This window comes from Jannaschia seosinensis, assembly GCF_001408515.1.
GTDB classification, from domain to species: Bacteria; Pseudomonadota; Alphaproteobacteria; order Rhodobacterales; family Rhodobacteraceae; genus Jannaschia; species Jannaschia seosinensis.
Genome location: NZ_CYPR01000185.1, coordinates 1 through 57671, shown reverse-complemented (window position 1 = coordinate 57671; position 57671 = coordinate 1). Strand labels below are relative to the sequence as shown.

Here is a 57671-nt window from a genome sequence, read left to right as displayed (position 1 = left end):
CCGACGCCGCGGCCGCCATCAAGGGCGGCCCACCGACCACCAGCGCCAGATGGGCCAGCCCCTCGACCGCACGCGTCACGGCGAACAGGCCGAAGGAGGGCAACAAAGCCTGCAGGAGCGACAGCATTCCGCCCAGCAGCAGACCGACGAGAAAAGTCCGCCCCGGCCCGAATGCCGCCGCGACACCTCCCGCCATTGCCCCGAGGACCAGCCCGACGCCTCCCACGAGAGAGACGAGGAAGGCGACGTCCGTGGCCGGCCGCCCGAAAGCCGCCGCCGTCGCATCAAGGGTCAGCGCCACCTTGCCGAACTGCGCCGCCGCCAGCAGGCCGCCGGCGAAGACGAGCAGGACGAGGGACCAACGCGTACGTTCCATGTGGCTCTCAATGACCGATCAGCCGGATCCGTGCCATGGGTTTCGAACGAAGCGCCGGGAAGAGAAACCGGCGGATCGCGTTGCGCCCCCGGCCATCCAGCGAAGCGCCGCCCGAAACGTTGATCGGGCGGCGCATCAATTCTGGCAGGATCGAATTTACGACCGGCCGCGGCCGACCATCTCCTTCAAATTGCCACCGTCGGCCATGCGATGCCTCAGAAGTGGATCGCCCGGCCGTCCGCGTCGAGCACGCTCTCGTGCATCATCTCCGACAGGGTCGGGTGCGGGAACACCGTATGCGCCAGATCCTCCTCCGTGGTCTCAAGCTGGCGGCCCACAACATAGCCCTGGATCAGCTCCGTCACCTCGGCCCCGATCATGTGCGCCCCCAGAAGCTCCCCGGTGGACTTATCGAAGATCGTCTTGACCATGCCCTCCGGCTCACCCAGCGCGATGGCCTTGCCGTTGCCGATGAACGGGAAATGCCCGACCTTGATGTCGTGCCCCGCCTCACGGGCCTGCGCCTCGGTCAGGCCGACGCTCGCCACCTGCGGCTGGCAATAGGTGCAGCCGGCGATGCTTTCGGGCCGGACGGGGTGGACATCGTTGCGCCCGGAGATCAGCTCCGCCACCATGACGCCCTCATGCGACGCCTTGTGGGCAAGCCACGGTGCGCCGGCGAGATCGCCGATGGCATAGACACCCTCGACACCGGTCCGGCAATATTCGTCCACGATCACGTGCGACTTCTCGACCTTGATCCCGGCCTCCTCGAGGCCCAGCCCCTCGACGTTACCGACGATGCCGACGGCGGAGATGACGGTGTCGAACTCATGCTCCGCCTTCTTGCCGTTCGACTCGATCGTGGCGATCACCTTGTCCTTCTGACGGTCCAGCCCCTGCACGATCGCCTTTTGCAGGATCTTCATACCCTGCTTTTCGAACTGCTTCTTCGCAAATTTGGAGATTTCCTCGTCCTCGACGGGCAGGATGCGATCCATGACCTCCACCACCGTCGTCTCGGCGCCGAGGGTATTGTAGAAGCTTGCGAATTCGATCCCGATGGCGCCCGAGCCGATGACCAGCAGCTTCTTGGGCATGTGCGGAGGGACCAGGGCGTGCTTGTAATTCCAAACCCGCTCGCCATCGGCCTCCAGCCCCGGCAGGTTGCGCGCGCGGGCACCGGTTGCCAGCACGATGTTCTTGGCCTCGATCTCCTCGGTGCCCTTGTCGGTGGTGACGGTGACCTTGCCCTTCCCGGTAAGCTTCGCGTCGCCCATGATGGTCGTGACCTTGTTCTTCTTGAACAGGTGCCCGATCCCGCCCGAAAGCTGTTTGGCCACGCCGCGCGACCGCTTGACCACCGCATCGAGGTCGTAATCGATCCCGTCGGCCTTCAGCCCGAATTCCTTGGCGCGGTGCATCAGGTGGAACACCTCCGAAGAGCGCAGCATCGCCTTGGTCGGGATGCAGCCCCAGTTCAGACAGATCCCGCCAAGATGCTCCCGCTCCACGCAGGCGACCTTGAGGCCCAACTGAGCTGCGCGGATCGCGGCGACGTAGCCGCCGGGGCCTGCGCCGATGACGAGGACGTCGTAGGATTGGGCCATGGAGTTACCTCTCGCGTGCAATAGTTCGACATCGAACTAACGTGCGAAACGACGCGGGGGAAGAGTGTGCGGCGCTGGGCCGCTTCAGGCGCCGCGCAGATGCCGCACTTCCGCGCCATATCCGCCGGCCTCGAGCCATGCCCGCTCTGCCGTGCTGGTGCCGCGCCCGAGCGCGTCGTTGCGAAACGGAAACCGCCCGAACCGCCGGATGATCGACCGATGTGCACGGGCGTGAAGCGCGAGTTCGGAGTCGTTCATGCGCCGCAAGATCAGATGCAGGGCGTAATCCTGATCCGCCATCCGCTCCGAATGCTCGAACGGAAGGTAGAAGAACTGCCGCTCTGGCGTGCCTGTAGAGCGGTCAAAGCCGGCATCAATCGCGGCCCGCGCCGCGCCGCGCGCGAGCCGGTCGGTGGAAAAGGCCCGGCCCTCGCCGCGGAACATGTTGCGCGGGAACTGGTCGGTGAGGATGCAGAAGGCGAGCGCGCCGCGCGGCGTCGCCTGCCAACGGTCGAGCCCTCCCGCCCGGGCCGCACGCCATGGTGCGGCGAACCGGGCGCGGATTTCCGCATCGAGCGCATCGCTGCCGTTGTACCACCCCCCCGGCCCGACCTCCTCGACCCAAAACCGGATCACGTGTTCGGGGTGCCAGTTCGTGCCATGCCTCATTCCGCAGCCACCTTCGCCTCCGCCTCCGCGGCGGCCTCCTCGGAGGAATGCTCGTATTCCTCCGCATAGGTTTCCATCGTGACCGGCGTGATCGTCAACGGCGAGACGGCGATGTAGGCGCCGGTCTCGTCCGTGCTCTGCGCCGCACGCTGGAAGGTCCGCCAGAACGCGTAGAGCGCGAGGGCGATCATCAGCACGCCGATGAAGACGAAGAAGCCACCTGCGCCCATGACGCCCATCAGCCAACCCGTCAACAACGGGCCTCCGATGGCGCCGAGACCATTGACGAAGAGCAGCCGGGCCGAAGCCGAGGCCATGTCGTCGGCTTCGAGATAATCGTTCGTATAGGCCAGAAGCAGCGCGTAGAGCGGATTGGCCATTCCCCCGATTACGAAAGCCGCGACCATGAGGCCCGTCGTCCCGCCGATCCCGGTCAGGCCAAGCCCGCAGCCCGCCGCGCCCAAGACAGAGCCGACGATCACCATCTTGCGTCGATCCAGCCGATCCGATGCCCATCCGATCGGATATTGCAGCACCAGCCCGCCGAAATACACCGCCGACACGAAGAGCGCGATCTGCGCCGGCGTCAGTTGCGCCGCGGCACCGAACACACCCGCCATGCCGAAGATCGCCGAAAACACCGCCCCCAGCAGGAAGACCCCCACGAAGCCGAGCGGTGACGTGTTGTAAAGCTTGCGGAAGGACATCGGCTTTGACGTGGCAAACGGCGGCACCGGCGTCGCCGAGAGAAGGATTGGCGCGAAGGCCAGGCTGACCAGAACCGACACGATCACGAACAGGAGGTAATCGTCCGCATCGCCCCAGGCAAAGATCGCCTGTGCGACGACGATGCCAACCATCTGCGCGATGAGATAGAGCGAAAGCGCCCGCCCCCGCGTCTCGTTCGTGGTCGTGTTGTTAAGCCAGCTTTCGCTGACGATGTAGACGCCGCAAAAGCAAAATCCGAGCAGCAGACGCAGCCCAACCCAGGCCACGGGATGCGTCAGCGCCGGATAGAGGATGAGCCCCGCCGAGGCGAGCGAGCCGAGCGCCGCGAAGACACGGACATGCCCCACCTTGCGGATCAGGTCGGGAACGAACTGAGATCCCAGCAGGAAGCCCGCAAAATAGGCTGACATGACGATCGACATCGCGCCGGTGGAGAATCCCTCCAGCGCGCCACGAACACCCAGCAGCGTGCCCTGAATGCCGTTGCCGATCATCAGCAGCGTAATGCCGATGAGCAGCGCCCAGGAATTGCGAATAACGATGAGCATCGAGGCCTCTGGATGCGACGGAATTTCGCCTGCGCCTACGCTCGCGCAGGGGGGCGCGTCCATGGCGAAAATGCGCTGCGAACACGCAAAAGCGGCACCGCGCCGAAGCGGCCTTCAAACGGCCGTTCCGCGTTGTGCCCGGTCGGTGTTCGGTGCGTTATGTTTGCCGTCGGGGAAGGGTTAACGCAAGTTAAAACGATGCAATCCCGGCCGCGATCCTGCCATTCCGGCAAAGCCACGGATTAGGACGAGCTAATCTCCCTTCGCAAGACCGCTGCAGCAGGGTGATCTGCAGGATGATTCGCCCAATGCCAGACCGCATGCGCACTGCACCCGCCGGAACAAACCCCGCACTCGTCGACGTGGCGCAAGTCGCGCGATCAGCCGCGAGGCAACAGAAGCGACGCATCCCCGTAGCTGAAGAACCGATAACCCGCGCGCACGGCATGATCGTAGATCTTCAGAATGTGATCCTGCCCCATCAACGCCGAAACCAGCATCAGAAGCGTGCTCTGCGGCAGGTGGAAATTGGTCATCAGCCCGTCGGTGACGCGGAAGTCGAAACCGGGATAGATGAAGATGTCGGTCTCCCCCCGGAACGGCGCGATCGCACCTCCGCGGGCCGCCGTCTCGATCAGGCGCAGCGCGGTCGTGCCGACCGGAATCACCCGGCCGCCCGCCGCGCGGGTCCGGGCGATGGCTTCCGCGGCCTCGAGGGTGACCTCGCCCCACTCGGCATGCATCCGGTGAGTCGTCACGTCCTCCACCTTGACCGGAAGGAACGTCCCTGCCCCGACGTGCAGCGTGACTTCGGTGAAATCGACACCGTGAGTTCTCAACTCTTCGAGCAGCGGCGCATCGAAGTGCAGGCTGGCCGTCGGGGCCGCCACGGCACCCGCATGACGCGCCCAGATCGTCTGGTAATCGTCACGGTCCGCCGCGTCGGGCGCGCGTTTGGCCGCGATATACGGCGGGAGCGGCATCTGGCCGGCCACCTGCAGAACCTCCTGCAGATCCTTGCCGCCGCTATCGAAGGCGAGCGCGACATCGGTCCCGCCCTTCTCCGTCACCCGCGCCGTCAGTCCGGCGGCGAATTCGATCCGGTCCCCCGTCCGCATCTTCCTCAGCGGCCGGCCGAGCGCGCGCCACGTTCCGTCCGCCTGCGGCGCGGTCAGGGTCATCTCGACTCGTGCACGGCCCGACCCGTCGCGCGTCTCGCGCACCCGCTCCCCCTCGAGGCGCGCGGGAATGACCCTCGTGTCGTTCAGCACCAAACGGTCGCCCGGCCGCAGCCAACGCGTCAGATCCGTCACCCGCGCATCCGTGATCGCATCGCCGTCGGACACCAGAAGCCGCGCGGAGGAGCGGGGCCGCGCGGGTCGCGTGGCGATCAGCTCCTCGGGGAGATCGAAATCAAAATCGGACAGCTTCATGCCCCGCCCCCTATCAGGCTGGAGGCGGGCGGCGGAAGATCTCTCGAAATGCGCCCGGCGTCAGGATCGACAGCGGGTTAACCGCGACCGACGGGTCCGACGCGGGGCCGGTCAGGCGGTAAGTGAAGCCAAACAGGCCTTCGTTGCGCTGTCCGAACAGCGCCCCGAACAGCCCGTTGACGAGGTAGATCGGCGAGATGACCCCCTGCATGTCAAGCCGCTTCGTCCCGATGTCGTAGACCCCGTCGGCGGTGATCGACATGGACGGACCGACGGCGCTGGCCTCGCGCACGAGAATGTCGTCGGGCCGCAGAAAGAAATCGCTCTCGACGGTCTGGAAAAAGAGCCCCTCACCCGTAAGCTGCTCCAGAATGCCGACGACCGACAGCGCCTGCAGCAGCGAGGCGAGGGCCGGGGCGTTGCGGACCGACAATTCGGCGATACGCACCCCGCCACGGTACACGCCCGTCTGCCCCGTCGGGCGAAGCGTCAGGATGAGCCGGCCACCGTGGGCATCCTCGAACAATCCCGCAGATCGCAGAACCCCGCCCGCATCGTCGCCACGCACCTGCACGGCCGTTCCGGCGCCGTCGGGCGCGATGACACCCGCCACCGGCGTTCCGCCGTTGAGGCGCCCGGTGAACTCGCCCGAACCGTCGCGCAGGGTCGCGCGCAGATCTGTCAGCGCGATCCCCTCGGTGATCGTCAGACGATCGAGCGCCACGGAGAGCGGCGCGCTGTCGCCGCCACCACCGCCCTCGCCGCGCAGCAGCGCCTGACGCAGATCGGCCTCTCCGCCACGGATGGAGATGGCTGGGGCCACGCCCGTCCCGCGCCCCTCCAGCACGACAGCGCCGCGAAACCACCCGGTTTCGACTCGGTCGAAGCGCGCGGTCGCAAGCCCGCCCCCGGACCGCAGGGTGACGCGCCCAGCCGCGTCGAGACCCCGCGCATCGAGCGTCACCGACGGAATTTCCGGCGTGTCGCTCAGAATCGCCTCGACGCCGAGCGTCGCGGCGGCGGCGCGCGGCTTGGTCCAGGATATCGCCGGCAGCGCGACCGAAAGGCCGCGCAGATCGCTCTCGATGCGAAGACGCGGCGGGCTTCCCCGCGCCAGCTCGACTTCGATGCTCGCCTCCGTCGCACCCGACAACTCGAATGCATCAAGCGCGACGCCCAGACGCGACAGGCCCTCGGGATCCACCCGCGCAACGCCGGTCACGCGTCCGGGCGGCGGGGCGATTGCGGGCTCAGGCGGCGCGTCCGGGTCGAGGGGCACGGTCGCCGGCGGCGGCAGGGGCTGCGCCCAGCGGCCGGTGAACGGTACACCTTCGAGCGTCAGATCGCCCGCGATCTCCACCAGCTCGGGCGAGCCGGAAAGGCGCAGGTCGCGCCCCGCCAGAAGGCGTCCCGGAACGATCTCGTCGCTTACCGCACGGATCAGGCGGGCATCCACCTCCCACACGATGTCGACGGGCGCATTGTCGGGACGCAGCGGCAGGCGGACGGAGACCCGGGCGTCGGCCTGCCCCCGCGCGAGATCCCGCGTGCGGTCGAGCCGCTCCAGCAGGCGAAAGGGCGGATTGTCGAGCAGGGTGAGCATGTCGCCAATCTCACCCCGCGCGGCGAGGTCCAGCTCCCCTTCGGCGGGGCGGGCGGCGGCGTCGGGAATGACGAAGACCGTTCCCGCCACGTCGATCTCTCCGGCACCCGTTCCGTCGGGGCCCTGCGCGGGCACCGTCCCGCGGTCCACCCGCAGCGTCAGGCGGTTGTCATCGAGTTGCGCGAAGCCCGAGACGTCATTCGCCGGCGGCATGTCGCGCATGTACCGAAAGCGGGCCCGCTCAATGCCGAAGCTCGCCAGAACCTCCGGCTCCTCGCCGGGGCGCAGCCGGGCGAGACCGGTCGCATCCACCGCCGTCCCCTCGAGGATGTTGGTCGTGAACCAGTCCCGTGAGCGCGGCAGCAGGTCCGGCGGCCACAGCGCCACAAGCTGGTCGAGATCCATGCGCGGAACTGCCAGGCGCAGCGTGCCAGCAATTCCCTCGGGCGGATAGGACAGGCGCCCGGACAGGCGCACGGTGCCGGACGGGCCGGTCAACATGGCCTGACCAATCCGCAGGCCCAGATCGTCCTGCGTGATGCGCGCCTCGATCACACCTTCGTCGAAGGCGACCCGGCGGTCGAACATCCCCTCGGGGTCGAGGACAGTCGGCCCGAGGCGAAGTTGCACCACGATCGGCCCGGTCGGACCCTCCTCGAGCAGGACCTGCCCCGACGCCTCGGCCTGGACGTCGTCGGCGGACGCGGCGATCTCGGTCAGGCCGATCCGATCCGCTCCGGGAACCCAGTCGAAGGCCACCACCGCCCGGTCGAGCGCGAGCGCCGGGCGGTCCGTCATCGCGCCGTCGCGCAGTTCCAGCCGTCCGATCAGGGGGCCCGGCGCACCGTTCTCGGAGAGGGTCATCGCGGCGGTCGCGCCGATCTCGCCGCGCACGAGCGACAGGGCCGGAACGTTGGGCAGCGCTTCGGCCAGACCGGCGACCGAGACGCCCTCGACCGCAAGCCGCGCCTGTGCGCCTCCGCCACCGCGACCGCCATTTCGGGAGAGAGTCACCCGCGCCGCCGCGTCGCGCCCCGCAAAGGGCAGCGCGAAAGCCAGCGACAGACGCGCCGCGTCCCCCTCGCGCCGCCATTCGAGCGCACCGTCAGAGACACGCTGCGCAAGCCCTGTCACCTCATCGCGAAAGGAAACCTCGACGCCGGTGACATCGACTTCGGCCAGCTCGGCGATGATCGGGGCGGCCAGCGCGGCGTCGAGTGTCTCCAGCGCCTCTTCCCAATTCGAAGGCAACGCGCCGCCGCCCGACCCGAAAGCCAGCGACAGACGCCCCTCCGCATCGCGCGACACATCGACCGCAAGCCCGTCGACGGCCACCTGCCGGGGCCGCAGCCGCCCGCGGAGCATCGCCATCCCGTCAAGCGCGACCTGCGCCTCGGGCAGGCGGGCGATGTCGATGGTCTCCTCCGCCATATTCTGCGTCAGCCGCGCATTGCGCAGGCGCAGGCGCAACGCGTGTTCCTCGAGATCGTAGGCCAGCGCGACCTGTCCCAGCGACACCGCCTGACCCGCCATGCCTCGCGACAGGCGCTGCTCCACCCGCGCGACCGCCCAATCGGGCAGCGCGATCGGCCCGCGCGTCAGGCGCCAGCCGGTACCAATCGCAAGACCCACGACGACGATCAACAGCCAGATCAGCGCCCCCGCGACGCGGCGGCGCCTGCGGCGGGCGCGCGCTGGCGGGGCGGGATCGGACATGGACGGGCGTCGTGATCGTTCGGGTGGACGGGAAACGGGCCAAGCTTCGGCCCCGTTTACCTTGACCGTTAAGCCTGTGGGTTCCAAGACCCCACTCACGTCAATCCGGAGGCACCGCCATGACCACCCAGACCGATAACCCTGTCAAAGCAGGCGATCCCGCCCCCGATTTCACCCTTCCCGCGGGCGCGGGCGCGGGCACCGGCGGCGAAGTGTCGCTGTCGGCGCTGCGCGGCAAGACGGTCGTGCTGTACTTCTATCCCAAAGACGACACGCCGGGCTGCACCAAGCAGGGCATCGCCTTCTCCGAAGCCGCAGATGCCTTCGCCGCGGCCGGCGCGGTGATCGTGGGCGTCTCCAAGGACAGCGTCGTCAAGCACGACAAGTTCGCCGCCAAGCATGGGTTGAACCTCATCCTCGCCTCGGACGAGGACGGAACCACCTGCGAGGATTACGGCGTCTGGGTCGAGAAGAACATGTACGGCAAGACCTTCATGGGGATCGAGCGCACGACCTTTCTGATCGACCCACAAGGCATCGTGCAGCAGGTCTGGGGCAAGGTGAAGGTGCCCGGCCATATCGAAGAGGTTCTCGGGGCCGTGTCATCGTGACGACCCTGTCGGCCATGGCGGTGGAGGTGCTCGGCACCCCCGATCCGCGCGAGAAGGCGGCCCTGTCCCGCCGCCACGCCGATGCCTGGCGTGCGGCGCGGGAGGTGGGGACGCCCCTGCCCGTCGGTCACGCCGCGCCCCCGGACCGTCCCGCACGCCCCGATCGGCCGGAGCTGAAGAACCCGCGCGACGTGCCGCGCCGCCGCCCCGGCTCGCCGGAAGGACGGCGCGCGCTGCTTCATGCCGTCGCGCATATCGAGCTCAACGCCGTCGATCTGCACTGGGACGTGATCGCGCGGTTCACCGATACGCCGCTTCCGATGGGGTTCTACGATGATTGGGTGCAGGCCGCCGATGACGAGGCCAAGCATTTCGGCCTGATGGCCGACTGCCTGGAGGCCGCGGGATCGCATTATGGCGCCCTCCCCGCCCATGCCGGCATGTGGCGCGCCGCCGAAGACACCGCCGCCGATCTCATGGCCCGGCTCGCGGTGGTGCCGATGGTGCTGGAGGCGCGCGGCCTCGACGTGACGCCGGGCATGATCGAGATCTTTCGTCGGGCAAAAGAGGACGACGCCGTCGCGGCGCTCGAGATCATTTCCGCCGAGGAAGTCGCGCACGTGGCCTACGGCTCGAAATGGTTCCACTTCCTGTGCGGCCGCCATGACCTCGACCCGAAGGACGTCTTCCACGATCTCGTTCGGCGCCATTTCCACGGACCGCTGAAACCGCCCTTTGACGAAGCGCGCCGCGCCGAGGCCGGATTGCCGCCGGATTTCTACTGGCCGCTGACCGAGAATGCCTGACGGGGACCCAGCGGCATCAGGCGAGAATCTGCCGTGCCGATGGGGCTTCGGGCGGACGCGGTTGCTTCAAACATTCGTGAAACCTAGAAGCCGCACAGAAGCGAGATCGCCGGAAAACGGCGGCCGTCGAGGGTAGAACACCCCGCAGGCCATGCCGCACACGGGCGGCCTCGCTCAGGCAGATACGGGGAACGGACGTGAAGCGACGCCTGTCGGACAAGATCAACGCGCGGCTCGAACGGCATCTGCCGGAACAGCGGCTGTTCATGAAATCCGAACAGGGAACGCGCTTCGTCCGTCTGCGGCCGCTGATGCAGGCCGGTGTTCTGGCGGGTGGGGCGCTGTTTCTGGGCTGGACGGTCGTGGTGACATCATTCTTCCTGATCGGAACGATCTCCTCCGGCTCGAGCCGCGACCAGACCGCGCGCGCCTACACCGCCTACGAGACCCGCCTTGCCGCCATCTCGGAGGAGCGAGACAGCCGCACCGCCGAGGCGGAGCAGGCGTTGAACCGGTTCTACGCGGCCCTCGACGAGGTCTCGAAGATGCAGAGCACCGTTCTGGCCGCCGAGCAGCGGGTGCGCGAGCTCGAGACCGGCATCGAGGTGATCCAGCGCACGCTGCGCCGCACGGTGAGCGAGCGTAACGAGGCCCGCGACGAGGTCCAGACACTCATGGCGCGCATCGAGGATGCGCCCGAGGCCGCCGCGCAGGCCGAGCGGCTGGCCGCCGACCGGTCGACCACGGCACTGGCGCTCGCCGACGCGCTCGACGCCACGGCGCTCGAGCGGGACGAGGCGCGGGTCGTGGCCGAAGGCGCGGATGCCGAGATCGCCCGGATGGAGACGATGGCGGAGGTTGTGGCCGAGCGGAACGATCGCATCTTCACCCGGCTGGAGGAGGCGCTGGAGACCTCGCTCGCGCCGCTGGACAAGGTGTTCAGCCGTGCCGGCATCTCGTCGGACGCGCTGCTCAGTTCCGTGCGCAGCGGCTATTCCGGCCAGGGCGGCCCCCTCGAGCCGGTCGTGATCTCCACGCGCGGCGGCAGCGCGATCCCGGATATCGAGACGGAACGCGCGAACCGCATTCTCGACAAGCTCGACGAGGTCGACGCCTACCGCCTCGCCGCCGAGACCATTCCGCTGGCGCATCCGCTCCGCTCCGCGCATCGCCGCACCTCCGGCTTCGGCCCGCGCTGGGGCCGGATGCATTCGGGCATGGACTTCGCCGCGGGTCGGGACACCCCGATCCACACCACGGCCGATGGCGTGGTCACGTTCGCGGGCTGGCAATCGGGCTACGGCAAGCTGGTCAAGATCCGGCACGCGCTCGGCTTCGAGACGCGTTACGCCCATCTCAACACCATCGGCGTCAAGGTCGGCCAAAGGGTCTCGCGCGGGGACACCTTAGGTGGTATGGGAACGACCGGACGGTCGACCGGCGTACACCTGCACTACGAGGTTCGTCGCGGCGGTCAGGCCTTGAACCCGAACACCTTCTTAAGCGCAGGTCAGGATGTTTTCTAAATCGAAGATGAACCAGCCGAGCGACAGCTCCGGCGACAAGTCCCCCTCCTCGGGGTCGCAGGCGTCGCCCAACCCGCCCTCCAAGCCGACCGCGCTGGAACTTGGGGCCGGGGCCTCCGCGATGAAGCAGAAGGTGCCGCCATCAATCCTGTCCTCGGACCTCGTGGTGAAGGGCGACTTGAAATGCGCGGGCGACATCCAGATCGAGGGTGAGGTCGAGGGCAATATCGAGGCGCACCTGCTGACCGTGGGCGAAGGCGCCACCGTACGCGGCGAATGCGTCGCGGACGATATCGTCGTCAACGGACGCGTCATCGGGCGGGTGCGGGGCCTGAAGGTCCGCCTGACCTCGACCGCACGCGTCGAGGGCGACATCATCCACAAGACCATCGCCATCGAGTCGGGCGCCCATTTCGAGGGTGCGGTGCAACGTCAGGACGATCCGCTCGGCTCGAGCAGCCGGTCGCAGGCGCCGCAGGCCAATGCCCAGCCGCGACCGACCGCCGATCAGCAAGGCTGACGCTCCGGCGCCCCGACACGAATGACGAATGACAGCAAAACCCCGCCCCTCCAATGGAGCGGGGTTTCGCGTCTTCCGGGGCTGGAGGGACGCATGCCCCGGTCCCGTCGCCGGGCCATCGTCCTCACGGCACTCGGCTCCCTCGGCGATCTCTTCCCCGTTTTATCGGTCGCGCGTGCGCTCGAAAAGACGGGCGTGGAATGCCGTCTCGCCCTGCCCCCGGACAATTGCGACATGGCGCGCCGCTGGGGCCTGCCGGCGGTGCCCGTCGGACCCACGCAGGCGGAGGTGTGCGAGAGGCTGAACCTGTCTCCGGACGAGGTTGCCGCATCGATCTTCCGCGACCCGTCGCCCATGCTGAACCGCGTGATGATCCCGATGCTGCCGCAGCTTGTGGCGCAGTTCGGCGAGTTGGCCCAAGGCGCGGCCTGCATCGCGGGGACGAGTTTCGCGCTCCATGCCCCTCTCGCGGCGGAACGCGCGGGCTTGCCTTTCGTGCCGCTGATCCTGCAACCGATGATGCTGCTCTCCGCCACCGACGGCCCGACCGGCCGGAACCTGGGACCGGTCATCCACAGCCCGCAAAGCCGGACGGGGCGCGCCTGGAACCGCTTTTACCTAGCCATCGGGCGCCAAGTGCTGAAGCACCGCCACGCGGGCCCGCTCCGACGGGTGCGGGCCGATCTGGACCTGCCCCCTCACCGGGGCACGCCGCTGATCGATCCCGGCAACCCTGATGTGCCGCTGCGCCTCGGCCTGTGGTCGCACACATTCGCACAACGGCCCGCCGACGCGCCGCCGGAGTTGCGGGTCACGGGCTTTCCGCCGGCGCCTGACGGAGACTTGACGCATGACGTCCGGACTTGGCTTGACGCAGGCCCGCCGCCTCTGGTGGTGACGCTGGGCAGCATTGCACAAGGCCAAGGGGGCGTCCGCTTCTGGGAAGAGGCCGTGCGTCTGGCTCGCGCGATGGGGCTTCGTGCCGTCCTGCTGCACGGACAGGTTCCGGTCCCGAAGGGCGACGACCTTCTTCCCTTATCGTATGCAGCGCATGCCCCGCTCTTCCCACGCGCGGCGGCCGTCATCCACCATGGCGGCATCGGCACCACGGCCGAGGCGGTGCGCGCGGGGCGCCCGCAACTCGTCTGCCCCGTCGGAGGAGATCAGCCGGACAATGCCGCACGTCTCGTATTGCTGAAGGTTGCCGCGACGATCCCGGTGCGGAGGTTCACGGCGGAACGCGGGATGGCGGCGCTGAGGATCCTGCTCGACCAGTTCGACTATGCTCATGCCGCGGAGGTGGCGGAGCAGGTCGGAGAGGAGGACGGCGCGGCCGTCGCGGCGCGCCTTCTTGAGTCGGTCGCCAGATCAGACAGACCGGCTTCCGCGGACCCCGAAGTCAGTAAAAGTTAATAATCCATTAACAAACTGGTAGGAACCGGGGTGCGGTTGCGGATATGCTTTGCCTGTCCAACGGCAGCAGATCAGCGGAGCAACCTATGCAGAGCGGATTCTTGGATTCCTGCGCGGATGATCACTGGCGATGCGGCCGCCACCATTTGCAGTGTCGCTGCGCCTCCGCCGAAGCATCCGGTTCGGCCATGCCGACGTGACGGGAATATCAGTCAGTCCTCAGCGGCCGCGGTGCGGTGCGCGTTTCGACGTTACGACCGTAATGTCAGCCTCCGCCCTCTGCCCTAAATCTTCCAGACGGCAGGCCGAACCGCGGAGGGGGGCGTACACGCGTCGCAAGCCGCAGAAGCGCGAACCGTTCAGCCAACAACTAATCCGGTCGGCAGCGCCTTCGGGCATGCCACCACCTTCGAGATCTGCGGCGCTGCGAAAGCGGCGCGGATGATCGGCGCAATCAAGGAGCACCGCGCCATTAAGAGCCACTTCTTTTAAATCTTACAGCAAGGTACGACCAATGAGACGTTTTTCGACATGGTTTTTTTATTTCATTGCATCGCTCTGGGTCGCCACGGCAGCCTCGGCCTCGACGCAGACATTCGAGTTTGATCTAACAGGCTGCTGAAAAAGGAAATGGACCTCGACGAACTGCATCAGCCGTCTCGAAGGGATGACAAGATATTGTGCGCAGGCGCTTCCAAAACCGATATGATGTGTCGTCGTAGGAGTCGAAGATGGGCACTCAAGACTTTTTCAGCAGCCTGCTAAAGCTCACGCCAACAAAGTTGCGCATGTATGATGCGACATATTTTTCTCTAGCCCCGTATGCTTCCGTTCCAGCTGGTGTATCCCTGGAAGGCGATTGTTGGGGAGGATCAGGAGATCTGCGCTGCGATTCCAGTGCGTTGCCGACACGAAATCTAATCGAGCTTTCACGCTTGCTAGATGCGCCCATAGAGGCTCCGTTCGAGACAGGCGCCCTTCGTGGCCGGATTGAACTTAGTGTTGGCGCGCCGGTCGGTTGCGGCGGAAACTTAAGCAATTTTCTGTGGTTCTGTGGCCAAACTCTGCTGGCTCCCGGCGACTGGAACGGAGTTTTTGATAACACTTGGGTCTTTGGCACCGCTTCCGCGACAGATTTCAACATTGAGGCTACAGATATGTACAATTGGTCTCAGGGCTTATCTAATAATCGGGCGGGTTTTGCAACAGATTGGCCAGACAGCCTTACCTTGGCCGGTATGAAATTCGACAGCATGACCGGGTACTACATTGAATACGATGTCGAAATCGTCCCGACGCCGCTGCCGGCCGGTCTTCCCCTGTTGATGGGCGGGCTTGCGGCATTCGCCGGTTTCCGCCGCTGGGGCAGCCGTCGCGCCTGATCTTCGGGGGCGGTGGAAGCACCGCCCCTGAACGCTTCCCGAATGGCATTGAACGCAATCGTCACAGCCGTTCGGGAAGCACCTGAGCCACGCGACAAGAGTCGTAAGCTTCTCACGGAGATCAACTCAAGCTGATCCAAGTAAGCTGACTGCCCCGACCACGCCACGCAATCACGCACCCAAGAGCCGCGCCTCAGGTCTCCGAGGTCGCGTCCGCCCGGCTCTTGCCGCTCGCATCGGAGGCCAGTACGCTCGCCATCACACCATCGAGATCGCCATCCAGCACGCCGCCGGTATCGGACGTCTCGAAGCCCGTGCGCAGATCCTTCACCATCTGGTAAGGTTGCAGCACGTAGGACCGGATCTGATTGCCCCATCCGGCATCGCCCTTGGCCTCGTGCGCGGCGTTGATCTCGGCGTGCCGGCGGTCAAGCTCCATCTGGTAGAGCCGGGATTTCAGCGCCTTCATCGCGATGTCGCGGTTCTGGTGCTGCGACTTCTCGGACGACGTCACGACGATTCCGGTCGGGGCGTGCGTGATCCGAACCGCCGAGTCGGTCGTGTTGACGTGCTGTCCGCCCGCCCCGGATGAGCGGTAGGTGTCGATGCGGATATCCGAGGGGCTCACCTCGATCTCGATGTTGTCATCCACCACAGGATAGACCCAGACCGACGCGAACGATGTCTCACGAGTGCCCTTGCCGAAAGGCGAGATGCGCACCAGCCGGTGCACGCCGCTCTCCGACTTGAGCCAACCATAGGCGTTCTTGCCGCTAATCTTGTAGACGGCGGACTTGATGCCCGCCTCGCCCCCGGCCTCCTGGGACTGCAGATCGACATCGAAGCCGCGCTTGCCGGCCCAGCGGACATACATGCGCTGAAGCATCTCGGCCCAGTCGCAGGCTTCCGTGCCGCCGGCGCCCGCATTGATCTCGAGGAAGGTATCGTTTCCGTCCGCCTCACCGTCGAGCAGGGCGTCCAGCTCCTTTTCCGCCGCAACGTCCACGAGACGGGCAAGCGCGGCCTCGGCCTCGGTGACCACCTCGGCATCGCCCTCCGCCTCGCCCAACTCGATCATCTCGAAATTGTCGCGGGTCTCGCGCTCCAGCGTCTCGATGGCCTCGATCCCGTCCTTGAGCGCCTGCCGGTCACGCATGAGCTTCTGCGCGCGCGCGGGATCGTCCCAGAGGGTGGGATCCTCGATCATCGCATCGAATTCCTCCATCCGATGCGCGGCCGTTTCCCAGTCGAGGCGGCGCTTGAGAAGCGCCACCGACTTTTCGATGGACTCGACGTTGTTCTGGACTTCTGCGCGCAAGGGATCACCGTGACGTTCTGGGGTCGTTCAGTGACCTAAACCCTGTACAGATGTACGGCAAGGTGGCCGCCCACGGATCCTGTTCCGGGTTCCATGCGTTGACGCCAGAAGGGCCGGAGAAGGCCGCGGACTCAAATCGGAGAGCGAACATGGGGAAAGACAGGGGAACTTGGGTCACGATCGGGCTCGTGGGAGCCCTCGTGCTGGCGGCGATCGTGATCATCTGGCTGGCGGTGGACCGCACCTCGATGCAGCAGGACTACACGACCCGCCTTGAGACCGAGGAGACGGAGCGGCTGCAGGTGGCCGAAGCATTGGCCGCGCTTGAAGCGTCGTCGGGTGAGCTGGAAACCGTTCGGATGCGCATTGCCGAGACGGACGCGTCGCTCGCCGAACTGGCCACGCAACGCAGCGAGATGCAGAGCGCATTCGACACGGAACTCGCCGATCTTACCTCCCGGCGCGAAGTTGCACTTTCGGAGACGGAAGCTGCCGAAAGTGAGCGTGACCGCCTCGTGGCCATTGTGGCCGAGGAAAGCACTGCGCTGGAAGATATCCGCGCAGAGGCCGATCGCCTGGAGCAGACGCTTTCGGAGCGGACCGAGCGGTTGACGCAGACGGAGACGCGCCTGACCGAGCAGCTCGATGAACTCGCCGCCGTCGGATCGCGGCTGCAGGAAGCCCGCGCGCAGGAAGCGCAACTTCGCGAGACGCTGGCCGAGATGCAAGGCGAGGCCGCGGGCATGGCGCAGGAACTCGCCGACGCGGAAACCCGCACACAAGAAGCCCGCAGCGCGGAAACCGACCTTCAGCAACTCCTGCAGGATGCACGCGACGAGCGCGCCGCCTTGGAGGAGACGCAATCCGAACTCGAATCCGAGATCGCCGACCTGACCGCGCGACGCGACACGCTTGAGACGGACACCGCCGCCGCGCAGGAGCAGCGTGCGCAGGTGCAGACAGAGTTGACGCAGCTGACGCAGTTGCTGTCCCAGCGTGGCGATGAACTGGCGCAGATCGAGCAGCGCATCACCGCTACTCTCGAAGAGGCGCAGGACGAGGGCGCGGCCGAAGGAGAGCAACTTCTCTCCGAACAGACCGACGAAGCGGCAGACGAAACCGACACGTCGCTCGGCACGCTCGAAGCCGCGGAAGATGCGCCGATCGTCGGAGCGCAGTCCGTTTCCGTCGCCCCCGGCACCTACGAAAGCGGTGAGATCAGCGCCACGTTCGCCGAGGACGGAACTTTCCGCATGGAGAACACCGCCAGCGACGAGAACGTGTCCGGGCAGTTCGTGGAGGAAGCCGGTCTCCTGATCCTGTCGGAGCCGGAGGGCGACCTGAGCGGAAACGTGTCCTTCCCGCTGACCTGCATGCTGGAAAACCGGACCGACGGCTTCGCTCTGACGGCGCCTGAAGTGGACGGAGATTGCGGCCCGCTGGCGGGCACGACATTCACCGCAGCGGATTGAGCGATGGCGGACAGGTCATCGCGACGCGACCTGTCCCCCCACTCTTCGGATGTCGCCGTCGGGCGGTCAGTACAGGCCGCCCGAACTCAGCGTGCCGAAGGTCGCCCGGCCGGGCACGGTCACGCTGCGGCCGGTCGACGTCTCGACCTCGCGCGCCTGCTCGGCCGGAGCCTCGTCATCGCCCTCGCCGCGTCCGAACAGAGGCAGGTCCGCCGCCATGGCGAAGCCCCCGTCGATGACGGTGCCGGAACCCGCGCCGATGAAGCCGTCGTCGCCCTCACGGAAATATTCCGACACCACGTTTTCACCGGTCGCGGAATCGGGCAGGCGCGCGCCGGTGTAGCGATCGATCTTCACGAAATATCCGCCCTCGGGCACCGCGAATTCACCGCCGCCGTATTTCTCGATCGCCTTCGCCATGAACTCCTGGAACACAGGTCCGCAGGTGCCGCCGCCCGATGCATTGGGACCCAGCGAACGAGGCCTGTCGTAGCCGATGTAGCAGCCCGCTGCGATCGTCGAGGAGAAGCCGACGAACCAGACGTCCTTGGAATCGTTGGTTGTGCCGGTCTTGCCCGCGATCGGAACCGGCAGATCGATTGACCGGGAGGCCGTTCCGCGCTCGACGACACCGGTCATCATCGAGGTCAGCTGATAGGCGGTGATCGGGTCCATTACCCGGTCGCGGTTCGACACGATACGCGGAGCGGTTCCGGGGGGCAGCGTGGAAAACCGCTCGCAATCGTCGCAGGTCCGCTGATCGTGCTTGTACACCGTGCGCCCGTAGCGATCCTGAATCCGGTCCACCAGCGTCGGCTCCACCCGCTCGCCGCCATTGGCGAACATCGCGTAGGCGGCGACCATCTTGTACAGCGTCGTTTCCTGGCTTCCCAAGGCATTGGCCAGAAGCCGGTTCATCCGGTCGTAGACCCCGAACCGCTCCGCATAGGAGCCGACGGTCGTCATGCCCACATCCTGCGCCAGACGCACCGTCATCAGGTTGCGCGACCGCTCGATCCCCGTCCGCAGCGGCGAAGGCCCGTAGAACCTGTTGGACGCGTTCTTCGGGCGCCAGATCTCGCCGTTGCCCTGATCGATCTCGATGGGCGCGTCCACGACGATCGTGTTCGGCTGGTATCCTGAATCCAAAGCCGCCGCATAGACGAACGGCTTGAAGCTCGATCCCGGCTGCCGCGTGGCCTGCGTGGCGCGGTTGAACACCGAATGCTGGTAGGAAAACCCGCCCTGCATCGCCAGAACGCGGCCGGTATTGACGTCCATCGCCATGAAGCCGCCCTCCACCTCGGGCACCTGTCGCAACGACCAGCGGATCAGGGTGTTGTCCTCATCATCCGTCATCCGGCGGACATGAACGACATCGCCCCGCTCGAAATTGTCGAAGAAGTCGCCGCGCAGCCAGGCGATGTCCTCCCTCGGAACGGAGACGGTCTCGGAGATGTCCTCGACACCCAGCTCCAGAGACTGCTCCTCGACCCCGAGCACCACCGCCGGGAACCAGCGATTGTCGAGGTCGATATCCCGGGCCACGTCGGCACCGGCCAAGGCCGCGCGCCATTCGGCCGCATCGTCCAGCGTCTCGACCGGAATCGTCTCTCCGGTGCCGCGCCAGATGCCTAACGAGCGATCGTACTCCTCAAGCGCATTCTGCAACGCCTGCGCCGCGACCACCTGCATTTCGGGATCGACCGTCGCGCGGACCGAGAAGCCCTGCGTGAAAAATGCCTCCTCGCCGAAATCGGCGGTCAGCTGGCGGCGGATTTCGTCGGTGAAGTAGTCGCGCGGCGGCAGGGCCGCCCGGAAGGGCGGGTAGTGCCCGGATTGCACGGTCAGAAGCGGCGTCTGCTGCGCGCGCTGCATCTCCGCCTGCGTGATGTAGCCGTTCTCCCACATCTGGCGCAGCACATAGTTGCGCCGCTCGATGCCGCGCTCCGCCTGCCGGACAGGGTGATAATCCGAGGGCGCCTTGGGCAAGATGGCGAGGTAGGCCGCTTCTTCCAGCGTCAGATCGGCCAGCGTCTTGTTGAAGTAGGTCTGCGCGGCCGCGGCCACGCCGTAGCTGTTCTGGCCGAGAAAGATCTCGTTGAGGTAGAGTTCGAGAATGTCCTCCTTGCTCAGCGCCTCCTCAACGCGGCTGGCGAGGATGATCTCCTTGACCTTGCGCTCGGCCGACCGATCCGAGGACAGCAGGAAGTTCTTCATCACCTGCTGCGTGATCGTCGATGCCCCGCGCAGCCGCGCACCCTGCGCCGCGTCCAGCGCGGCCGCGACCATGCCCACCGGATCGTAACCCGCATGCAGGTAGAAGTTCTTGTCCTCGGCGGAGATGAAAGCTTGCTTGACGAGATCGGGGATTTCTTCGGCGGGCGCGAAAAGACGCCGCTCGCGCGCGAACTCGTCCATCAGGCGTCCCTCGCCCGAATAGATCCGGCTGATCGTCGGCGGGGTATATTGCGACAGCTGCTCGTGGTTGGGCAGGTCCCGGCCGTACATCCACAAAACGCCGCCGATACCAAGAGCCACGACGATCACACCGAGCGTCGCGGCCGAAAAGACGCCGCCAATCACCGACAGCACGAACATCATCGTTCGCTGCAGGCCGCGCAGCATTACGGATCCCGATTTCCGGAGCATGGGTTTCAGCATGTGGCATCCCTCTGCCGCGGCAGGTTCGCGGCCCCACCCCTATACGCGGCACCCCGACCCGGGTCAAAGCGCGGAGAGTTCACAACATGGCGACGTGCCGCCGATCGCCGACAGATATTGAACGAGTTCGCGCAGCGCGTCGCCCTCAGGATCAGGAGATTCTGGCCTAGCGGGTTTCACGCCTGCCGACTGTCGGCGCGGTGGACGTGCTTAGATGCATCGGTGGCGCTCACGAGCAGGTCGCCGTGGGCTGGATGCCGACGAGTGCGTCGACGCCCTTCCATCCTCAACGACTCCGGCGCCTCTCACCACGCCAAGACAAGACGTGGCCCGAGGGCATGTCCGCTCTGCGCGCTTTCGCCGCTTTAACGAAGCCTTTTACGCAGCCGATGTCACGCCTGATGGGCCTTCTTCACCAGCACATCAAAAGACGCCGCGCCTCGACAGCCCCGAGTAACTTCAACGCCGTAAAAGCGCCGCCTCCGCAGCATCCGCCTCGGCCCATCCGGCAACGCCGCGCACCACCGCCTCGATCGTCCGCGCCCGCCACTGGGGCGAGCGGATATTGGCAAGATCCCGCGGGTCCGACATGAAGCCAAGCTCCAGAAGGACCGACGGGATGTCGGGCGCCTTGAGCACGGTGAAGGCCGCGCCCAGCCGGGGCCGCTTGTGCAGGCGGACGCCCGCCTCGCCCAGTGCACCGACCAGCGCATCGGCCAGCCGGTCCGACCGGGGCGCCGTCTCCGTGCGCGCCATCTCCACGAGGAGGCGCGCGATCTCATCCCCCGGCTCCGCCAGCACAGCGCCAAGAAGCAGATCGTCGCGCGCCTGACGCTGGACGATCTCCGCACTCAGCGCGTCCGGCGCCGTCTCGTTCAATGTGTAGACCGTTGCCCCCTCGGCGCCCCCGCCCGCCACCGCGTCGGCATGGAGGGAAATCATCAGATCCGCCCCCGCCGCGCGCGCGACCGAGGACCGGCCCCGAAGCCCAAGAAAAACATCGTCATCCCGTGTCAGCACGACCTCGTGTCCCGCCCGGCGCAGCGCGGCGGCCAACTCGCGCGCGAAGCCGAGCATCAGGTCCGCCTCGTTCACGCCGTCGCGCTCCGCGCCGGGATCGACGCCGCCGTGACCGGGGTCGAGAGCCACGACCAGCGGGCGCGTTCCGTCCTGCCGGGAGCGCGGCGTGGAGGGCAAGGGGTCTGGCGCGACCTCCCCCACCCAAGGGACGCGCGGCCCCGTGGCGCCCTCGCCCTCCCAAAGCTCCACCCGGATGCGCGCGCCCTGCATGCCCGTCTCCATCCAGGCGCGTTCGACGCCCATCGGCTCGTCCAGCATCACCACGAGACGCGACCAGCCGGGGCGAAGCCGGCCGACCCGCACCGCGCCGACCTCCGACAGATGCGCGGGATCCAGCCCCGCCCAATCCACCTCGGCCGTATCGAGCACCAGGCGCGGGGGGGCCGCCTCGACGAAGACGCGCCACGGCACCTCCCGGTCGAGCGTCAGATCGATGTTCGCCCCGCTCCAGCCGCGATCCGCCGCGACACCGGTCAGCGTCGCCACCTCGGCGAATGCGGGCGCAGTCATCGCCAGCGCAAGGAGCGCCGCCCGGATCATCGCGCCGCCATGAACTCTCGCAGCCGCACCAGCCCTTCCTCGATATCGGCCGTCGCGCGCGCATAGCTGAACCGCAGGGTTCGCCCCCCGCGGTTCGGGTCGAAATCGAGACCGGGCGTGACCGCGACACCGGCCTTGTCGAGGATCTCGGAGGCGAAACGCAGGCTGTCATCCGTCAGGTCGCCGACATCCGCATACACGTAGAACGCGCCGTCCGGCGGGGCGATCCGGTCGAAACCCGCGCGCGGCAGCCCGTCGAGCATGAGTTTCCGGTTACGGGCATAGACGGACAGGTTTGCCGCAAGTTCCTCCTCGGCGTCCATCGCGTGAAGCGCCGCGATCTGGCTTGCATGCGGGGCGCAGATGAACAGGTTCTGCGCCAGCCGTTCGATGGCGCGGACGTGGTCCGGCGGCACCACCATCCAGCCGATCCGCCAGCCCGTCATCGAGAAGAACTTGGAGAAGGAGTTGATGACGTAAACGTCGTCCGAAACTTCCAGCGCCGACACCGCGCGCGTGCCGTAGTCGATGCCGTGATAGATCTCGTCGCTGACAAAGCGCGTCCCCTGCGCGGCGCAGGCGTCGATCAACGCCGCCATCGCGCCCCGGTCCAGCATCGTGCCGGTCGGGTTGGCGGGCGAGGCGACGATCAGCCCGGCGAGATCCTCGGGCAGGTCGCCCGCCACGGGCTGAAACCGGTTCTCCGGCGCCGTCTCGATCCCGACCGCCTCGAGGCTCAGGGCGCGCAGGATCTGGCGGTAGGACGGATAGCCGGGAAGGCCCAGCCCGACCTTGTCGCCCGCGTCGAACAGCGCCGTGAAGGCCAGCAGAAACCCTGCCGAGGAGCCGGAGGTCACCACCACCCGCGCAGGGTCAAGGTCGATCCCGTACCATTCGGCGTAAAGCCGCGCGATCCGCGCTCGCAGCTCCGGGAGGCCAAGCGCGACGGTATAGCCGAGCGGGCCAGCCTCCATCGCGGCGGCAAGCGCGGTGCGCGCGGCGGCCGGGGCGGGCGTTCCGGGCTGCCCTACCTCCATGTGGATCACCGACCGGCCCGCCGCTTCGGCGGCGCGCGCTCGCTCCATAACATCCATGACGATGAACGGGTCGACCCGCGACCGCTCGGAGATTTTCATGCCGGTCATGCTCTGCCACCTCTCGTTTGTCGCGGTGATGCAACGGCCGGCGCGGCGGGGTCAATGCAGCAGCCGGACCTGCGGACGCGCCATGCGGGGCCGATCGAACGCGGCCCCTGCCGTCACTCACAGGGTGACGATGTGATTATCCCAGGCACAATCGTGCCGACCGAGGAGGTGCGGCTCCGCCCCCGCGATGGAGAGCAGGCCGCCCAGCCCGTCACTCGCCAAATAGCCTCCGTTCCGCGTCGCCAGACCGCAGACGTCGGAGCGCGAGACGGCGCCGAGGAAAGCCCCCTCGGCCGAGAATCTGTGCACCCGCCCCCCACGCGGCGAACTGATGGCGATCTCCGCGCCGGATCCGTCGAACGCAACGCTGCCGGCATAGCCCTGCATGGCAATCTCGTGGGACAGGGGCGCTTCGGCGAGCACGGGCGCCCCGCCCTGCCGATGCAGCCCGAGCAGGGGCGCGGCCGCGTCACTCTCCCCCTCCCACTGCATCGCGAAGCCGACCAGCCCATCCTTGCGGATTGCGAGATGGCGGATCGAATTCCGCGACAGGTCGGGCGCGAGCGCGACCCGCTCGAGAATCGCACCGCCTCGGTTGAGATAGGTCAGGTTCGGCCGCATCGTCGGCACGTTCAGCTTGGTGCGGTCCGACGGGTCGGTTGCGATCCCGCCATTCGCGACGACCAGCGTTTCCCCCTCCGGCAGCAGGCGCATGTCGTGGGGCCCGACCCCGCCCGACGGCATCTCCCCGATCCGGACATATCCCGCGGCGACGTCCCAGAGGCCGATCACACCATCGCTCGTGTCGCTGCGCTGCTCGCTGGTGAGAAGCACCGCCCCGTCATCGGCGAACGCACCGTGACCGTTGAATTGCCGGTTCCGCGGAGGCGTCAGCCGGTGACGCACGGCACCGGTCGCGCAGTCGAGGACCAGCGCGAAGGTGCCGGGCCTGCGGGCGAAGGCCACCGCCTCAGCGCGGGTTGGATGCCCCGCACCGGCATGACCGCGCGCCGGAAGGGGGACGCGGAAGGTCGCCGCACCGCCGTCATTCAGACCATAGAGCGCGAAACTGCCGTCCCTCTCGCGCGCGGCGGCAAGGTAAGACGGACGGCCAACCGCCGCCCACCCCAATCGCGGCGCCGTCCCCGCGGCGAGGAGCGATGCCAGAAAGCCGCGACGGGTCGTCATGCAATCAATCTCCGTCCCGAGAGTTGAAGCCGGGTGTAATGCCCAGCCGGGCGCCGGTTTCGGTCTCGAGGCTCGCGCGAACGCCGCGAACGGCCTGCTGAAGGACCTCGGCCCGAAGCCGGCCTTGCGGATTGGTCAGGTCCTGAAACGACGGGTCGTCGATATGCGCCGCGGCCTCGTGCACACGCGCCACCGCCGCATCCGTTTCGGGCAGCGGCCAGTCCGCCAGCACCTTGGCCAAGGCATGCGCGGCATCGACCGCGAGAACCGCGTTGCGCAGGCTGCGGCCGGAGCGCCAGGCCTCGGCCCGTGTCGGACGGGGTCGGTCGAACTCGCCCATCGGGCGGCCGAGCCGCTGCTCCGCCGTAAAGTCCAGCGACGACAGGATCTGGGTGTAGAGCGCCCGAAAGGCTTCGTCTTCGTCGAGATAGATGGCGTTGTCGGGCGCACCGGCGGTTCGCAGCGTCTCGGCGAACGCCTCCTCCCACGCCTGCTCAAGCCGCGCCGCCTGCCCGGCAAGGTCGCTCGAAATGGCCCGCGCCAGTGCGCAGCCGTAGCTGTCCCTTCCGTAATCCGCGAATGCCGGATCGTGGATCAGCATCTCCAGCGCGTAGAGACCACGGGCCGCGATCGACACATCGGAATAGGCAGCGGGATCAAAGACGATCGGATCGCTCTCGGCCACGAGGCGCGACAGCGTGCGCGGCGTGAACCCCCGCGCGTCGGGCCAGAAAGCGATCGACAGGGCGCCGGTCTCGGACGGGCCGATCCTGAGGTCCCCGATCTGCGTCCATGCGTCGAACGCCGCATTCCAGGCGGGCCGCAAGGCCTCGGCCCGGCAATCCTCGGCAGTCTCCCGCTCCAGCTTTGCCGCGGCGTCGGCAAAGGCATCGAGCCCCGGCAGGATGTGCCGGTCGAGCGCCGCGTCCACATCCGCCGATGCAGGCCCCGCCAGACAGACGGAAAGGGCAATTGCGCCAAATCGTTTCATAGGCTCTCCAGATATCGGATCAGTGCGGCGCGATCGACGGGCGGCAGATCCATCACGGCATCGCGCGCCGCCTGCGCCTCCCCGCCATGCCAAAGCACCGCCTCCAGAAGCGACCGCGCACGACCGTCATGCAAGAAATTGGTGTGGCCGGAAACCGTCTCCGTCATCCCGATCCCCCAGAGCGGGGCCGTCCGCCATTCCCGCCCGTCGGCGCGCCCTTCGGGACGGTTGTCGGCCAGACCCGGCCCCATGTCGTGCAGCAGCAGATCCGTGTAGGGCCAGATCAACTGGAAGCTCGCCGGGTCGTCGCCGTCCAGTCTGTGCGTCACGTGATTGGGCTGATGGCAGGAGGAACAGCCGGTCTCGAAGAATACCTCCCGACCGCGCAGAACCTCCGGGTCGCCCACATCGCGCCGCGCGGGAACGGCGAGCGTGCGGCTGTAGAACTCCACGAGGTCGAGACCCACCTGATCGATCTCGAAGCCGCCCTGTTCGGGGTCGCTGCCATCGAGCGCGGCGGTGCAATCCGTCTGCAGATCCGTGCATTCGCCCGATCCGGCCCGATGGATCGGGTTGGAGATGCCGATATCGCCCGCGAAGGCGCTGGCCGTCTGCTCCAGAACCGAAGGATTGCCCGCCTTGTGCCCGAAGCGGCCCAGCATCGGCCGGTCGTGGACGTCGGACCACACGACCTGCGCCCGTCCGGAAATGCCGTCGCCATCGGCATCGTCGGGATCGGCGCGCGCCAGAATTTCCTCGACCGGAATTGCTTCCAGCAGGCCCATACCGATCATCTGCGGCGCGATACGGGGGCTGAGCATCGCATCGGCAGCCAGCGGACCGTAGCCCAGATCGGCGGCTTCGTAGGTCGGGCGGCGCAGCGTCGCCACCTCGCCGCCCGACAGCGGAACCTCGACTTCCTCGTATTCCACCGCCAACCGATATTCCGGCGCATGGCCGGGCAGGCTGAAATCCTGCAACTGCGTGCCATAGGTGGGCTCGGCCACCGTCGCATGCGCGCCCTTGATGTAGTGCTCCAACGCCGCAGGATCGGGCGCCGGGACCGACACACGCAGCACCATGGACACCGCGGTATCGTCGGGCCCCTCGGGCGGATGGCCGCGACCGTCCTTCAGGTGGCAGCGCTGACAGGACCGCGCATTGTAGAGCGGACCCAGGCCGTCGGACGCCAGCGTCGAAGCGGGGGCCGAAACCCATAGCCGGCGGAACATCCCGTTGCCGACGCGGAAATCCAGTTCCTGCGCAAAGGTCAGGTTGGCGGCGGGTTGCGAGAACGCATCCGCCGTGCCCCGCGCCCGAACGGTCTGCGCACCGCCGGAATTCTCCTCGAACGGCCAAGGGACGGAGAAGTCGGTGGGGGCGGCGGCGATGGCTGCGACCCGTGCACGCTCCTCCTGTGTCCGTGGAACCACGTTCAGATGCACGTCCGACAATTCGCGCCACGTCGCATCGCCCGCCCCGTCGGCCAAAACGAGGGCGGGGAGGACGAAAATAGCCGCGATCGGCAGTAGCGAAGGAGGCAGACGTGTCATGGGCATCGTTCCGGATGCAGGGGCGCGCACGCCCCCGTCTCGGCCTTACTGGAACACGGCGGAGGGATCGTCGAGGCTGTCGGAGCCTTCCATCTCCACCCCGCCGAGATCGAGCGCGGCGACGATCCGCTCGATGGACCGGGTCTGCGCGACCAGCGCATCGACGCCGCCCATGATCAGCGCCTCGCCAGCCGCATTCCCCCGCTCCAGCATCTCGTCATAGGCGAACCCGGCTTCGGCCGCCGTCTTGATCGCGCCCAGCGCCATCATCGTCTCCGACAGCCGCTGGCGCATCTCCGCATCGAGCGCCGGATCGTCCGCCGCCACGAGGTCGGCCAGGGACGGCCCGGAAACCCGCGTGCCGTCGATGCGGACGTAATCGGCAAGGTAGGCGTTCCGGATGCCGAGCCCGTCGTAGTAGTGGCTGTTATGCGTGTTGTCGGAGAAGCAATCATGCTCCTCCTCCGGGTCGTTCAGCATCAGGCCGAGACGCATCCGCTCCCCCGCCTGCTCGCCGTAGGACAGCGACCCCATGCCGGTCAGGATCGCCGACAGCCCTGCCCGCTCATCCTCCGTCACGGCCTCGCGGGCCGCGCCGTCCTCTGCCCATTGACCGGCCATCCATTCCAGATCGGAGACCAGCAGATCGGTTGCCGCCGTCAGATACGCCCCCCGCCGGTCGCAATTGCCCCCGGTGCAGTCGTCTCCCTGCGCATAATCGGTCCAGGGCCGGTCGCCCGCCCCGTCGCCATGGCCGTTCAGGTCCTGCCCCCAGAGAAGGAATTCGATGGCGTGGTAGCCCGTGGCGACGTTGGCCTCGATCCCGTCGACCTCATGCAGCGTATCCTGCAGGAGCGCGGGCGTGATCTCGCTCGCGTCGATTTCCTCGCCCGACAACTCGAAGGTCGGATTGGCGATGACGTTGAGCGCGGCAAGCTGGTTCTCGTCGGACGGTCCGGCGTAATCGCCCTCCACATAATCGATGAGCCCCTCGTCGAGCGGCCAGGCATTCACCCGCCCCTCCCAATCGTCGACGATCGGATTGCCGAAGCGATAAACCTCGGTCTGCTGATACGGCACGCGCGCCTCGACCCACGCCTCCCGTGCGGCCTGCAGGGCCCCGGCGGAGGGCTGCTCGGCAAGCGTCCCGATCGCATCCCGCAGGACGCGCGCGGCGATCAGGCTGTCCTCGTATTTCGCCTGCGCGATGTCAGCATAGGTCTCAAGAACCTCCGGCGCGGTCTGCGCCTGCGCGGTGCCGGCGATTGCCGCAAGCAACGCGGTTGTCGTCATGAGGGTGCGGGTCATCGTGGAATTCCTGTCTTCGTGTCTTTGAATTGCATCGCCACGGATCGACGGTGCGACTGGCTCGCGATGCAGAGCGACGGGCGCCTTCCGAGAGAGCCGCGAGGTCCTGTCCAAACCCGGCAGGAGCCGTCGGCGACCCTTGCGACCGCAAGTGGTCCAGAGATTACGGCGCTTTTCTGACTGAACTAGTCAGGCATGACAAGACCCGACTTTATCAGGGGGCTTTCCCGCCCCCCGTCAGGGTCCCCGATGATCCGTGGCGAGCGACGGATCCAGTTCCCCGTGGCGGGCGGCGGCGAGGAGTTCTCCCACCACGGGATGCGGAAATTGCCGCTCGACGACCATCGCGTAGAATGTCTCGACCAGCCCGAGATCGAACGGCGCAGTCGCCAGAAGCCCGGACTCGATCTCGTCGGCCAGAACGACCGCCGGGGCGACGGCAAGCCCTAGTCCTTCGCGGGCGAGCAGGCGAACCATCGCCATGTCATCGACCCGCGCCGCGATCCGGGGGGTGACGTCGAGACGGGCGGCGAGACTGGCGAAACCGTTGCGGATCGCCCCTTCCGTCGGCAGGATGACCGGCTCGCTGGCCAGCAACGCGCCAAGGTCGGGCCGGGCCAGCCGTTCCGGCGGACCGTGCAGCCCGACGGCCTGCGCCCCGACCCGATGCGCAACGATACCCGCATCCGCCCCCTCCCGCGGCGGCGCCGTTCCCAGCACAACATCCAGCGACAGGGTCCGCAAACCCTCGAACAGAGTCGTCGGATCCCCGGAGACGAGCACCATCTCGACATCGTCGCGGCCGAGCGCCGGCCGGAGAAATCGCAACTGGAAGTTCCGCGACAGCGTGGCCGGCGCGCCCACCCGCACCCGGCGGCGCGCAACGCCCTCCCGCGCCAGCGTCGCCAGAAGTTCCTCTCCCGCACCGAAGATCCGGTCCGCGTGATCGAGCGCGATACGCCCGGCTTCGGTCAGCAGAAGCCGCCGCCCCTCGCGCGCAAACAGCTCATGGCCGAGCCGCGCCTCAAGCTGCCGCAGCTGCACCGACAACGCAGATTGCGACAAATTCAGCCGCCTTGCCGCTGCCGTGAGCGTGCGATCCTGCGCGACCGCGTGAAACAGCCGGAGATGATGGTAATTCAAAGCAGCCATCGTTCGATTTTATAGAACAGAAACCTAGAGACAATGTAATTTCTTTACTTCTCCCACGCCGCTAGGTCACCGAAAACCGCTTTCGGAGACCTTTCGATGACCCTTGCCGCGTTACTCGGCCCCCTCGCGCTGCTCGCCGTGGCGCTCTACCTGCGCCTGCGGCCACCACCGCGCGGCGATCATGCGCTGCGCCTGCCCGAGGGGGCGGCATTGCTGGCCTGTGCCGGCGCCGCGATCTGTGCGCTCGGGCTGGCTCTGCTGGGTCCGGTCACGGGGCCGCTCCTCGGCGCTGGCGGCATCGGCGTGTCGATCCGCATCGACATCGTCTCCGTCGCCCTGTCGCTCACGGTGTCCTTCGTCGGATGGATCGTGCTCCGCTTCTCGCGCACGGCGCTCGACGGGGAGCGGGACCACGCGCGCTTTCTCTCCGGCATGAGCGCGACGCTCGCCTGCGTTCTCCTGCTGGTGATGGCCGGAAACCTCGTACAGCTCGCGGTGGCGTGGCTTGCGGTCGGGGTCGGCCTGCGCCGCCTCATCCTGTTCCGCGCCGATCGCCCCCGCGCCCGCCGCGCCGCGCGCAAGAAAGCGGTGAGCAGCGTCATCGGCAGCGGCGCTTTGCTCGTCGCCGTCGCAATCCTCGGCTGGGGCTACGGGACGACCGATATCGCGGCCATCGCCGTCGCGGCCCGGGCGGGCCTCGCGCCCGACGGGCTCTGGCTGGCCGCGCTCCTCCTTGCGGTGGCGGCGATCTTCAAATCGGCGCTCATCCCGACGCATGGCTGGCTGACCGAGGTGATGGAGGCGCCCACACCGGTCTCGGCCCTGCTGCATGCCGGCGTGGTCAATGCGGGGGGGTTCCTGCTGATCCGCTTCGCCGACGTGCTGCTGCTGGCGCCCGGCGTGTTGGCCGTGCTGGCGCTGGTCGGCGGCTTCTCCGCGCTCGTGGGGGCGGCCGTGGCCCTGACGCAGCCCTCGGTGAAGGCGGCGCTGGCCTGGTCCACCTGCGCGCAGATGGGCTTCATGGTGCTGCAATGCGGACTGGCGCTGTTCCCGCTGGCGCTGCTGCATATCGTGGCGCACTCGCTCTACAAGGCCCATGCCTTCCTCGCCTCGGGCGGCGCGGTGGAGCAAGTGGCCGCCATCCGCCGGCCCGGACCCGTCGCGATCCCCGACCTGCGGGCCGTGGGCCGGGCCTTCGCGATGGCGCTGGCGGTCTATCTCCTCGTCGGTCTCGCCTTCGGGATGACGCAGAAGGCCCCGCAGGCCGTAGCCCTCGGCGCGATCCTGATCTTCGGGGTTGCCTACCTGATCGCGCAGGGCCTAGCGGATGCGGCGCCGCGCGCGCTGACCTGGCGCGTCGTCGCCATCTCGGTTGCCGCAACGCTGGGTTACTACGCATTCCAGGCGGCCGCGGTGGCGGTCTCCGCCGGAACGCTCCCGCCACCGCCGCCGCCCGACGGGCTGATCTGGGCGGTGATCGTCCTAGCGATCGCGTCCTTTGCGCTCGCCGCCTTTGCGCAGGCCACGTTTCCGCTCTGGGCCGGGCATCCGGCGGTCGCCGGACTGCGGGTGCACCTCCTTAACGGACTCTACCTCAACGCGCTGGCGGATCGGCTGACCGGACACCGCGCGCATATCAGGAAAGACACGGCATGAACCTCCAGCACGTCCGGTTTCCCGGCCCGCTCCTCGAACTCATGGCGGCCGGTGCGGATGCGGTGCGTCAGGTGCCGCCCGCCTTTCCCCTGACCGCCACGGTCGCCGTCAATCCCTATCTCGGCCAGACGGGGATGGACCGGGCCGACGCGGCGCTTCTGCTGGCCCGCACGAGCGGCGCGCGCCTCGCCCGGCCGCGCACGGAACTCCGCGCGATGATCGGCGACGGGCGGATCATGCCGGAGGAATTGGCCCGTGCCGCCGCGAACCTCGGGATGACGCCGGAGAAGCTGCGCATTGCCGCGGACGCGCCCGCTGCCTCCGTCGCCCCGCTGCCCACGATCGCCGATCTCGCGCGCGAGGCGGACGGCATCGACTGGCCCGATTTCCTGACCCAGCGGATCGGCCTCTGGGCCGCATCGCATTACGATCGGGGTCAGGCCTTCTGGCCCGCTCACGAGGCACCCCCCTTCGCCGCCTGGCGCGCTTTCGCGTCGCGCGACCTGTCGCCGGGTCTGTTCGGCCTGCCCGGTATCGCGACCCATGCCGCCAGCCTGTCCGACGATCCGCGCATTGCCTTTGCGATGGCCTGCGAGGCGCTGGAACTTCCGCCCGAGGCCGGGCCGCTCTACTTCCACCGACTGCTGATGACGCTGGAAGGGTGGGCACAATTCGCCCGCGGCCGCGTCTGGCTGGCCGAGAGGGACGGAGAGACGAGCGGCGATGCCTTCGCGTTCCTGGTCATCCGACTGACATGGGAAGCAATGCTGCTGCGGGCCCGGCCCGACCTGTCGGCGGCATGGGCCTCGGCGCGCGCGGCCTATGCGGATCCGCCCGCCCCCGGTCGCGATCTCGCGGTGGATCTCGCGCTGCAGGAGGCCGCCGATTGCAGCGCCGAGGCCCGGCTGGCCGCGACCTTCGACGCACCCCCTCCCCGCCCCGCACGCGAAACCCGTCCCGCCATTCAGGCCGCCTTCTGCATTGACGTCCGCTCCGAGACCTTCCGCCGGGCGATGGAGACCGCCGACCCGGACGTTCAGACGATCGGCTTCGCGGGCTTCTTCGGCCTCGCCGTCGCGCACCGGCCCGCCGCCTCCGACCTGACCGAGGCGCGCGGCCCCATCCTTCTGTCTCCGGGCGCGCAGGCCAGGTCCACCCGTGGCGAGACGGCGGAGATCGCCGCGCGCATCCGGGCGCGGACCGTCCGGGCCTGGGGCCGGTTCAAGATGGCGACGGTCTCCGCCTTTGCCTTCGTCGAGGCGGCCGGTCCGATCTATGTCGGCAAGCTGATCCGGGACGGGCTGGGCCTTGGCGCCGACGCACCGCCACCGCCTCCGCCGCATCTCGACCTCGACCCGCCCGGCCGCGTGGCGGCGGCGGCCGCGATCCTTCGGGCGATGTCCCTCACCGACGGCTTCGCCCCGCTCGTGCTGATCGCGGGCCACGGCGCGCATGTGACGAACGCTCCTTTCGCCAGCGCGCTGCAATGCGGGGCCTGCGGCGGCCATGCGGGCGACGTCAATGCGCGGCTTCTGGCCGGACTGCTCAACAACGCGCAGGTTCGCGCGGGCCTTCGTGACGAGGGGATCGCGATCCCGGACGAGACCCGCTTCGTCGCCGGGCTGCACGACACGGTCTCGGACGAGGTTACGCTGTTCGACGCACCGCCCGATGCGGACCTCACGCGGCTGCGCGGCCTCCTCGGGCGAGCCGCGATCCTCGCCCGAACCGAACGGGCCCGGCGCCTGCCGCGCGCCCGCAACCCGGAGAGCCTGAGCGCCCGCGGCCGCGACTGGGCCGAAATTCGTCCCGAATGGGGCCTTGCCGGTTGCCACGCCTTCATCGCCGCGCCGCGGGCCGCGACATCCGGGCGCGACCTCGGCGGTCGCGTATTCCTGCACGAATACGACCGGCACGCCGATCGCGATGATGCCACGCTTACGACGATCCTGACCGCGCCCGTCGTCGTGGCGAGCTGGATCGCGCTGCAATATCACGGCTCGGCCCTGTCTCCGGATCAGTTCGGCGCGGGCGACAAGCTGCTGCACAACGTCACCGGCGGGATCGGTGTGATCGAGGGCAGTGCGGGCCACCTGCGCGCGGGCCTGCCTTGGCAATCCGTGCATGACGGCGAGGCCCTGCGCCATGAGCCGGAGCGCCTCATGGTGGCGATTGCCGCTCCGACGGACGCGATCTCCGGGGTCCTCGACGCGCATCCGCAGGTGCGCGACCTGTTCGACAACGGCTGGCTGTCCCTCGCGGCGCTGGACGATGCGGGAAAGGTCGTCGCCCGCTACGAGCGGGGCACCTGGTTGGCGAGGGCGCCGCGAGCCCTCGCCGCTTGACTTAAGGTCGGCGCTTGGGCCGTGTTGGCGGCACCGGCCATGCCCCCGGCGGCGCGACGCGCGCTTGCGCCGGCCCCAAGACGTGGGTCAAGGTCGGAACATGTCCGCGCGAGCGGCGTTTGGCGGTAACAAAAATTCTAGTGAGGCGGCTTCGTGATGAGGCCGCCATCTGAATGACAGGGGGCATGAGATGGGGCGCGGCACCACGCGGAAGGCTGTCAAATCGACGCGGGAGCGGGTTCCCGCGGCTCCGGCGCGGCTTGTGATCGAAGCAATTGAACCGACCGTCGAAGGGGGGCGCTTTGCCGCCAAGACGGTTGCCGGCTGGCCGACGCGGATCGCGGCCGACATCTTTTCGGACGGCCATGAAGTGCTGGGCGCAAAAGTCATTCTAAGCACACCCGGCGCCGATCCGGTCGAGGTGCCGATGATCCACGAGATCAACGACCGCTGGGTCGCTGAGGCACGGTTCGACACCGTCGGCCCCGCCCGCTTCACCATCCACGCCTGGCGCGACGTGTTCGCGACCTGGCTGCGCGGAACCCGCAAGAAGGTCGCAGCGGGCCAGTCCGTCGCCGTGGAACTCGAAGAAGCGCGTGCGATCCTCAAGAGCATGCGCGCCAAGGGCGACGACGCCGGGGCGATCAAGGCCCTGCGCGTCGAGGCCAAGGGCCCGCAGGCGCAGGAGGTCCTTCTGTCCGACGAGACCGAAGCCCTCATGGCGCGGGCCGGTCCGCGTGCACATCTCACGGCCGCGCCCGACATGCCGATCTGGGTCGACCGCGAAGCGGCGGCGTTCTCGGCGTGGTATGAATTGTTCCCCCGCTCCATGGGTGGGCCGGAGCGGCACGGCACGTTCGAAGACGTCATCGACAACCTCGGCTACGTCACCGACATGGGGTTCGACACGTTGTACTTTCCGCCAATCCACCCGATCGGGCGGACCAACCGCAAGGGCAAGAACAACACCCTGACCGCCGGGGCCGAAGATGTCGGCTCGCCCTACGCGATCGGCTCGGAGGCGGGCGGACATACGGAGGTCCATCCGGAACTAGGCACGATCGAGGATTTCGACCGCCTCGTGGCCCGGGCCGGCGAAGCGGGGTTGGACGTGGCGCTGGACATCGCGCTGAACGCGTCGCCTGACCATCCCTGGATCAAGCAGCATCCCGAATGGTTCGAATGGCGGCCCGACGGCTCCATCGCCTATGCCGAGAACCCGCCGAAGAAGTACGAGGATATCGTCAACTTCCGTTACTACATGGATGACGGCTCTCCGAACGCCCCCTTCTGGGAAGCGATCCTCGACATGTTCCTGTTCTGGGCGGATCACGGCGTCATCGTCTTCCGCGTCGACAACCCGCACACCAAGCCGTTCCCGTTCTGGGAGTGGCTGATGGCCGAAGTCCGCAAGCTGCATCCCGGCGCGATCTTCCTCGCCGAGGCGTTCACGCGCCCCAAGGTGATGAAGCGTCTGGCCAAGATCGGCTACAACCAGAGCTACAGCTACTTCACTTGGCGCAACACCAAGTACGAACTGACCGAGTATCTCACCGAGCTGACGCAGGAGGATTGCCGCGACTACATGCGCGTCAATTTCTTCGTCAACACGCCCGACATCAACCCGGTCCCGTTGCAGACCTCCGGGCGGCCCGGCTTCCGGACCCGCGCGATTCTCGCCGCCTCGCTGGCGGGGAATTGGGGCCTTTATTCAGGGTTCGAATTCTGCGAGGGCGCGCCAATGCCCGGCAAGGAGGAATATCTCGATTCCGAGAAATACCAGTTGCGCCACCGCGACCCGGAAACGCCCGGTCACATTCGAGACGACATCCGGCTGATCAACCGCATCCGGCGCGAGCACCCGCAGATGCGCGACATGCGCAACCTGTCCTTCGTGCCCGCCTTTGACGACCGCGTCCTGTCCTATGGGCGGTTCGACGCGGACGGGGCGGTGTTCTTCCACGTCCTGCTCGACCCGCACGCACCGGCGGAGTTCGACTTTCAGGTGCCGCTGTGGAAGTTCGGCTTGCCGGAAGACGCCTCGATCGAGGTTCAGGATCTTGTACAGGGCAACCGATTCACCTGGCACGGGCGGGACCACCGCCTTGCGCTCGATCCGCACGAGCGCCCCTATGCCATCTGGAAACTTACCGCACCGGGAGGAGCCCGATGAACGCGCCCGCACCGCACATCGCCACAGACGAAAAGGCCGACCGGCCGGACTGGTTCAAGGACGCCTTGATCTACCAGTGCCACGTCAAGGCATACCAAGATAGCAACAACGACGGCATCGGCGACTTTAAGGGCCTGATGCAGCGTCTCGACCATATCCAGTCGCTGGGGGCCACGGCCGTCTGGCTGCTGCCGTTCTATCCCTCGCCGCTGCGCGACGACGGCTACGACATCGCCGAGTTCAAGGCGGTCAATCCGCAATACGGCGACATGGACGATTTCCAGAAGTTCGTCGACGAAGCGCATCGTCGCGGCCTCAAGGTCATCACGGAGTTGGTCATCAACCACACCTCCGACCAGCACGAGTGGTTCCAGAAGGCCCGCCGCGCCCCCAAGGGCAGCCCGGAGCGGGATTACTACGTCTGGTCCGACGACCCGACGCGCTGGATGGACACGACACGGGTGATCTTCAACGACACCCATGACAGCAACTGGACCTGGGATCCGGTGGCCGACCAGTTCTACTGGCACCGCTTCTTCGACCACCAGCCGGACCTGAACTTCGACAACCCCGCCGTTCTCGACGCGGTGCTGGACGTCATGCATTTCTGGCTCGACAAGGGCGTGGACGGGCTGCGGCTCGACGCGATCCCCTACCTCGTGGAGCGGGACGGGACGAACAACGAGAACCTCCCCGAGACGCACGACATCCTGAAGGCGATCCGCAAGGACCTGGACGAGCATTACGAAGGGCGGATGCTCCTGGCCGAGGCGAACCAGTGGCCCGAGGATACCCGCCCCTATTTCGGTGAGGGCGACGAGTGTCACATGGGATTCCACTTCCCCCTCATGCCGCGGATGTACATGGCCGTCGCGCAGGAGGATCGCCACGCGATCACCGACATCATCCGCCAGACGCCCGAGATCCCCGAAGATTGCCAATGGGGCATCTTCCTGCGCAATCACGATGAGCTGACGCTCGAAATGGTGACCGACCGGGAGCGGGACTACCTGTGGGAGACCTATGCCGCCGACAAGCGGGCGCGCATCAACATGGGGATCCGCCGCCGCCTCGCGCCGCTGATGAAGAACGACCGGCGCAAGATCGAGCTTCTGAACTCCATGCTGCTGTCCATGCCGGGCACGCCGATCATGTATTACGGCGACGAAATCGGGATGGGCGACAACATCTATCTCGGCGACCGGGACGGCGTCCGCACGCCGATGCAGTGGTCCGCCGACCGCAACGCGGGCTTCAGCCGCGCCGTGCCGCAGCAGCTCTACCTGCCGGTCATCCAGGATCCTGAATACGGGTATGAGGGGCTGAACGTCGAGGCGCAGGCCCTGTCGCCGTCGTCGTTCCTCAACTGGATGCGGCGCATGGTGACGGTGCGCAAGAAGCACGACGTGTTCGGGCGCGGCGAGATCGACCTGCTCTATCCCGCCAACCGCAAGGTACTCGCTTATATCCGCCGGGCCAAGGATGTCGATCCGGGCGCCGAGGGGGACGAGGCCGTCCTGTGCGTCGCAAATCTCAGCCGCGCCCCGCAGGCGGTGGAAATCGACCTGAGCCGCTACAAGGGCCGCGTGCCGGTCGAGCTTGTGGGCCAGGCGCCGTTCCCGCCGGTGGGCGAGCTTCCGTACATGTTGACGCTGCCGGCCTACGGATTCTTCTGGTTCGTCCTCGCCTCCGAGGAAGAGGCACCGGATTGGCACATGCCCAGCCCACAGGTCCTGCCCGATTTCGTGACGCTGACGACGCGCGACGGCCGGATTTCGACCGCCCTTGACGGGCGTGACGCGCGGCAGTTCATGGAACGCTCCCTGCCGCAATATATCGACCTGCAGCGCTGGTTCGCGGGCAAATCCGCCGGAGCCGATTCCGTCCGGCTGCGCCAGTTGGGCGAGCTCGAGTCCGGCAAGCACATGCTGGCGGTCGCCGAGGTCGAGACGGGGGGCGAGACGCAGAACTACTTCCTGCCACTCTCAGCCGTTTGGGATGAATCAGCGCTGACCATGTCGCCGCGCCTGCCGGCGACGCTGGCCAAGCTGCGGCGCACCAACAAGGTCGGCGCGCTGATGGACGGTGCCTCCGACGAGGACATGGCCCGTACCCTGCTCGACGCGATGCGCGAAAAGCTCGTGATGACGGGTGAGGGCGGCAAGCTCGTCTTCACCGGCACCGACCTGCCGGACGAGGAGACGGCCGGCGAGCCGCGCCTTCTGGGTGCGGAGCAGTCGAACGCCTCCGTCGCGTTCTCCGATCAGGTGGTACTCAAGCTTTACCGCCGCCTTCGCGAAGGGCTGCAGCCCGATATCGAGGTCGCGCGCTTCCTTTCGGAGGAGACGGACTTCACCGCCACGCCGCGCCTTCTGGGCACGATCGCCTGGCAAGGTGCGGACGGGACCGAGACGGTCTTGGCCGCCGCGTCCGAATACGTGCCCAATCAAGGCGATGCCTGGTCCTTCGTCACCGAGGGCCTCGACCGGGAGATGGAAGCCCGCGAGGTCGGTCATGAGGGCGATCAGCGGCCGCTGATGGTCGGCGCGCTCGATCTCGGGACGCTGCTGGGTCAACGCACGGCCGAGATGCACCTCGCTCTGGCTTCCGGCACCGATGCATTCGGAACGGAACCGGTCGATGCCGATCGCCTCGCGGTTCTGGTCGAAGAAACCCGGACGGAGATGGCCCGGACGCTCGACGCGATCGATCCGGCCAAACTCAGCCCCAAGGCGGCCGAGATCGCGCGGCAGGTTCTCGATCGCCGCGATGCGATCATGGCGCGGATCGACCGGGTTTCCGCCATGACGCCCTCGGGCGCGGAATGCCGTGTCCATGGCGACTACCATTTGGGGCAGGTTCTCGTGGCGCAGGGCGACCTCGCCATCATCGACTTCGAGGGCGAGCCGTCCCGCAGCCTCGCGGAGCGGCAGGCCAAGTCCTCGCCCCTGCGCGATGTGGCGGGGATGCTGCGCAGCTTCGACTATGCGCTGTGGACGGCGCTTGATCGCCGGATCGAGGCGGGTGCCGACGCCACCCGCGCCATGGCGCAGGTCGACGAATGGCGCGCGGCCACGGCCGGCGCCTTCCTCGATGCCTGGCGCGAGACGATGGGCAACGCGCCCGTCCGCCCCGCCGACCGGGATTTCGAGGACGCGCTCCTCGACCTGCACCTGTTGCGCAAATGCGCCTACGAGGTGGAATACGAGCGGTCCTTCCGGCCCGCCTGGATCGACGTGCCCCTGAAGGGCCTTCTACAAATCGCGGAGAACGCATGACCCGACCCGACGAAGCCACCTGCGAGGCCATCGTCCGCGGCCGCCTTTCCGACCCGTTCGCGGTGCTCGGAATGCACGGCACGCCCCCGGCCATCACCGTTTTCGCCCCCGATGCGGGCGAGGTGACGGTGCTGGACGGTAAGGGCAAGCCGCTGGGCACGATGGAACGAATCCACCCCGAAGGCGTGTTCCACCTCGCATTCGAGAAGAAGCGAAAGCCCTTCGCCTACCGCCTGCATTGCCGGGCGGGCGAGCATGAATGGGAGAAGGAGGACACCTATCGCTTCGGCCCCGTGCTGGGCGAGATGGACGAATACCTTCTTGCCGAAGGTCGCCACGAGGAACTCTGGACCCGGCTCGGCGCGCATCCGATGACGCATGACGGCGTCGCCGGAACGTCCTTCGCCGTCTGGGCTCCGAATGCCCGGCGGGTCAGCGTCGTGGGGCATTTCAACGCTTGGGATGGTCGGCGGCAGCCGATGCGCCGTCGCATCGGCGGCGGCCTGTGGGAATTGTTTATCCCCGGGATCGGCGTGGGCGAGATCTACAAGTACGAGATCGTCGGCGCGTATGGCGACGTCCTGCCGCTCAAGGCCGATCCCGTCGCGTTCCAGATGGAACACGCCCCCGGAACCGCGTCCATCGTCGCGGCCGCCTCGGATCGCACCTGGACAGATACCGAGTGGATGGAAAAGGGCCGTCGCGATCTGCGCGATCAACCCGTCTCGATCTACGAGGTGCATCTGGGATCCTGGCGGCGTGGCGACGGCGACCGGATCCTCTCCTATACCGAGGTCGGGCCGCTGCTGGCGGACTACGTCAAGGAGATGGGCTTCACGCATGTGGAGTTCCTCCCCCTGTCGGAGCACCCCTACACCCCGTCCTGGGGCTATCAGCCGATCGGCCTCTTCGCGCCCACCTCGCGCTTTGGCGACCCGGACGATTTCGCCGCCATGGTCGACCACCTGCACAATGCCGATATCGGCGTGATCATGGACTGGGTTCCCGCGCACTTTCCGTCCGACGAACACGGGCTCGCCCGCTTCGATGGTACCGCGCTTTACGAGCATGAGGATCCGCGGCTCGGGTTCCACAAGGACTGGAACACGCTGATCTACAATTTCGGCCGGACGGAGGTGTCGAACTTCCTGCGGTCGTCGGCGCTCTATTGGCTGCGGGAACTTCACGTCGATGCCCTGCGCGTCGATGCGGTCGCCTCGATGCTCTATCTCGACTATTCGCGCAACGAGGGTGAATGGCTGCCCAACCGTCATGGCGGGCGCGAAAACCTCGACGCGATCGATTTCCTGCGCGACGTCAACACGCAGGTTGCGGAGCGCAGCCACGGCACCACGATCGCCGAGGAATCCACCGCCTTCCCCGGAGTTTCCCGTCCGGTGGAGCAGGACGGCCTCGGCTTCGACTTCAAGTGGAACATGGGCTGGATGCACGACACGCTTCAGTACATGTCCGAGGACCCGTTCAACCGCCGCTGGCACCACGACAAGATGACGTTTGGGCTGCACTACGCCTTCAGCGAGAACTTCGTCCTGCCGATCAGCCACGACGAGGTGGTGCATGGCAAAGGCTCCCTGCTGAACAAGATGCCCGGCGACGACTGGCAGCGCTTCGCCAACCTGCGCGCCTATCTCGGCTGGATGTGGACGCATCCCGGCAAGAAGCTGCTCTTCATGGGCTCGGAGTTCGGGCAGTCGCGTGAGTGGTCGCATGACCGCTCGCTTGACTGGCACCTGCTGGACGATCAGCGCCATGCCGGAATACAGCGCCTGGTGCGGGATCTGAACGCGGTCTATCGCGGCCACCGTTCGCTCCACGCCCGCGATTGCGAGCCGGAGGGCTTCCGCTGGATCGACGGGGGCGACGCCGACAACAACGTCTTCTCCTTCCTGCGCCTCGGCCATGACGGCGACCCGCCGGTCGCGGTCATCTGCAACATGGCCCCCGTCCTGCGCGAGGATTTCCGCGTCGGCCTGCCGATGGAAGGCCGCTGGCGCGAGACGTTCAATTCGGACGCGACGGAATACGGTGGAACCGGATCCGGCAATGGCGGTTCCGTCACGGCGGATGGCCAGGGTTGGCACGATCAGCCCGTCTCGGCCTCCATCACGCTCCCGCCGCTGGCAACGGTAATTCTCACCCCTGACACCTGAGGGAATTTCGATGTCATCCGAGTATCGAGTCGAACCCGGCATCGGGTCGCGCCGTGGCGCGACTTGGGATGGGGCGGGAACGAATTTCGCCCTGTTTTCCGCCAATGCGACAAAGGTCGAATTGTGCCTGTTCAACAACGCGGGAACGCGCGAGATCGCGCGCATCCCCCTGCCCGAGAACACGCACCAGATCTGGCATGGCTACCTGCCCGAAGTGCGGCCCGGCCAGCTCTACGGCTACCGGGTTCACGGCCCCTATGCCCCCGAAGCGGGGCATCGGTTCAATCCCAACAAGCTGCTGCTCGACCCCTACGCCCGGGGCCACAAGGGCGAATTGCGCTGGCACGACGCGCTGTTCGGCTACCGGATCGGACACCGGAAGGAGGATTTGAGCTTCGACCGTCGCGACAGCGCGCGGATGATGCCCAAATGCGTCGTCACGCCCGACGCCGCCACGTGGGGCGACGATGCCCACCCCCGCACACCCTGGAGCCGGACCATCATCTACGAGGCCCATGTGGGCGGGATGACGATGCGCGCGCCACATGTCGAGGAGCCCATGCGCGGCACCTTCGAGGGCTTGGCCGAGCCGGGCACGATCGCGCATCTCAAGCGCCTCGGTGTCACCGCGATCGAGCTGCTGCCGATCCATTCCTTCCACGACGACAGATACCTTCTGGAGAAGGACCTCGTGAACTGGTGGGGCTACAACACGACCGGGTTCTTCGCGCCCGCGAACCGCTATCTCGTGCAGCCCGGCGCCCTCGACGAGTTCCGGGTGATGGTCCGCCGCCTGCACGATGCGGGCATCGAGGTGATCCTGGACGTGGTCTACAACCACACCGCCGAAGGCAACCAGCTTGGCCCGACCCTGTCGTTCCGCGGGATCGACAACGCTTCCTATTACCTGCTGGGCGACGACCCGCGCTACTGCTTCGACACGACCGGAACCGGCAACACGCTCAATCTTGAGAACAGCCGCGTGATGCAGATGGTGATGGACTCGCTGCGTTACTGGGTCGAGGATTGCCATGTGGACGGCTTCCGCTTCGACCTGACGACGACGCTGGGCCGGCGGCGCGACTACTTCGACCCGGCCAATCCGTTCCTCACCGCCGTGCGGCAGGATCCGGTTCTGGGTCAGGTCAAGCTGATCGCCGAGCCGTGGGATACCGGCAATGACGGCTATCAGGTCGGCAATTTTCCCCCCGGCTGGGCGGAGTGGAACGACACCTACCGCGACACCGTCCGCTCCTTCTGGAAAGGCGATGCGGGTCAGACGCCCGAAATGGCCGACAGGCTGCTCGGCTCGGCCTCGAAGTTCGAGCATGACGGGCGGCGGCCTTGGACGTCGGTGAATTTCATCACCGCGCATGACGGCTTCACACTGGCCGACCTCGTCTCCTACAACGAAAAGCACAACGAGGCGAATGGCGAGGACAACAAGGACGGCCATTCGCACAACCTGTCTTGGAACCACGGCGTCGAGGGGCCGACCGACGACCCCGAGATCAACGCGCTGCGCGACCGGCAGCGGCGCAACATGATGGCCACGCTCATGCTGAGCCAAGGCACGCCGATGATCCTGATGGGCGACGAGAACGGGCGAAGCCAGGACGGCAACAACAACGCCTATTGCCAGCCCGGCGAGATGAACTGGTTCGATTGGGATCAGGCCGACGACCCGTTCGTCGATTTCGTGCGCGGCCTGATCGCCGTGCGGAATTCGAGGCCGATCCTGACGGCGCATCGCTTCCTGCATGCATCGGCGGACAATCCCGAGAACCGGCACGTGACGTGGCACCGCCTGCGCGGCGGCGGGATAGAGCCGGAGGCCTGGGAAGACCCGGAGCGGCGGGCCCTCGCCATCAGCTATCACGGGCGCGACGACGCGACACTGTTCCTCGCCATGAACGCGGGCGCCGAGCCGCGCGAAGTCGAGTTGCCCAAAGGCCGCTGGCGCCATCTGGTCTCCACGACGGAGGGCGCCGCCACGCCCGACGGCTTTGGCGAACCCGTCGAGGACCAGATCGAAATCGACGCCCGCGCCCTCATTCTTCTGGAGGCTCTGCCATGACCGACCTTCCGACTTGGGGAGCGATCCCGTCTGACACCGGAACCCGCTTCCGCCTCTGGGCCCCCGACGTGCCGGAGGTCGGGCTTTGCCTTCCCGACGGGGAGCACGACATGAAGACCGTCGGCGACGGCTGGTTCGAACTCACCGCCGACGCGCCGGTGGGCACGGAATACGCGTTCCGCCTGCCCGACAATCACCGGGTTCCCGATCCCGCCTCGCGGCTTCAGGCCGAGACGGTGCACGGCACCAGCGTCGTCGCATCCTCCGCCCACGACTGGCGCCACGACCGGCCCGACCGGGGCTGGCACGAGGCGGTGATCTACGAGTGCCATATCGGCACCTTCACGCCCGAAGGCACCTACCGCGCCGCGATCGAAAAGCTGCCGCATCTCGCCGATCTGGGCGTAACGGTGCTGGAAATCCTGCCCGTGGCGCATTTCGGCGGCGATCGGGGCTGGGGGTATGATGGCGTTCTGCCTTACGCGCCGCATCCCGCCTACGGCACCCCGGAGGAGTTGCGCGAGTTGATCGACGCGGCGCATGCGCACGGGCTGATGGTGCTGATGGATGTCGTCTACAACCACTTCGGCCCGGACGGAAATTACCTGCACATGTACGCGTCCCGCTTCTTCGATCCGGAGCGGCAGACGCCTTGGGGCGCGGGCATCGCTTATGCCGCCGAGCCGGTCCGCCGCTTCTTCATCGAGAACGCGCTCTACTGGATCCGCGACTTCAACCTCGACGGGCTCCGGCTCGACGCGATCGACCACGTCCGCGATCCGCATTCCGACACGGAGATCCTGATCGACCTCGCCCGCGAGGTGCGCGCGACCGTGGACCGGCCCGTGCACCTGACCACCGAGGACAACCGCAACGTGACGCATCTGCACGCCCGCGACGGCGACCGCGTGCCGTTGATGACCGCCGAGTGGAACGACGACTGGCACAATGCCGCGCATGTCCTTCTGACCGGCGAGACGGAGGGCTATTACGACGCCTATGCCGACGATCCGACCAGCCTTCTGGTCCGTTCGATGGCCGAGGGGTTTTCGACGCGCGGGGCGGGCGGCAAAGGCTCTCCCTCCGGGCATCTGCCGCCGGACGTCTTCATCGACTTCCTCCAGAACCACGACCAGATCGGCAACCGCGCCATGGGCGAACGTCTGACCGTGCTGGCCGATCACGACCGCCTGCGGGCGATGCAGGCTCTCCTGCTTCTTTCGCCGCATGTCCCGATGATCTTCATGGGCGACGAATGGGATGAGACGAACCCGTTCCTGTTCTTCGCCGGGTTCGAGGGCGAGTTGGGAAAGGCCGTGACCCAAGGCCGCCGCCGCGAGTTCGAACATTTCAAGAGCTTTTCGGCCAGCGACGTGCCCGATCCCGTCGACCCCAAAACCTTCGAGCGCAGCCGCATCGACTGGTCCAAGGCCGAGAGCGAAGCCGGTCAGGCCGCGCTGGCCCGCCACCGCGAATTGCTGATCCTTCGTCGGGAGCGGATCGTTCCGATGATCCCCGGCACGGGCTCCGATTGCGGCACCATGCTCAAGGCCCCTGCCTTGTGTTTCGCCGTCGACTGGCAGTTGGGCGGCGGCCGGCTTTCGGTGCGTACGAACCTGTCGGACGCAAAGGCCGATCTGCCGCCGGCCGACGGTGACCTCATCCACCTGACCGGCGACGCTCCCGGCGTTCCGGCCTCGACTGCATTCTGGATCTCATGAAACGCCTTGCCCGCCATCACGGATTGACGCTGGAATATGACGGGCGAGAGGTTCCGCAGGAAACCCTGCGCCTGATCCTCGACGGGCTGGGCCAGGACCCGGACGGCCCGCCGACCGGCCCGGCCGCGCCCAAACGCATGAACGTACCGAAGGAGGCGCGGTGCTACCTGCCGCCGTCCCTGCGGGACGCGCCCGGCTGGGGCATCTTCTGCCAACTCTACGAGATCCGGTCGGATCGCTCCTGGGGCATCGGCGATTTCGCCGATCTGGCCGAACTTGCGCGCATCTGCGGCGCGGCGGGCGCGGATTTCCTCGGGATCAATCCGGTGCACGCGCTGTTCACCGCGATTCCCGAACATGCCTCCCCCTTCTCCCCGTCGAGCAGGCGGTTCCTGAACCCGCTCTACATCGCGCCCGATGCCCTTGGCTGCGCGCGGCCGGCAATGGCGGATGGCGACACGGTCGATTATTCCGACGTGGCTCGGGCAAAGCTCACCGCCCTGCGCCACGCCTTCGACGGGTTCGGCGACGACCCGGCCTTCGACGCCTTCGTCACCGAGGGTGGCGAGGCGCTACGGCTGCATGCCCTGTTCGAGGCCCTGAGCCACGCCCATGGCGGCGGCTGGCACGACTGGCCCGAAGCGTTCCGCGATCCCGCCACGCCGGAAGTCGCCGCCTTCGCCGAGGAAAATGCGGCCGAGATCCGCTTCCACCTGTGGTTGCAATGGACTGCGCGGCGGCAACTTCACGAAGCGCAGATGGCGGCCAAGGATGCGGGCATGCGGATCGGGCTCTATCTCGATCTCGCCGTGGGCGAGGCCCTCGACGGGTCGGCGACGTGGTCCGGCGCCGCCGCTGCTCTTCCCGGTCTGACCGTCGGCGCACCGCCCGACGTCTTCAGCGAGGAGGGGCAGAACTGGCAGCTTGCCGTGCCCTCGCCCGCCGCCCTTCGGGAAACGGACTTCGCCCCGTTCCGCGACATGATTGCAGCGCAGCTCCGCGATGCCGGCGCGTTGCGGATCGACCACGCCATGGCCCTCTGGCAGCTCTTCCTCATCCCCGAAGGAGAACCCGCCGCGCATGGCACGCATCTGCGCTATCCCCTGCCCGACATGCTCCGCGTTCTCGCCAACGCGTCGCAAAAGGAGGAGGCCGTGGTCATCGGGGAGGATCTCGGCTTCGTCCCCGAGGGCTTCCGCGATGCGATGGAAAAGGCGCGCGTGCTGTCCTACCGCATCGTCTATTTCGAGCAATCCGAAGACGGTTTCGCCACCGCCGACACCTATCCGGAGATGGCGCTGGCCTGCCTGTCGACGCACGATCTGCCCCCGCTTGCCGGGTGGTGGGAGGGCATCGATATCGATCTGCGCGAGGAGCACGGCCTCGTCTCGCCCAAGGCCAGCAAGGAGCATCGCAAACATCGCGAGTGGGAGCGCAAGCATCTGGCCCGCGCGCTCGGAGTGACCACGACGGATCCCGATCCCGACACGCTTCTCGACGCCGCGCATCGCTTCATCGCCGCGACGCCGTCGCTTCTTGCCGGTGTGCGGCTGGCCGATCTGGTGGGGCCGGCCCGGCCGACCAACCTGCCCGGCGTGACGGACGCCTACCCGAACTGGCGCCCCCGCTCGCCCACGCGACTCGAAGACATCGCCACCCATCCCACCTTTTCCCGCACCACCCGGATCATGTCCGACGCACGTCCGAGGCCTGAATGAAGCTGCCGACCGCCACCTACCGCCTGCAACTGCGCGAGGGGATGGATTTCGCCCGCGCCGCCGACCTCGTGCCCTATTGGCGCGACCTCGGCGTCTCGCATCTCTACCTCGCGCCGGTCTTCACCGCCGCGCCCGGCTCGACCCACGGCTACGACGTGACCGATCCGAACGAGGTTGAACCGGATCTCGGCGGCCGTGCGGGGCTGGAGGCACTGGCGGATCGGCTGCACGAGGCGGGGCTGGGCCTGATCCTCGACATCGTGCCGAACCACATGGCGTTCACCGTCCACAATCCGTGGCTCTCGGACGTGCTCCGCCACGGCCGCGACAGCCGCTTCGCCGATCATTTCGATATCAACTGGTCCAATGGCCGCCTGCGCCTGCCCTGGCTCGGCGCCCCTTTCGCGGAGCTTGCCGCGGCGGGTGACATCGAGGTTGAGGGCGACGAGATGGTCGCCCCCGGGCTGCGCATCCCGCTGGCGACGCAGCCCGAGGGCGACCTCACCGCGATCCACAATGCGCAGCCGTGGCGCCTGACCCATTGGCGCACCGAGTCCGCCGCCATCGACCACCGCAGGTTCTTCACCGTAACCGGCCTGATCGGCTTGCGCATCGAGGACCCGAACGTGTTCGAGGACGTCCACCGCCTGACCTTCGACCTGATCGAAAGCGGTGTGGCCGACGGGTTGCGCGTGGATCATGTGGACGGTCTGGCCGACCCGGACGAGTATCTCGGCCGTCTGCGCGACCGCCTGCCCGGCACGCCGATCTGGGTCGAAAAGATCCTGACCGGCGACGAGCCCCTGCCCGATTGGCCGGTCGAGGGCACGACCGGCTACGTCGCGGCCCGCTCGATCGCCCGCGTGCTGACCGATGGGGACGGCGCCGCGCGCATGGCCGAAGGCTGGCCCGCCTTCCACGACGTCCGCGACGACGCCAAGACGCAGATCGTGACGACCGAACTTCAGGCCGAGGTAGAGCGCCTGACCAACCTCGCCGTCCGGGCGGGGGCGCATCTCGAATGGGGGCGGGCGTCATGGCGACAGGCGATTCTCGCCTATGTCCGCGCCTTTCCGCGCTACCGCACCTATGCCACGGCCGATGCCGTGCCCGAGGCGGATGCCGAACTGATCCGCGACACCGCCGCACGCGCGGCAAGGGACAGGCCCGCCGCCGCCGCGCTCGGCGACCTGACGGACCTTCTGACGGATAGGGCCAATTCCGAACTGCGCCTGCGTCTGCAACAATTGACCGGCGCGGCCATTGCCAAGGCGCAGGAAGACACCGCCTTCTACCGCTGGACGCCGCTTCTGTCGGCCAACGAGGTGGGCGCGGAGCCGGACGAACCTGCGATGGATGCCGACGCCTTCCACACCTGGATGGAGCGCCGCGCGGCCCTGATGCCGAACGCGCTGACCCTGACCTCCAGCCACGACACCAAGCGGTCGGAGGATGCGCGCATGCGGATCGCCGCCATCTCGCACGATCCCGACGCCGCCGAGGCGCTTCTGTCCCGCGTGCCCGACCTGCCGCAGCCGTGGCGTTGGTATCTGGCACAATCGGCCTTCGCCGCCGCACCCGACGGCGATCTGGCGGAGCGGCTGCCCGCACATCTGGAAAAGGCCATGCGCGAGGCCAAGCGGGACACGTTCTGGACCGATGTGGTCGAGGAGTTCGAAGGCCCGGTCCTCGACGCGGCCCGCAGCGTCGCCGACCGCTTCGCCCCCGCCGATGACCTGTCGGGCCTTGCCACGCGGGCCGAAAACCTCGCGCTGGCGCAATGCGCGCTCAAGTTCTTCGTGCCGGGCATTCCCGACATCTATCAGGGGACCGAGATCGGCAGTTTCCGCCTGACCGACCCGGACAACCGGGCAGCCGTGGATTGGGATGCGCTGGCAAAGCTGAACGAAGGGGCGGAGGTGCGCTCCCCTTTCGATCGCACGAAGTTCGACCTGACCCGCACGCTCCTGCAACTGCGCCGCGATAACCCCGACGCCTTCACGACTGAGTGGCGCGCCCTTGATGCGCCCGAGGGAGAGCTTCGCGCGGCACGCGGGCCGTTCGTCCTGCACATCTCGACCCGCGGGACGACGCTGCCCGCGGGTGGGGACGCGCTCTGGCCCGCCTCCGGCCCCTCCCCCGTCCGCGTGATGCGCGCGACCTAGGCGACCGCTTCCAGCGACGCGCGCAGGATCGCGAACAACTCGTCCACCTGCGCCGCCGATATGGTCAGCGGCGGCGACAGGACCATCACGTCCCCCGCCGCGCGGATCAGGCCCCCGCGATGGAACGCGTCCACGAACACATCGTAGCCGCGCGTGCCCGGCCCGGTTGCGCGCGGCTCCAGTTCCACCGCCCCCAGCAGGCCGAGATTGCGGATGTCGCGGACATGCGGCGCGTCCCGCAGCCCATGTATCGCCGCCTGCCAATGGGGGGCCAGCGCGGCGGCACGGGCGAAGACGTCGTCGCGCGCATAGATGTCCATGATAGCCATTCCCGCGGCGCAGGCGGCCGGATGCCCAGAATAGGTATAGCCGTGGAAGAATTCGATCACGTGCTCGGGCCCCTGCTCGAACGCGCGGCGGATCTCCCCGGACACGATCGTGGCCCCCATCGGCACGGTCCCCGAGGTGATCCCCTTGGCCAGTGTCATCATGTCGGGTGTCACGCCGAAGTAATCGGCGGCGAAAGGTGTGCCGAGGCGGCCGAACCCAGTCACCACCTCGTCGAAGATCAGCAGGATCCCATGCGCGGTGCAGATCTCGCGCAGCCGCTCCAGGTACCCGACCGGCGGCGGCAATACGCCGGTCGCGCCCGCCACCGGCTCCACGATCACCGCGGCGATGGTTTCCGCCCCGTGCAGGGCCACCAGCCGCTCCAGATCCTCGGCCAGATGCGCGCCCCAAGCGGGCTGCCCGCGCGAGAACGCGTTATGCTCCGGCGCGTGGGTGTGCGGCAGGTGGTCCACCCCGCCGACGATCTGCGCGAAATGCCGGCGGTTGTTGACAATCCCGCCGACAGCGATGCCGCCGAAGCCGACGCCGTGATACGCCCGTTCCCGCCCGATGAAGCGCGTCCGCGTCCCCTCGCCACGCGCCTTGTGATAGGCCAGCGCGACCTTGAGCGCCGTCTCCACTGCCTCCGACCCGGAGCCGGAGAAGAACACGTGGTCCAGCCCCTCGGGCGCCATGCCGGCGATCCGGCGCGCAAAGTCGAAGGCGATCGGGTGACCCATCTGGAAGGCCGGCGCGTAGTCGAGCCGCAGAAGCTGCTCATGCACCGCATCCGCGACCTCCCTGTGGCCGTGACCCGCGTTGCAACACCAAAGGCCGCCGGTCCCGTCGAGGATTTCGCGTCCGTCCTCGGTGGTGTAATGTACGCCCTTCGCGCCGGTGAGCATCCGCGGCGCGGCGCGGAATTGCCGCCCCGCCGTGAAAGGCATCCAAAACGCGTCGAGCCGGTCGTTGCTGCCGTCCATGTCCCATTCTCCATTGCGGGGCGCAGGCATTGGATGATGCAGCCCGCGTCCGGCCGCAAGACGCCGCGATTGACGCCCCGCCAGCCGCCTGCCATCGAAGCGCCATCCCCCCGGAGACGACCCCGAATGACCGACCAGACCGAGCCCGCCCAGGCGAACGAGGCGACGACGCCCCCCGAGACCCTGTTTGCATGTATCTGCGACCTCAACGGCGTGATGCGCGGCAAGCGCCTGCCCGTGGGCGAGATCGACAAGATCGCCGGCGGCGGGATGCGGATGCCTCTGTCGATCTGCGGCCCCGACATCTGGGGCGAGGACGTCGAGGGTTCCGCGCTCCTGTTCGAGACGGGCGATGCCGACGGCACCTGCGAGGCGACGGGCCGCGGCCCCCTTCCCCTGAGCTGGACGAACCGGCCCACATCGCTGATCCCGATGTGGATGCGGGAAGAGTCAGGCGCGCCGTTCCTCGGCGATCCGCGCCGCACCCTTGACGAGGTGGTGAGCCGCTGGAAGGCGCGCGGCCTCACCCCCGTCGTCGCGACCGAGCTGGAATTCTATCTTATCGACCCGTCCGGGCGCGTGCCCCAGCCGCCGGTCTCGCCGGTGACGGGCCTACGCTCCAGCTATGACGGCGCGCTCAGCCTCGACGATCTGGAGCATTTCGAGCGGTTCCTCGACGAAATCTACGATGCCTGCGCGCTTCAGGGGATCCCCGCCGATTCCGCAATCTCCGAGAACGGCGCGGGCCAGTTCGAGGTGAACATGCGCCACCTGCCCGACCCGCTGCGGGCCGCCGATGACGCAGTCCTGTTCAAGCGTCTCGTCCGGGGCATCGCGCGCAAGCACGGCATGGCCGCGACCTTCATGGCCAAACCCTACGGCGACCGCTCGGGCAGCGGCTTTCACGTCCATTTCTCGGTGGTGGACGAGGCGGGCAAGAACGTCTTCGATGATGGCGGCCCCGACGGGTCCGACATGATGCGCGCCGCCGTGGCGGGGCTTCTGGCGACCGCGCAGGAATGCGCGCTGACCTTCGCGCCGCATGAAAACAGCTTCCGTCGCCTGCTTCCCGGCACGCATGCGCCCTCCTCCGTCGCCTGGGGCTACGAGAACCGGACCGCCGCGATCCGCATTCCCGGCGGCGCCGCACCCGGCCGGCGGATCGAGCACCGCATCGCCGGCGCGGATGCCAATCCCTACCTCGTCCTGGCCAGCATCCTCGGCGGCGCCCTCATGGGGATCGAACGGGACCTGACCCCGGCCGCGCCGATCACCGGCGACGCCTACAGCAAGGACCTGCCGCACCTGCCGCTCGACTGGGCCACCGCGATCAAGGCCTTCGCCGAGGGCGACAACATCCCCGCGATCTACTCCCGCAGGCTTCGGCGGATGCTTCTCGACTGCAAGCGGCAGGAGCAGAAGCAGTTCAACCGCCATGTCAGCGAATTCGAGTTCCAAACCTATCTGGAGGTGGTGTGATGGCGCGGCATTACGCGGGCGACGGCGCCCATGTCGGCAGCTACTACGCCGCCACCGCCAATCCCGCGCCCGAGCGGCCGGCCCTGCATGGTGATGTCGAGGCGGATGTCTGCGTCGTCGGCGGCGGCTATTCGGGCCTGTCGACCGCGCTCCACCTCGCCGAACGCGGCCGCCGGGTCGTCCTTCTCGAAGGGGCCCGGATCGGCTGGGGCGCGTCGGGGCGCAATGGCGGCCAGATCGTCAACGGCCTGAACGCCTCGCTTCAGACGATCGAACGCCGCTACGGCGCCGACACCGCAAGCTTCGTCGCAGGGCTCGTGACCGAGGGCGGCGCGATCATCCGCGAACGGGTGGCGAAATACGGCATCGACTGCGACCTTAAGGACGGCAACGTCTTCGCCGCGCTGACCCCCGCCCACATGCGCGAGCTTGAGGCCCGGCACGCCCTCTGGCGCGGTCATGGGATCGAGGGGCAGGAAATGCTCGACCGCGACGCCATGCGCGGCCACGTGACATCCGATCTCTATGTCGGCGGCATGCGCGACGCGACCGGCGGGCACATGCACCCGCTGAACCTCGCGCTCGGCGAGGCTGCCGCTCTGGAGAGCGTCGGCGGCACGATCCACGAGATGAGCGCGGTGACCTTCGCCGACACCGAGGCCGCCCGCCCCGTCGTGCGCACCGAAGACGGCAGCGTCACCTGCGACACGCTCGTCCTCGCGGGCAACGCCTATCTCGGGCACGTGATCCCCGCGCTCGTCTCGCGGGTGATGCCCGTTTCGACGCAGATGATGGCCACCGAACCGCTGGGCGATCTGGCCGACCGGCTTCTGCCCACCGACGAATGCATCGAGGACGTGCGCTACATCCTCGACTACTATCGCCTGTCCGCGGACAAGCGGCTGCTGTTCGGCGGCGGCACCGTCTATGGCGGCACCGATCCGCGCGACATCGAGGGCAAGCTCCGCCGCAACATGATCAAGGTCTTCCCCGAACTCGCGGGCAAGCGCGTCGAACATGCCTGGAGCGGCAATTTCGCCCTGTCGTTCAGCCGCGTGCCGCAGATGGGGCGGCTCGGCCGCTCCACCTATTTCGCGCATGGCTACTCGGGCCACGGCGTGACCGGCTCGCACCTGTTCGGCCGCATCCTCGCCGAGGCGATCACCGGCGACACCGAGCGGTTCGACGTCTTCGCCGGTCTGCCCTGGCTGCCGTTTCCCGGCGGCCGGGCGTTGCGGGTGCCCTACTCGGCCATGGGCTCGTGGTGGTACGGGCTGCGCGACCGCCTCGGGGTCTAGGTCTCCTCGCCCCGCGCGGCCGCCTCCAGCGCGGCCGCGATGGCCGCCTCGTCCCAGCCATGCACGTCGCGCGCCGTCTCCGCCGAGATGTAGCCCAGCATCAGGTCGCGCCGCACCTCCGCCTCCGCCCGCTCGGACGGGGCGCCGTAACCGCCGCCTCCGGGAAACGCCATCCGCACCACACGACCATGCGGCACGCGCTGCCGGCCCTTGCCGCGCATCGCCACGCCGTCGTCGCGCCCGATCGATGTCGGGGCCCCGTCGGCGCCACCACGCCGCCCCCGCGCGGGGTGGTCGATCCGGTCGAGCATGGCCGAGATGTCGAATTCGTGCCCCTCGCGCGCGCCGACCTCCATGAACTGCCCCAGCCCGCCACGCCGCCGGCCGGCCCCGCCGGAATCGGGGCGCAACTCCTTGCGCCAGACGATGACAGGACCGACCTGCTCCGTCGCCTCGACCGGCATGGTCATCACGCCCGAGGGGAAGGCCGTCGCGTTCATCCCGTCAAGCCCGGGCCGCGCCCCCGACCCGCCCGAGTTGAAGGTCAGCACCTCGGCGCGCACCGCATCCGTCGGCGCGGGCGCGTCCGTCCGGGGCCGCAGCGACAGCTGGAAGTTGCACAGACACCCCGCGCCCTCGGCAGGGACCAGATCGGGGATCAGCTTGTCCAGCGCGTCGAACACCGTGTCCGGCACCATGTGCCCGATGACGTGCCGGAGGGCGACAGGCGCGGGCGGCCGTGCGTTGACGATGCAATCCTCGGGCGCGGTGATCTCGAAGGGTGACAGGCTGCCGGCATTGTTCGGGATCTCCGGCGCGACCGCGCATTTCAGCGCGTAGCACGCATAGGCCTTGGTATAGACCAGCGGCACGTTGATCCCCTTCGGATCCAGCCCGCTCGTCCCCGCCCAGTCGGTGACGATGCGGTCGGCCTCGATGGTGACGCGCACGCGCAGGTCGACCGGCACCGAATAGCCGTCGATGGCCATATGTCCGTCGGCCGAACCACGCGGCAACGCCGCGATCCGCGCAATCGTCGCCTCGCGCGAACTGGTCAGGATGAACGCCGCGATGTCGGTGAGGTCGGCGAGGCCGAACTCCGCCATCATCTCGGTCAGCCGCCGCTGACCGATGCCGTTGCAACTGGCCAAGGCGAAGATGTCGCCGACCAGCTGATCCGGCTCGCGCACATTTGCCCGGATCAGCGCCATCAGCGTTCCGTCCACCTCGCCACGATCCATGAGGCGCATGATCGGCAGGGCCAGCCCCTCCTCATGGACATCGTCGGCATCCGCGCCAAAACCGCGCCCGCCGATATCGGTGACATGCGCGGTGCAGGCGAAAAACCCGACCAGCTTTCCGTAGACGAAGACCGGCGTGACGACGGTGATGTCGTGCTTGTGACCTGTCCCCTCCCACGGATCGTTGGTGAGATAGACATCGCCCTCGGCCATGGTCGCGACGCCGATCCGGCGCATGAAATGCCCCACCGCGTCGGCCATGGCATTGACGTGGCCGGGGGTGCCGGTGACGGCCTGCGCCAGCATCCGCCCCTCGCCGTCATACACCCCCGCCGAGAGATCGCCCGCCTCGCGGACGCTCGTCGAGAAGGCCGTCCGGACCAGCGCCTGCGCCTGCTCCTCGACGATGGAGATCAGGCGGTTCCACATGACCTGCTGGGCCACGCGCGTCGATTCAGCCATCTGCGTTCTCCTTCACCTTCACGTCGAGCGTTCCATCGGGCAGCGCAGTAACGCTGCGGCTTGCGGGCACGATGACCGAGGTCTCGTTCTCCACCACCACCGCAGGCCCCGGCGCGCCCTCGCCCGGAGCGAGATCGGCCCGCCGGATCACCGCCGCGTCCAGACGCGCACCCACGGCCGGGTCGAACAGCTCCCGCCGCTCGGCCACCCTGGCCTCCCCCTCGGGCGGCGCTTCGCCCAGCGGCTCGGGCGCGGCACTTTCCGTACGCGCATTGACCGACCAGACGGTGATCTCCGCCTCCATCCCCTCGACGATCCGCCCGAACAAAGCCGCGTAATCCGCCTCGAACCGCTCCAGGATCGCCGCAGCCTCCGGGTGCGCGGCCTGCTGCGGCGACAGGGTCACCGGGATCTCCCAGCCCTGCCCCGCATAACGCATGTAGACCTTGTGCTCCGCCACGACCGACGCCTCAGCATCGCAGGAGCGCACGAAGGCCGTCGCCTCCTCCTCCAACTCGGCGAACAGATCCGCCACCGCATCCGCGTCGAAATCCGACATGCGGGTAAAGACCGACCGATTGGCCTCGAAGCTGAAGGGCGCGCGCAGGAACCCGATGGCGGAGCCCACGCCCGCGCCCTGCGGGATCAGGCACCGCCCGATGCCCAGCTTCTCGCACAGGCGCGCGGCGTGCAGGGGCGCCGCACCGCCGAACGCGATCATCGTATAGCCCGAGAGGTCCTCGCCGTTCTCGACCGCATGGACGCGCGCGGCATTTGCCATGTTCTCGTCCACGACCTCCGCCACGCCCCAGGCCGCCTCGGTCGCGTCCATTCCGAGCGGGCCGCCCACGGCCGCATCCAGCGCCGCCGCCGCCCGGTCGGGATACAGCGCGATGGACCCGCCGGCGAAATTGGCCGGATCCAGCCGGCCCAGCGCCAGATCGGCATCCGTCACCGCCGGCCGCGTTCCGCCCCGGCCATAGCTGGCCGGTCCCGGCTCAGATCCGGCGCTTTCCGGCCCCACGGCGATCCGGCCCATCGCATCGACCGAGGCCAGCGATCCGCCGCCCGCCCCGATCTCCACCATGTCGATGACGGGGATCGAGATCGGCATCCCCGACCCCTTCTTGAAGCGGTAGGTCCGCGCGACCTCGAAGACGCGTGCGGTCATGGGCCGGGCGTCGCGGATCAGGCAGATCTTGGCCGTCGTGCCGCCCATGTCGAAGCTGAGAACGCGGTCCAATCCATGCCGGGCGGCGATGTCGGCGGCGAAGATCGCGCCCCCCGCCGGGCCACTCTCCACCAGCCGGACGGGAAACTCCGCGGCGATCTCCAGCGCCATGATCCCGCCGCCCGAATGCATCAGGAAGACGGGACAATCCGCGCCCTCCTCCGCCAGCCGGCCCTTCAGGCGGCCCAGATAGGATTTCATCAGCGGCTTGATATACGCGTTGGCGATGGTTGTGTTGAACCGCTCGTATTCGCGCATCTGCGGCGACACCTCGCAGGACAGCGACACCATCACGCCCGGCATCCGCTCCGCCAGAACCTCCGCGATCAGCCGCTCATGCGCGTCGCCCGCATAGGAATGGAGCAGCCCGACCGCCACGCTCTCGTAGCCCGCGGCAACCAGTTCGTCGGCCAGCGTCTCGACCTCCGCCCGATCCAGCGGCACCAGAACCTCGCCGCGCGCATCCATCCGCTCCTCGACGACATAGCGGCGGTTGCGCGGCAAAAGCGGCTCGGGCAGCGTCAGGTTCAGATCGTATTGCTCGAACCGGCTCTCGGTGCGCATCTCGATGACGTCGCGAAATCCCTTCGTCGTGATCAGCGCGGTCTTCGCCCCCCGCCGCTCGATCAGCGCGTTCGTCGCCAGCGTGGTGCCGTGGATGATCTGCGCGATCCCGCCCGGCTCGATCCCGGCCTCGGCACAGACGCGGTGCATGCCTTCGACGATGGCATCCTCGGGCGCCGCGTAGGTCGTCAGCACCTTGGTCGAGGCCCGCCCCCCCGGATGCTCCAGCACGACATCCGTGAACGTGCCCCCGATATCCACGCCCAGACGTGCCGTGCGGTCGCTCATGTTCCATCCCCTTCTTGACGCGACAGGCCTAGCGCCACCACGCGCCGGGGGTAAAGGGTCTGCGCACGCCTTGACCCCGGCCCCGCGACCTGCACCTTGCGGCCCCATGCGCCATTCCGTCCCCGATCTCGCCGCCCTCGACGCCCTGCCCTTCGACGAGGTCATCGACGTGCGCGCCCCCGCCGAATTCGCCGAGGATCATCTGCCCGGTGCGATCAACCTGCCCGTCCTGTCGGATGCGGAACGCGCCCGCGTCGGCACGATCTACGTGCGGCAGGACCGTTTCCTCGCCCGCAAGGTCGGCGCCGCGCTGGTCTCGCGCAATGCCGCCGCCCATCTCGAAGGCCCGCTGGCGGATCGCGACGGCGGCTGGCGACCCCTCGTCTATTGCTGGCGGGGCGGCCAGAGATCGGGCTCCTTCGCGTCGATCCTCGAACAGATCGGCTGGCGGGTCGGCGTGCTGGAGGGCGGCTACAAGGCGTATCGGCGGCTGGTGAAGACCGTGCTCTACGATGCGGACCTGCCCGTGACGCCGATCCTGATCGACGGCGGCACCGGCACCGGCAAGACACAGCTCCTTCCCCATATGCAGGCGGCCGGCGCGCAGGTGATCGACCTCGAAGGGCTGGCGAACCACCGCGGCTCCAATTTCGGCGGGCGCGCGGGCGGACAGCCGGCCCAGAAGATGTTCGAATCCCGCCTCGCCGCCGCGCTCTCCCAACTTGACCCCGACCGGCCGCTGTTTCTCGAGGCCGAGAGCAACGCCATCGGCGACGTCCTGATCCCGCCCAGCCTGTGGAAGGCGATGCGCGCGGCCCCTGTGGTCCGCCTCGACGCGCCGGCCGGGGCGCGGGCGCGCCACCTGCTGAGCGCCTATCCCGACCTGTCGGAGGATGGGGAACTTCTTCACCGCCGGATCGACGCGCTGCGCCCCTATCATCCGGGCGACACCATCGCCGCGTGGCACGACCTGGCGAGGACGGGTGCGCTGGTCCCGCTGGCCGAGGCGCTGATCGAACATCACTACGACCCGCGCTACCGCACGGCGGCCCGCGACGGCACCGTGATCGGCCACGTCACGCTGACCGACCTGTCGGAGACGGATCTCGGGCGGGCCGCCGCCGAAATCGTAGCGCTG

General features: G+C 67.7%; 38 protein-coding genes (1 of these 38 running past the window's edge). 19 read left to right on the top strand and 19 right to left on the bottom strand.

What is annotated here, in order from left to right:
* The 7 genes from JSE7799_RS13880 to JSE7799_RS13855 form a co-directional block, all read right to left on the bottom strand.
* A protein-coding gene (locus tag JSE7799_RS13880; protein ID WP_055664146.1) for an MFS transporter crosses the window boundary here: on the bottom strand, positions 1–376 show its beginning. Its footprint begins 776 nt before the window's first position; only the first 376 of its 1152 coding nucleotides appear in the window; its start codon is at positions 374–376; the stop codon falls past the left edge of the window.
* Between the two features lie 7 nt (positions 377–383).
* Entirely contained in the window at positions 384–512 is a 129-nt protein-coding gene (locus JSE7799_RS22050; RefSeq protein WP_275934901.1) for a hypothetical protein, read from the bottom strand.
* Positions 513–591: 79 nt separating this feature from the next.
* Entirely contained in the window at positions 592–1986 is a 1395-nt protein-coding gene (gene lpdA, locus JSE7799_RS13875; protein WP_055664145.1) for a dihydrolipoyl dehydrogenase, read from the bottom strand.
* Between the two features lie 84 nt (positions 1987–2070).
* Positions 2071–2655 (bottom strand): DUF924 family protein, encoded by a 585-nt coding sequence (locus tag JSE7799_RS13870; protein WP_055664144.1) that lies wholly within the window; start codon positions 2653–2655, stop codon positions 2071–2073.
* Entirely contained in the window at positions 2652–3932 is a 1281-nt protein-coding gene (locus tag JSE7799_RS13865) for an MFS transporter (protein ID WP_055664143.1), read from the bottom strand. The genes JSE7799_RS13870 and JSE7799_RS13865 overlap by 4 nt, the downstream gene beginning before the upstream one ends.
* Before the next feature lie 380 nt (positions 3933–4312).
* A complete protein-coding gene (queA, locus tag JSE7799_RS13860) occupies positions 4313–5365 on the bottom strand; it encodes a tRNA preQ1(34) S-adenosylmethionine ribosyltransferase-isomerase QueA (RefSeq protein ID WP_055664142.1) in 1053 nt (350 codons plus the stop codon).
* Positions 5366–5378: 13 nt separating this feature from the next.
* On the bottom strand, positions 5379–8684 hold the full coding sequence (locus tag JSE7799_RS13855; RefSeq protein ID WP_055664141.1) for a YhdP family protein: 3306 nt from the start codon (positions 8682–8684) through the stop codon (positions 5379–5381).
* 119 nt (positions 8685–8803) lie between these two features.
* Here JSE7799_RS13855 and JSE7799_RS13850 point away from each other — a divergent pair, with 119 nt between their 5' ends.
* The 6 genes from JSE7799_RS13850 to JSE7799_RS20615 all read left to right on the top strand — a co-directional run bounded on the left by JSE7799_RS13850 (position 8804) and on the right by JSE7799_RS20615 (position 14942).
* Positions 8804–9295, top strand: coding sequence for a peroxiredoxin (locus JSE7799_RS13850; protein ID WP_055664140.1), 492 nt, complete (start codon positions 8804–8806; stop codon positions 9293–9295).
* A gap of 14 nt (positions 9296–9309) precedes the next feature.
* Positions 9310–10101 carry a ferritin-like domain-containing protein gene (locus JSE7799_RS13845; protein WP_055664139.1) on the top strand — a complete coding sequence of 264 codons (792 nt, stop codon included), beginning with the start codon at positions 9310–9312 and terminating at the stop codon, positions 10099–10101.
* Between the two features lie 197 nt (positions 10102–10298).
* Complete coding sequence (locus JSE7799_RS13840) at positions 10299–11627, top strand: M23 family metallopeptidase (RefSeq protein WP_055664138.1); 1329 nt, start codon at positions 10299–10301, stop codon at positions 11625–11627.
* Positions 11617–12147 carry a bactofilin family protein gene (locus tag JSE7799_RS13835; protein WP_055664137.1) on the top strand — a complete coding sequence of 177 codons (531 nt, stop codon included), beginning with the start codon at positions 11617–11619 and terminating at the stop codon, positions 12145–12147. The genes JSE7799_RS13840 and JSE7799_RS13835 overlap by 11 nt, the downstream gene beginning before the upstream one ends.
* A 93-nt stretch (positions 12148–12240) precedes the next feature.
* Complete coding sequence (locus tag JSE7799_RS13830) at positions 12241–13560, top strand: glycosyltransferase (RefSeq protein WP_055664136.1); 1320 nt, start codon at positions 12241–12243, stop codon at positions 13558–13560.
* Between the two features lie 731 nt (positions 13561–14291).
* On the top strand, positions 14292–14942 hold the full coding sequence (locus JSE7799_RS20615) for a VPLPA-CTERM sorting domain-containing protein (protein ID WP_144431718.1): 651 nt from the start codon (positions 14292–14294) through the stop codon (positions 14940–14942).
* Between the two features lie 193 nt (positions 14943–15135).
* On the opposite strand, the gene prfB is transcribed toward JSE7799_RS20615, so the two are convergent.
* A complete protein-coding gene (gene prfB, locus JSE7799_RS13825) occupies positions 15136–16260 on the bottom strand; it encodes a peptide chain release factor 2 (protein WP_055664135.1) in 1125 nt (374 codons plus the stop codon).
* A 149-nt stretch (positions 16261–16409) separates the two neighbouring features.
* On the opposite strand from prfB, the gene JSE7799_RS13820 reads away from it, so the two are divergent.
* Complete coding sequence (locus tag JSE7799_RS13820; RefSeq protein WP_055664134.1) at positions 16410–17732, top strand: coiled-coil domain-containing protein; 1323 nt, start codon at positions 16410–16412, stop codon at positions 17730–17732.
* A 66-nt stretch (positions 17733–17798) separates the two neighbouring features.
* On the opposite strand, the gene JSE7799_RS13815 is transcribed toward JSE7799_RS13820, so the two are convergent.
* From JSE7799_RS13815 to JSE7799_RS13780, 8 genes are all read right to left on the bottom strand, one after another.
* Positions 17799–20336, bottom strand: a complete 2538-nt coding sequence (locus JSE7799_RS13815; protein WP_370736661.1) for a penicillin-binding protein 1A — start codon at positions 20334–20336, stop codon at positions 17799–17801.
* Between the two features lie 519 nt (positions 20337–20855).
* Complete coding sequence (locus tag JSE7799_RS13810) at positions 20856–22016, bottom strand: N-acetylmuramoyl-L-alanine amidase (protein WP_055664133.1); 1161 nt, start codon at positions 22014–22016, stop codon at positions 20856–20858.
* On the bottom strand, positions 22013–23152 hold the full coding sequence (locus tag JSE7799_RS13805; RefSeq protein WP_055664161.1) for an aminotransferase class I/II-fold pyridoxal phosphate-dependent enzyme: 1140 nt from the start codon (positions 23150–23152) through the stop codon (positions 22013–22015). Before JSE7799_RS13805 ends, JSE7799_RS13810 begins: the two co-directional genes overlap by 4 nt.
* A gap of 126 nt (positions 23153–23278) precedes the next feature.
* Entirely contained in the window at positions 23279–24349 is a 1071-nt protein-coding gene (locus JSE7799_RS13800) for a DUF1513 domain-containing protein (protein ID WP_055664132.1), read from the bottom strand.
* Positions 24350–24353: 4 nt separating this feature from the next.
* Positions 24354–25340, bottom strand: coding sequence for an imelysin family protein (locus JSE7799_RS13795; protein ID WP_055664131.1), 987 nt, complete (start codon positions 25338–25340; stop codon positions 24354–24356).
* Entirely contained in the window at positions 25337–26899 is a 1563-nt protein-coding gene (locus JSE7799_RS13790; RefSeq protein ID WP_144431717.1) for a di-heme oxidoreductase family protein, read from the bottom strand. The genes JSE7799_RS13795 and JSE7799_RS13790 overlap by 4 nt, the downstream gene beginning before the upstream one ends.
* Before the next feature lie 39 nt (positions 26900–26938).
* The gene (locus JSE7799_RS13785; RefSeq protein ID WP_055664130.1) at positions 26939–28201 is read right to left on the bottom strand and encodes an imelysin family protein; all 1263 of its coding nucleotides are present in this window, start codon (positions 28199–28201) and stop codon (positions 26939–26941) included.
* A 237-nt stretch (positions 28202–28438) separates the two neighbouring features.
* A complete protein-coding gene (locus tag JSE7799_RS13780; protein WP_055664129.1) occupies positions 28439–29353 on the bottom strand; it encodes a LysR family transcriptional regulator in 915 nt (304 codons plus the stop codon).
* Positions 29354–29449: 96 nt separating this feature from the next.
* On the opposite strand from JSE7799_RS13780, the gene JSE7799_RS13775 reads away from it, so the two are divergent.
* The 9 genes from JSE7799_RS13775 (at position 29450) to treY (ending at position 48657) form a co-directional block, all read left to right on the top strand.
* Positions 29450–31009, top strand: a complete 1560-nt coding sequence (locus JSE7799_RS13775) for a proton-conducting transporter transmembrane domain-containing protein (protein WP_055664128.1) — start codon at positions 29450–29452, stop codon at positions 31007–31009.
* Positions 31006–33354, top strand: a complete 2349-nt coding sequence (locus JSE7799_RS13770) for a YbcC family protein (RefSeq protein ID WP_055664127.1) — start codon at positions 31006–31008, stop codon at positions 33352–33354. The genes JSE7799_RS13775 and JSE7799_RS13770 overlap by 4 nt, the downstream gene beginning before the upstream one ends.
* Before the next feature lie 190 nt (positions 33355–33544).
* On the top strand, positions 33545–35527 hold the full coding sequence (locus tag JSE7799_RS13765) for an alpha-1,4-glucan--maltose-1-phosphate maltosyltransferase (RefSeq protein ID WP_055664126.1): 1983 nt from the start codon (positions 33545–33547) through the stop codon (positions 35525–35527).
* Positions 35524–38805 carry a maltose alpha-D-glucosyltransferase gene (gene treS, locus JSE7799_RS13760; RefSeq protein ID WP_055664125.1) on the top strand — a complete coding sequence of 1094 codons (3282 nt, stop codon included), beginning with the start codon at positions 35524–35526 and terminating at the stop codon, positions 38803–38805. The genes JSE7799_RS13765 and treS overlap by 4 nt, the downstream gene beginning before the upstream one ends.
* Positions 38802–40976 (top strand): 1,4-alpha-glucan branching protein GlgB, encoded by a 2175-nt coding sequence (glgB, locus tag JSE7799_RS13755; protein WP_055664124.1) that lies wholly within the window; start codon positions 38802–38804, stop codon positions 40974–40976. Before treS ends, glgB begins: the two co-directional genes overlap by 4 nt.
* A gap of 10 nt (positions 40977–40986) precedes the next feature.
* On the top strand, positions 40987–43053 hold the full coding sequence (gene glgX, locus JSE7799_RS13750) for a glycogen debranching protein GlgX (protein WP_055664123.1): 2067 nt from the start codon (positions 40987–40989) through the stop codon (positions 43051–43053).
* The gene (gene treZ, locus JSE7799_RS13745) at positions 43050–44774 is read left to right on the top strand and encodes a malto-oligosyltrehalose trehalohydrolase (protein WP_055664122.1); all 1725 of its coding nucleotides are present in this window, start codon (positions 43050–43052) and stop codon (positions 44772–44774) included. The genes glgX and treZ overlap by 4 nt, the downstream gene beginning before the upstream one ends.
* Entirely contained in the window at positions 44771–46492 is a 1722-nt protein-coding gene (malQ, locus tag JSE7799_RS13740; RefSeq protein WP_144431716.1) for a 4-alpha-glucanotransferase, read from the top strand. Before treZ ends, malQ begins: the two co-directional genes overlap by 4 nt.
* Positions 46489–48657, top strand: coding sequence for a malto-oligosyltrehalose synthase (gene treY, locus JSE7799_RS13735; RefSeq protein WP_055664120.1), 2169 nt, complete (start codon positions 46489–46491; stop codon positions 48655–48657). Before malQ ends, treY begins: the two co-directional genes overlap by 4 nt.
* Here treY and aptA read toward each other — a convergent pair.
* Positions 48654–49970 (bottom strand): omega-aminotransferase AptA, encoded by a 1317-nt coding sequence (gene aptA / locus JSE7799_RS13730; protein ID WP_055664119.1) that lies wholly within the window; start codon positions 49968–49970, stop codon positions 48654–48656. The two genes, treY and aptA, sit on opposite strands and share 4 nt — an antisense overlap.
* 126 nt (positions 49971–50096) lie before the next feature.
* Between aptA and JSE7799_RS13725 the strand changes: the two genes are divergently transcribed.
* Complete coding sequence (locus tag JSE7799_RS13725) at positions 50097–51449, top strand: glutamine synthetase family protein (protein ID WP_055664118.1); 1353 nt, start codon at positions 50097–50099, stop codon at positions 51447–51449.
* On the top strand, positions 51449–52747 hold the full coding sequence (locus JSE7799_RS13720; protein WP_055664117.1) for an NAD(P)/FAD-dependent oxidoreductase: 1299 nt from the start codon (positions 51449–51451) through the stop codon (positions 52745–52747). Before JSE7799_RS13725 ends, JSE7799_RS13720 begins: the two co-directional genes overlap by 1 nt.
* Here the strand turns inward: JSE7799_RS13720 and JSE7799_RS13715 are convergent.
* The gene (locus JSE7799_RS13715) at positions 52744–54450 is read right to left on the bottom strand and encodes a hydantoinase B/oxoprolinase family protein (protein ID WP_055664116.1); all 1707 of its coding nucleotides are present in this window, start codon (positions 54448–54450) and stop codon (positions 52744–52746) included. The genes JSE7799_RS13720 and JSE7799_RS13715 overlap by 4 nt on opposite strands.
* Positions 54443–56533, bottom strand: a complete 2091-nt coding sequence (locus JSE7799_RS13710) for a hydantoinase/oxoprolinase family protein (protein ID WP_055664115.1) — start codon at positions 56531–56533, stop codon at positions 54443–54445. Before JSE7799_RS13710 ends, JSE7799_RS13715 begins: the two co-directional genes overlap by 8 nt.
* Before the next feature lie 106 nt (positions 56534–56639).
* Between JSE7799_RS13710 and mnmH the strand changes: the two genes are divergently transcribed.
* Positions 56640–57671, top strand: a 1032-nt coding sequence (mnmH, locus tag JSE7799_RS13705) for a tRNA 2-selenouridine(34) synthase MnmH (RefSeq protein ID WP_055664114.1), incomplete at its 3' end; no start/stop codon positions are given.

Bases quoted from the DNA above. Each gene is read 5' to 3' on its own strand.
- JSE7799_RS22050 (WP_275934901.1), bottom strand. From the start codon at position 512: ATGCGCCGCCCGATCAACGTTTCGGGCGGCGCTTCGCTGGATGGCCGG.
- lpdA (WP_055664145.1), bottom strand. From the start codon at position 1,986: ATGGCCCAATCCTACGACGTCCTCGTCATCGGCGCAGGCCCCGGCGGC.
- JSE7799_RS13870 (WP_055664144.1), bottom strand. From the start codon at position 2,655: ATGAGGCATGGCACGAACTGGCACCCCGAACACGTGATCCGGTTTTGG.
- JSE7799_RS13865 (WP_055664143.1), bottom strand. From the start codon at position 3,932: ATGCTCATCGTTATTCGCAATTCCTGGGCGCTGCTCATCGGCATTACG.
- queA (WP_055664142.1), bottom strand. From the start codon at position 5,365: ATGAAGCTGTCCGATTTTGATTTCGATCTCCCCGAGGAGCTGATCGCC.
- JSE7799_RS13855 (WP_055664141.1), bottom strand. From the start codon at position 8,684: ATGTCCGATCCCGCCCCGCCAGCGCGCGCCCGCCGCAGGCGCCGCCGC.
- JSE7799_RS13850 (WP_055664140.1), top strand. From the start codon at position 8,804: ATGACCACCCAGACCGATAACCCTGTCAAAGCAGGCGATCCCGCCCCC.
- JSE7799_RS13845 (WP_055664139.1), top strand. From the start codon at position 9,310: ATGGCGGTGGAGGTGCTCGGCACCCCCGATCCGCGCGAGAAGGCGGCC.
- JSE7799_RS13835 (WP_055664137.1), top strand. From the start codon at position 11,617: ATGTTTTCTAAATCGAAGATGAACCAGCCGAGCGACAGCTCCGGCGAC.
- JSE7799_RS13830 (WP_055664136.1), top strand. From the start codon at position 12,241: ATGCCCCGGTCCCGTCGCCGGGCCATCGTCCTCACGGCACTCGGCTCC.
- JSE7799_RS20615 (WP_144431718.1), top strand. From the start codon at position 14,292: ATGGGCACTCAAGACTTTTTCAGCAGCCTGCTAAAGCTCACGCCAACA.
- JSE7799_RS13820 (WP_055664134.1), top strand. From the start codon at position 16,410: ATGGGGAAAGACAGGGGAACTTGGGTCACGATCGGGCTCGTGGGAGCC.
- JSE7799_RS13815 (WP_370736661.1), bottom strand. From the start codon at position 20,336: ATGATGTTCGTGCTGTCGGTGATTGGCGGCGTCTTTTCGGCCGCGACG.
- JSE7799_RS13810 (WP_055664133.1), bottom strand. From the start codon at position 22,016: ATGATCCGGGCGGCGCTCCTTGCGCTGGCGATGACTGCGCCCGCATTC.
- JSE7799_RS13805 (WP_055664161.1), bottom strand. From the start codon at position 23,152: ATGAAAATCTCCGAGCGGTCGCGGGTCGACCCGTTCATCGTCATGGAT.
- JSE7799_RS13800 (WP_055664132.1), bottom strand. From the start codon at position 24,349: ATGACGACCCGTCGCGGCTTTCTGGCATCGCTCCTCGCCGCGGGGACG.
- JSE7799_RS13795 (WP_055664131.1), bottom strand. From the start codon at position 25,340: ATGAAACGATTTGGCGCAATTGCCCTTTCCGTCTGTCTGGCGGGGCCT.
- JSE7799_RS13790 (WP_144431717.1), bottom strand. From the start codon at position 26,899: ATGCCCATGACACGTCTGCCTCCTTCGCTACTGCCGATCGCGGCTATT.
- JSE7799_RS13785 (WP_055664130.1), bottom strand. From the start codon at position 28,201: ATGACCCGCACCCTCATGACGACAACCGCGTTGCTTGCGGCAATCGCC.
- JSE7799_RS13780 (WP_055664129.1), bottom strand. From the start codon at position 29,353: ATGGCTGCTTTGAATTACCATCATCTCCGGCTGTTTCACGCGGTCGCG.
- JSE7799_RS13775 (WP_055664128.1), top strand. From the start codon at position 29,450: ATGACCCTTGCCGCGTTACTCGGCCCCCTCGCGCTGCTCGCCGTGGCG.
- JSE7799_RS13770 (WP_055664127.1), top strand. From the start codon at position 31,006: ATGAACCTCCAGCACGTCCGGTTTCCCGGCCCGCTCCTCGAACTCATG.
- JSE7799_RS13765 (WP_055664126.1), top strand. From the start codon at position 33,545: ATGGGGCGCGGCACCACGCGGAAGGCTGTCAAATCGACGCGGGAGCGG.
- treS (WP_055664125.1), top strand. From the start codon at position 35,524: ATGAACGCGCCCGCACCGCACATCGCCACAGACGAAAAGGCCGACCGG.
- glgB (WP_055664124.1), top strand. From the start codon at position 38,802: ATGACCCGACCCGACGAAGCCACCTGCGAGGCCATCGTCCGCGGCCGC.
- glgX (WP_055664123.1), top strand. From the start codon at position 40,987: ATGTCATCCGAGTATCGAGTCGAACCCGGCATCGGGTCGCGCCGTGGC.
- treZ (WP_055664122.1), top strand. From the start codon at position 43,050: ATGACCGACCTTCCGACTTGGGGAGCGATCCCGTCTGACACCGGAACC.
- malQ (WP_144431716.1), top strand. From the start codon at position 44,771: ATGAAACGCCTTGCCCGCCATCACGGATTGACGCTGGAATATGACGGG.
- treY (WP_055664120.1), top strand. From the start codon at position 46,489: ATGAAGCTGCCGACCGCCACCTACCGCCTGCAACTGCGCGAGGGGATG.
- aptA (WP_055664119.1), bottom strand. From the start codon at position 49,970: ATGGACGGCAGCAACGACCGGCTCGACGCGTTTTGGATGCCTTTCACG.
- JSE7799_RS13725 (WP_055664118.1), top strand. From the start codon at position 50,097: ATGACCGACCAGACCGAGCCCGCCCAGGCGAACGAGGCGACGACGCCC.
- JSE7799_RS13720 (WP_055664117.1), top strand. From the start codon at position 51,449: ATGGCGCGGCATTACGCGGGCGACGGCGCCCATGTCGGCAGCTACTAC.
- JSE7799_RS13715 (WP_055664116.1), bottom strand. From the start codon at position 54,450: ATGGCTGAATCGACGCGCGTGGCCCAGCAGGTCATGTGGAACCGCCTG.
- JSE7799_RS13710 (WP_055664115.1), bottom strand. From the start codon at position 56,533: ATGAGCGACCGCACGGCACGTCTGGGCGTGGATATCGGGGGCACGTTC.